Below are 57052 nucleotides of genomic sequence, written 5' to 3' on the forward strand. Positions count from 1 at the left end.
GAAGCCCTACCTGTCAGGGATCGTGTCCAGCGCCCGGCATCGGCTGAACACCAGCGTGCTGGAGGGCATGAACAATCGGATCAAGGTCATCAAGCGAATGGCTTATGGATACCGCGACACGGCGTATTTCTTCCTGAAGATCCGTGCCGCGTTTCCCGGCAAAGTGCGATGAACCAAAATTATTTGGGTAATCGGGAGATGACGCCTTCAACAGGAAGGAGGTGTCTTTCCAGCAATGCGGCTACTTCATCTGTATCGTGATTAGCGAGGGCGGCGATAATCTTTTGGTGCTGTTCGGTTACAACGCTTAGCCGGTCGGGACGTATCGACAGCGCTGTATAGGCAACGCGCATTTTCCTTTCTTGTATCGATTTATACACATCCGATATAACAGGATTACCGATGGCATCCACCATGGCGCCATGAAACCCACTATCGTTAATGATATGTTCGTAAAAATCGATATCGTGAGTGTCTACTATCATCGCTTCATGGTAGGTGTACATGGCGAGCGGAACATCGATCTTTTCCTTGCATATCCTCTTTGCGGCGTGAATCTCGATTAGACGCCGCGTTTCATAGATATCGATAATTTCTTGGCCGGTAATTTGACGTACGCGTGCGCCCTTGCGCGGTATCAAGTCGATAAAGCGTTCGGCCTCTAGGCGCGAGAATGCTTCACGCACGGGGGTTCTTGAGACACCTAACTCATCGGTGACTTCTTCTTCTTCTATGAACTCTCCACCTAATATATCGCTTTTAATAATCTTGTTGCGGATGTGGAAGTAAACCTTCTCTTTTATAGAGGGAGTGTTTTGTTTGGCTTTTTTTCTGTCCATTTAAAAAACCTGAAAGATAACGATTGAATGACATGGCGTGACTTTTTTCATTATAACAGAGTTTGATAACACCTTTTATGCTCGTTCCTTTCCAAAAAGGGGCAAGTTTTCAAATGACGAAAGGCAGCCATCGCAAAGCCCCGGCTTCTTTATCAAGAGTGCCGGGAGCTTTTCTGCTTCAGGAAGCGCCGGATAGACTGGGTAGAAGAGTGATGATTCCGGGGACAAGAATCAACAAGGCCACGACGACGAAGTCGGCGATGATGAAGGGAAAAACCCCTTTGAAAGCATCGCTGATGGGGATCTCCTTGACCGTGCCCGAGTAGACAAAGACATTCATCCCCACGGGCGGCGTGATGAGCGCCATTTCGGCAACTTTAACGATGATCACCCCCAGCCAGATACCGTCGAAACCATAGCTGGTCAGTATGGGGTGCAAAATGGGGCCTGCAATGAGAATCATCGAAATGCCATCCAAAAACATGCCCAAAGGCAGTAATAAAAGTAGGCAGATGATGAGCACTCCATAGGGTGGTAGGTCGGCGGATACCACCCAATTAACCAGTGAGGTGGATGCGCCGGACAGCGCAAGAAAGTAAGTAAATACGCCAGCACCGGTCAGTAGCAAAAACGTCATGGCCGTCAGGCCAATGGTCTCGCTCAATGGCTCTTTGATGGCGCTAAAGAGATTGGCGAATTTGACGCGAACGGCAAAGATAATCAGCGCCGCTAGGGCACCGAAAGACGCGGCCTCTGTCGAGGTGGCGATTCCTAAGTAAATTGTGCCGATCGAGACCATAAAGATGATGAATAGATACGCTCCACCCATGATATCGAGTGCCGATTTGGGGGTAGCCGCGCTGGCTTTCGTGGAGGGTGTGGTCGAGGCAGCGTGAGTATGATCCGCGCGGCGTTCAAAAAACAGTACCAGCACCACTATAGTCGATGCGTAAGCAGCAATAGTCAAAAGGCCTGGGCCAATACCGGCGAGAAGCAGCTGGCCGATGGACTCTTCGGTAATGATGCCGTACAGCACTAACACGATGGAGGGCGGAATCAGCACCCCCAGCGTGCCGCCTGCGCATACTACCCCGGCAGCCAAGCGGATATGATGCTTGGCTTGCGTAATTGCGTCGGTAGAGACCCGCGCCAAGGTGGCAACCGTCGCCACACTTGATCCCGTGACCGCAGCAAACAGGCCGGAGCCCGCCAGCGAGGAGAGGGCAGCTCCGCCGGGAAATTTGGCGAGTAGGCGCGAGGCGATGTCGAAGCCGGCTTGTGCCAATCCTGCGCGCACCGCTAAAACGCCCATCAAAATAAAAAGCGGAATGATGACCAAGGAGTAGTTGAACGAGGTGGTGTAGGGCGCGTTAGTGACGGCGGAAATGGCGGCATCCGTGGTTCTTAGCACCATGACACCAATAAGCCCTGATAGCATCAGCGACAAGCCGACATGAAAGCGTATCGCGAGCAGGCACAGAAACGTCACGAGTACAAGCACGAGCGCCATTATACTGTCTGGAGACATGTTCGTTATCCTGTAGAATCTATATTATAGTTTGCTCACCGGGAGTTATTTACGCAGAGCGTTTTACCCGTATGGTTAATCAGTGCGGTTGAACGAATGTTGATAAATGCTTGGCGCGTGTTTAAAAAGTTACGCCTTATTGTTCCCGCCGCTTATTTTTGAGTTCGCCAATGCTTGATAACAGGGCCACGACGAAGTAGAACGAAAAAGATCCAAATAACACTAGTTTGGCTGGCCACGTGGGTAGCCTTAAAATGCCGTTAGTCGTCTCTTGACGGTCAATCGAGGATAAAAAAACGTAAAAAAGCCCCCAGGCAACGATCGCGAAAAGGCCAAGCAGCAGCAGTATGCGAACCGCGCAGAGCACTTTTCTTGAGCCAAGAGGGAGCTTCTCTTCTATGAGGTTGACGGCCACGTGCCGACCATCGATTTCCGCAGAGGCCAAGCCTAAAAAGGCAATGGTGACCAGCAGTAGGGTCGAGATTTCCACGGTGCCTAGAATTGAAGCGCTCAGCACGTTTCGTGAGACCACATCGGCAACCGTCAGTAAAATCACACCAAGCAGGAGCAGACCGGCTGCCATACTCAGCAATGACGCTATTTTGCGAGTAACTTGGGAGGTTTTCATCTCGCTCTCTCCAGACAGCTTAACAGGGGATCCGCATATGAGGTCTCGCGCTCTTCCTCACTAATGATACGCCGATAGTCTTCGAGCACAGACCGGGCGTCGTAGCTTCTGCGCGCGTAACGTTCGATCCAGTTCGATGCGATGTCGACCTGCTCGCTCCAGCGCTCGATATCAGCACCCGCAAACTCAGAGAGTGCGGCGTTGGACGCTAAAAGGTCGTTGCACGCGACTTCACCGGCGGCATCCATCTCCTCAAGGCCGACATCGATACTCAGCGCGGACGCCTGTTCGATCGCTTCTTGATACTCCGGCGGCATCGACTCGAAGAGCTCAACGTTCATGATCACGATGGAACTTGCGAAAGTACCGATTCCAGGGTTGACCAAGTAGGGCGTCGCTTCTGACAGACTGAAGGCCGGCAGATTGGCTGCGGCAATCGCGGAGTACCCGTCAATGATGCCCCGTTCCATCGACTCGTAGATATCGTTGGCGGTCATGGCTACCGGGTTCACGTCAGCGGTTAACAGAACTTCCGACGTGAGGCCTCCCGACCTGATAGAGCGTCCGCGCAAGTCCGCCGGGCTATCGGCGGGCTCGTTTAGTCCGAGCACGACGGCGCCCAGCGGCAGGGGGAAAAGCAGCTTGGCCCCTTGGCGGTCAAAATCCTCTCTAAAGGTGGTGTTCTCGTTGTAAAGGCGCTCTATGGCCGTCATTTGCGCTTTGGGGTTCTGGGTTTCGAACGGCAACTCGGTGACGGTGTACATCGGCAGGTCCGAGGCAGCGTACATCGAACCTACTTGGGCTAGGTCGGTACGTCCGTCGAGAGTCGCTTGAAGTGCCGAATCAGCGCCAATGAGACTTTGGCTATAGTGAAATTCGACCTGTACCTTGCCATCTGTTAGGCGTTCTATCTCCTCGGCCCAGCGCTGCACGGTTTTCGACTGATCGGAATTGGCGCTGGAGTAAGTACTGTAATGAAGCACGTAGTCGGCACTTTTCTGAGTGCAGCCGGCGAGTGCGCCGGCCATCAAAACTGAGAGTGTGGTCAAAACCGCTTTTGTAGTTGTAATCTGAAAGGCCATGGGGTTACTCCATTGCCGAGACTTTGAAACGACGTAGTTCGAGGGCGGGGTTCATTGCTCTTACATTACTCAGCCGCTCGGCGGTTAGCTCGGCCACCCCGACGCCTTCCGCCTCACCTAGTGCACTCAACGCAATACCCATGGGATCGATAATGGCACTATGACCCGAGCCTGTCGGCGCGCACTGATCTGCCGCCAACACATAGATTGTGTTCTCGATAGCGCGTGCGCGAATGAGAGTGTTCCAGTGGTACTCCTTGAGCGGCCCGGGAATCCACTCCGCGGGTAGTGCCACCACGTTGGCTCCCTGGTCGATCAGTGACCGAGTGGTTTCCGGGAAGCGAAGGTCGTAGCAAGTGTGCATGCCCACGGTGTAGCCGTCTATTTCAAACAGTGAGCCATTATTGGGTGCTGCGGCGTTGACCCGGTCCGATTCACGATATCCAAAGGCATCGTAAAGGTGCACTTTGCGGTACACGGCTTGGATCTCCCCCTGATCCATGGCCACAAGAGTATTGTGAATACGCCCATTACCCGCCGTTTCGTTGATACCGGCCACCACCGCGATTCCTAGCTCTTGAGACAGTTTGATGAGCTGCGTGAGGCTCGGCCCGTCCAGCGACTCGGCGTTAGCGACGAAACGATCATCCATTTTGGGAACGGTGTAGATGGCGTATTCGGGCAGGATGGCAAGGCGAACGCGTTGGCTCGTCGCTTGGCGAAGTAGCTTCTCGATTGTCGCGAGGTTTTCGGCTTTGTCTTCGGTCGGTGCGTATTGAATGACGGCAGAAATCAGCGACATTAGCGGGTTTCCTCTTCCATCTTTTTAAAATCGGTCAGTGCTTGGCTAAAGCCATTCAACAGCGCACCATATTGCATGGTCAGCACGATGGTCGCGGCTTTTTCATCGATGGCTACTTGGCGCTCGGCTTCGCTCCAGGCCGGGAGTATCCAAGGCTTGTTGGCTTTGCAGGCGGCTCTCGCCAAATAGCGAATATCGTCCAGGTCGTCTTCGCTCACGCTATAGGCGCCGCGGCCACGGCGCATGCTCAGATCGGACGGGCCAATGAAAATACCGTCGACACATTCGAGGGCAAGGATCTCTTCAACGCTGTCGAAGGCGCTACCATCTTCGATCATGGGAAAGCACTGGTACTCGGTATCCTGAGTGGTGAGCCAGTTATCGGAAAAGCCGCGGTAGCTGGAGACTCGACCACCGGCAAAGCTTCTGTCCCCCAGCGGCGGGAACTTTGCGTAGCCACAGACCTGTTGAGCGTGCTCAGCGGACTCGATATGCGGGATGGCCACACCGTTGGCGCCGAAATCGAGTGCCTGTTGAATCGGCCCGCGCTCGGGGCCCAACACTTTGACAATCACGCGCATGCCGCGCGCGCGAATAGAGGGAATGAGCCAATCCATCGCCGCCAAATCGAACAAACCATGTTCGACGTCCAGCACGATAGTGTCGTACCCGGCCAGCTGGGCAATTTCTACCGCCGCCGTTGAAGGTTCTGTCAGCCAAATGCTTAGCTTCGGTTTGCTCATTTTTATCTCCAAAACTCTTCGTATTCTTCATGTATACACAGAGTATGTTTATATTAAGATCTATATGTCGTCAATACTTCGGTATTTTTTGTATGTAAATTTGTAATGGCAATTGTTAAAAAGTGCGTAATGAAAGCAGGTGTCCGGTTTCAATGAATCACTACAATCTCTTGGAACTCGCTAGGTCCAAAGCCAAACCAAAACAGGAAGGATCAGTGAATGTTTTTTTTCACCGCCCTAGCGACCCAGCCCTGTCAAACACCGGTCGAGGGCGCCCACCAGCCAGTCGATATCCGCTTCTTGGAAGGCAAGCGGGGGGCGCAGTTTGAGCACGTTGCCGTGGGGGCCGGCGACCGACGTGAGTACGCGCTCCTGGCGTAGCGCCTCGATCAGGTCCAGCGCCAGCGCCTTGTCCGGCGTCTTGTTCTGGCGCTCGCTGACCAGCTCGAAGCCGATGAAAAGCCCCGCACCACGCACGTCGCCTACGCACTCGTGGGTCTTCTGCAGCGCTCCCAGTTCGGCCAGCAGTTTGGCACCGACCTTCTGGCTATGTGCCTGCAATCTCTCCTCTTGAATGGTGCCTAGTACCGCCTGTGCGGCGGCCATGGCGACCGGGTTGCCGCCGAAAGTGTTGAAGTAGGGCACTTGGTCGCTGAAGGCCGCGAGTACCTCGTGTCTGGCCAAAAGACCCGAAACGGGGATGCCATTACCCATCGGCTTGCCGGTCGTCACGATGTCCGGCACCACACCGTGGCGCGCGAACCCCCAGAAGGCATCCCCGGTACGAGCAAAACCCGGCTGAACTTCATCGGCGATAAAGATACCGCCATTGGCGTGAACCACGTCGATAGCCTGTTTTAGCACGCCGGGGGGACCAGGCAGTACGCCGTCGGAGGAGAAGATCGAGTCGGCGAGAAACCCGGCGAACTTGATACCGTTGGCCGCCAAGTCGTCGATCTGACGCTGAATCTCGTTGGCGAACCAGGCGCCCAAGTCATTGGCAGTGACGCGGTAGCGATCCGGCGGCGACACCAGGCGAGTGGTGGGGGCCAGCGGCTGGCCGCTGCCCAGTGCCGGTGATGCACCGGAAGTAAGGTAGCTGGTGCCGTGATAGGCCTCCTGACTCACGATGATGCCGGTGCCGCCGCTATAGGCGTAGGCAACGCGCATGGCCAGGTCGTTGGCTTCCGAGCCCGTACACATGTACATGGCTCGGTCGATCTCGGGTGGCAGGGTGGCCAGCAGCTCGTCGGTATAGTCGAGAATGCGCTCGTGCAGGTAGCGGGTGTGGGTATTGAGCTTCTGCATCTGTTCGTGAACGGCGGCTATAACGGCAGGATGACAGTGGCCGATACTGGCAACGTTGTTGTATACGTCCAAGTACTGCTTTCCCTCGGCATCCCACAGATATTGCCCTTGGCCTTTCACCAGGTGCACCGGCTGGCGGTAGAACAGACGGTAGGACTCACCCAGTACGTCGCTGCGCCGCTGCGTCAGCCGGCGAATGTCGGCGGGTAGCGCCTCGGCATGCTCGGCGCGAAAGCTGTTGGTATCCATGATGGTCGAACGTACGGGCATAAACTCCTCCTGAGCGTGGGCGCCTTGCCGGCGTCTGAATCACTGCGCTTGATATTGCTGTCTCGATAATGCCACTGCCCGGCAGCGCAAACTTGACCTCAGCACCCATACGTTCGCGCGCTGCGGTCAACTTGACGTTGACGGCGGGGGCGCTGCGCGCTGAGGTCAACCTGGTGTGTCGCTAGGTCAAGCGCTAGCGGTTGGCACGCGCCATGCTAGCTCCATCCGGGGACAACACGAGGAGTGACTCATGAGCGCCGAGCAGTACGATACTTTGGACAATGCCGCCTTGACCCGTTTGGCTGAGCAAGCCATGACCCGCTACGAGCCGCATCTACAGGGCGAGGTCGCGCTTTTGTGCCGGTCGGAAAATGCCACCTTCGTCCTTACGGTGGAAGGTAGGCGCCACGCCCTGCGCCTGCATCGCGCCAACTATCATCAAAAAGCTGATATCGAAAGTGAGCTTGCCTGGCTAGATGCCCTGCGCGAGACCGGCATTCAGGTGCCCGAAGCCATTGCGGATGCAGGCGGCGAGCGCGTGCTCACCTTGGCTCTACCTGACGGCAGCGAGCGCCACGCGGTACTTTTTCACTGGATGGAGGGAGAGATGCCGACCACCGAGGTGGATCCGCGCTCGTTCCACCAGCTGGGGCGCATTACTGCCAAATTGCACGAGCACAGCCGAGGCTGGCCTCAACCCGAAGGGTTTCAGCGTATCGTTTGGAATCACGACACCATGGTGGGACCGGAGGGACACTGGGGCGACTGGCGCGACGCTCCAGGGCTTTCGCTCGATGATAAAAGCGTGGTTGAGAAGGCCTTGCGCTCTATCGACGAGGCAATGGCCGGGTTTGGCAAGGACGCCTCCCGCTACGGGCTGATCCACGCTGACTTGCGTCTGACCAATTTGTTGATGCACGAGGGCGAAACCCGGGTCATCGACTTCGATGACTGCGGCATGGGGTGGTACCTGCACGATTTGGCGGCAGCCATCAGTTTCGAGGAGCACCACCCCAACGCCGAGGTGTGGGTCGAGCAGTGGCTAAAAGGCTACGAAGAGGTGATTACCCTAAGCGAGGAGGAGCGGGCGATCATTCCCAGCATGCTAATCCAGCGCCGCATTCAAATGACCGCTTGGATGGCCTCTCACGCCGATACCGAGATGGCCAGGAGCTTGGGCTCCGAGTGGGTCGGTCACACCGTACGACTATGCAAGCGCTATCTGGAGGGCAAGCGGCTCCCGATTGGTGCGTGATGCACCGTATGTGTGCAATCGCGTTGGTGTGACGACTTATCAATGGGAGGCATGAACGGGATTCAAGGCGGTCACTTCGTCATGTCGGTTAGCGGGAAAAATGGCGCGAATATTGCTCGGTATTGCCGTTGGTTCGTTAACTTATGAGCAGAGGCCGCCATGATCACATCTTCGCTTCATCCGGCACTGACGGAGGCCGTTCCCGCCATGGCCACCGGCAATCGCGGCGTATTGTCGGCGGCGGCCTCGGGGCTTGGGGGGTTCATTACCCGCCATGGGGGGGATATTGACCATGTGTTCGGGGTCAGCGGCATCGATCCTGCGCTATTGACGAGCCCGACGCTGAGTCTGGGGCTTGCCAACTACTGCCAGGTCCTGGAAGAGGCCGCCAGTCACGCCCATTTTGATAACTTCGGCCTGCACTACGGCAAGCAATTCAAGCCCCAGGCGCTTGGGCTGATTGGCTATATTGGGCTGTGTTCGGCCACGCTGGAGCAGGCGCTTGCCAACGTTGTCGCGGCTTTTCCCTTTCATCAGCACGATACCCTGACCCGGTGGGTCGATACGGGGGAGTGCTGGCGCTTCTATTACCAGGTGCGCCACGGCGCCATTCTGTGTCGCCGGCAGGATGCCGAGCTGACGATAGGCATGATTCTCAATCTTGTCCGCCACGCACTGGGCCCGCACTGGGCGCCTCGCGAGGTCTACTTCGAACACCCCCGACCCGAGCAGTGGCACGAGCACTGCAAGATCTTCGACGCGCCGGTCTATTTCGAGCAGCCGGTCAATGCGCTGGTGATTCCCAAGCATGACGTACGCTGCGCGATGCCGGAAAGCGACCCCGTTCTCTTGATGGTGCTGCAGGACACTATTCGGCGGCTCAATAGCATGGCCCCGCATCAAGGCATTGTCGAGAAGACCCGCAGTCAGGTGCAGCTGATGCTGGCAGAAGGCGAACCGGCGCTCGAATGCGTGGCCGAGCGACTGGGAATGTCCGGCTGGTCACTACAGCGGCGCCTGCATGACGAAGCCATCAACTTCTCCAACGTGGTGGACGGCGTTCGCCGCGAGTTGGCAACGCACTATTTGCAACAAAAACATCTACCTGTTTCGGAAATGGCGCTGCTACTAGGGTATTCAGAAACCAGCGCATTTTCCCGTGCCTTCAAGCGTTGGTTTGGTACCAGTCCTCGCCAGTGGCGTAGGGAGGAGGGTGTTCGGACGCTTGTAAATTCATGAGTGATATTAAATGAAATTCTGGTGCTATATCATAGGGTAACGCTTGCCACACTCACCAGAGTCAAGAAGCCGTTCGCATCCACGAAGCCTCGATCGCTCGTCACAAGCCAAGTGTGTCCATCGATTTTTCTGAGCGCGGCGGCGGTGCGCGCGGGGTCCTCAAAATAGCCCTGCATTACCTGAGGGCCGCTGATGAGGATCGTGCCGGGTTCGCCGGTAGGCTGCTCTTCGAGCGTTTTGCCATCCACGATCTTGATGCTGGTGCCGGGCAGCGGCATGCCCACGCTTCCCACCTTCGCGCCGCGCTGAATTTGCAGGTAGTGGATATCCAGCGCATCGGGCAGGTTCACCGTGGCAACCGGCGCGGCTTCGGTGACGCCATAGCCTTCCAGAATCCGCTTGTAGAACTTGCCCTCGAAGCCTTCTCTGAGCGCCTCATCGACCGCCTCGCCGCCGGTCACCACCACGCGCAGGCTTTCGAGCATCAGCGGGTGCACCTTTTCGGTGTGCCAAAGCTCGCGCAAAAAGGGCGCATCGGTGCACAGCACCGTCGCCTGATGGCGGGCGAGGGTTCTGGCAACGCCGGCGGGGTCCTGAGCGTCCGGCGGGTACACCAGCACCAGCCCTTCGATCAGGGCCAATAGTGTGGCAGTCAGCCCGTAGGCCGCGTGCGGGGCGGGTGTGGCCAGCAGGGCGTCGCTGTGTTCGGTGTTGAGCGCATCCGAAAGCTGCTGGATATTGGCCATCAGGTTGCGGTGGCTGAGCTTCACGCCTCTGAGCGTCTCGATGCTTTCGCCGGTAAATACGATCGCCGCGGTGGCGTCGCTGCTTGATGACGTCACAAGCCAGGCACGCAGCAGCGCCGTGGGCAGCAGGTGAACGCCGAGCCGGGTCATGAAACGCTCGGCGCGCCCCGGCGCGAAATCTTCGAGATACACCACTCGAAGGCGCGAAAGCGGTGCGCTTACGGCCTGTTCGAGGCGCTCGAGATAGGCGCGCGAGGTCACCACCGTGGTGATACCCGCGCGCTCGATGACGGCCTCGAGCAGCGCCGGGTCGGCGGGCGAGAGCGCCACCGGCGTTTTACTGCCCATCAGCGCGGCCATGGTGGTCAGCGCGCCGTCGATGCTGCCCGGTAGCAGCAGCCCGAGCGGCGCCTGGCGCGAGAGCGGCGTAAGCCGCCTGGCGATCAGCGCGCTTTCGCAAAGCGCCTCGGCGGCGCTCAGGCCGCGGCGCGAGGCGTCGACCAGGGCCAGCTCGCGCGGGCGGCGTTTGACGCTCTTGATCCAGCCAACGCCCAAGGGCTCCAGTGTCTCCATGGAATGCTGCCAGGAGCGCGAGGCCTGCTCGAAAATGCGTCGCTTGAGCACGTCCGCCGGGGTGTCCTTTGAAAGCGGATCGCCAAAGGCCACCACCACCGAGCGGTGGAAGGGCGCGTTTCGCAGCGTCTTTAGCCGTTGTGAGGAGCGCGAGAACTGGCTGCCCCACAGCCCGCGCAGGTAGAACGGCACGATGACCACGTCCGGGTTCGCCTTTTCGCAGGCGCGCTGGTAGCCACGACGAAACTCGCCGAGCTGGCCGGTGCGGCTGATCGCACCTTCCGGGAACAGGCAGACCACCTCACCGGCGTTGAGCTGCCTGGCCACCGCCTCCAGCGCCTTTTCGGCGTTTTCACCGCGCTCGATGGGAATGCAGCCCAGCGCTTTGAGAAAACCGCGCAGGTACCAGCGCTCATACACGCTCTTGAGCATCACGAAGCGCACCGGGCGGGGAGAGGCGATCTGCACCATCGCCCAGTCGATCCAGCTGATGTGGTTGCCCAGCAGCAGCACGCCGCCTTGCGAGGGCAGGTTTTCCAGGCCGTGAACCGCCACACGGTAGTGGCGAGTGAGCAGAAAGCTCAGCACGAAGCGCACCAGGCTCTGGGGCAGCTTCACCACGGTGTAGGCGCCGCCCAGAAGAGCGACCGCGGCGATCAGTCCCAGAAGAAAGCGGCTGTCGAGCCCGCTCAGCGCCATGAGCGCGGTAACGATCAAAAAACCGAGCATGGTCAGGTGCTGAAAGGCGTTGCTCGCCGAGAGCGCGCTGCCGAGTTCACGCTCTTCGGCGTGAAACTGTATCAGCGCGTTGAGCGGTACGATGAAAAGCCCGCCCATAATGCCGAGAAAGACGAAGTTGAGCGCTTGAGTAAGCGGCGAGGAAAGAAAGGGCAGGGCCATAAGGCCCAGCGCGATGCCGAGTGCGCCGACCGGAATCAGGCCGGTTTCGATCCGGTTACGCGAGAAGTGGCCGGCGAGTATCGACCCAAGCGTAATACCCACACCGCTGGCGGCGAGAATCCCCTGCAGCACCAGCGTGCTCTCGATCCCCAGTGCGCCCTTGGCGTAGGCGGGAAACGCGGCCAGCAGCACCTGGCCCACCGACCAGAACGCCGCCAGCCCGATGATCGACAAACGCAGCACCGGCTGACGCGCCACCGCGCGAAGCCGCTGGCGGGCGGCCGCAGGGTGCAGGGCGGGTCCGGCGCGCCGGGGCTGTACCTCGAGGGGGCGATCCAGCGGCAGCCGATAAAGCAGTACCAGCTGAATCACGCTATTGACGATCAATACCGCACCCAGCGGCGCAGCGCTTGCCAGTATCGCGCCCCGCGCACCGGCGCCGGCGGGTACCAGTGCCTCGAAGGCGATGGTAAAAAGCGCCGTGGCGGCCAGAATCGCCGCCAGCGTCACCGCCTGAACCAGCCCGTTGGCCTCGGCCAGGCGCTGCTTGCCGAAAAGCGTCACGATCAGTGCGTACTTCGCCGGCGAGTAGAGCGCTGACTGAATCGACAGCACCAGCGTCAGGAGCAGCGCCAACCAGAAGAGCCCCGCCGCGTAGGCCGCCGTGATCGCCAGTGTTACGCCAAACGCCAGCCACGCCGCCCCGCGCAGCACCCGAACGCGGGGCAGGGCACTAACTATCCACCCCGCCGGCATGAACAGTACGATGAACGGCAGAAGAATCAGCGCATTGACCAGCGCGGTCAAGGCGATCTGCTCGGGCCCTTCGGCGCTTCTGAACAGCGTGTTTTGCAGCACGACCTTGTGGCCGATATCCACGAAGGCGTTGAGAAACAGCGCGATCAGGTAGGGCCGAGCGCCCTTGTGGTGCAAAAGCCTCAACATGGTGTCGTCGTTTCTCCGCGCTGGCAAATCGGTAAAGGGGATGGCTGGCGTTGGCAGTATATCGTCAACCCGCGCTCGCGCCAGGCGCTGCCTGATAAGTGTCTGCGCTCGACAATACGGCGTTAAAAATGGGCTTGCGCGCAAGGCCGATCAGAATGCTCATTTACTTAACGCAAACTCCGCTACTGCGCCAATTGTTGCCTTATTTTGGCTTCGCTCGTCGGCTTTTCAAACAGACCTTGGGGGGGCGGGCGAATCCACCTGAAGCTCGGCAACCTGGCGGGCGAGCCACTCGATGAAGCGTGCCACCGGCGCCGGCGTCTCGCCGCCGGGCGGCAGAATGAGCGCGTAGACGAGCCCGGAGCAGTACGCGTGGCGCTCGCCGAAGGGGCGCACCAGTACACCGCTTGCCAGTCGGTCGGCGATCAGCGGATAGCTTGCCAGTACTACGCCCTGGCCGGCGATCGCCTGATCCAGCGCCATGCTGTACAGCGAGTAGCGCCGCTGGCGTGGCAGGCGCTGCGACGCTCCGAGTGCCTGTTCGAACCAGTCCGCCCAATCCGGGACCCGGCTCGTCGTTTCCCAGTCCACCGCGAGTAGCGTCTGGGTCAGCAGATCCTCCGGCGACTCCAGGTGCTGGCGCTCGAGCAGCGCCGGCGCACAGACCGGAAAGAGCCGGTCCTCGAACAGCGCGTGACTTTCGACCCCGGGCCAGGGCGGCTGGCCGTAGCGCAGCGAGAGCCGGGCGCGGTTTGGCGGCCACATCGGTGGCGTCAGACGGGCGTCGGCGTCCAGCGAAATGTGGATCGAGCGCTCGCTGGCTTCGAACTGCGGCAGGCGCGGCAGCAGCCAGAGCTGTAAAAACGACGGCGGCGCACTGATCACCAGTTCGAAGTGATTGCTTTCGCGCCGGGTGATCTTCTCCACGCCCTGGACCATGCGCGAAAGCCCCGCCTGCACCTCGGTGGCCAGGAGCTTGCCTGCCTCGTTGACCACCACCCCGCGCGCGTGGCGCTCGAATAGCGGCGTGTTCAGCCGCGCCTCGAGCAGCTTGACCTGCCGGCTGACCGCCCCGGGGCTCACGCCCAGGGTCTGTGCGGCGCGCTTGAAGCTCTGCTGCTCGGCAGCTTCGGCGAAGGCGCGCAGCGCGTTGAGCGGTAGTCTCGACCTGTGCATGAATGAGTTTTCCTGAGTCTTCGGGTGACGACTAATCGTTTGTGGAAAAGCCCGCTGGTTGCTGCAATGGCGCCTTCATTGTAGAGGAGAAACGCCGTGAAACCGCAAGGCTCGTTAAACTCATCAGCTACTTACGCAGCTACCGTGGTCCAGGACCGCCGCCCGGTGAACGCAGGCGCGGCCTCGCTGATGGTGCTGTTTTGTTTGGCGCTAGGGTTACAGCAGGTCGCGATCAAGGGGGTGGCCGAGGAAATATCGCCCTTGTCCCAGATCGCCCTGCGCTCTGCGATCGCTGCCATGGTGGTGCTCGGGTTTGCCTACGCGAAAAGGCTGCGCGCCCGCGATGTTCGCGCTCACTGGCGCCCCGGCGTACTCGTTGGGCTGGGGTTTACCGGCGAGTTTCTGTTTCTCGCCTGGGGGCTTGAGTACACCCTGGCCTCGCACATGTCGGTGTTTCTTTACACGGCGCCGATCTTCGCCGCACTGGGGCTACACCACTTTGTACCCGACGAGCAGCTCGCCTGGCGTCAGTGGGGCGGCGTGGGGCTTGCCTTTGCCGGTATGGCGGTGGCCATGACGCCGGGGCCGGCGTCGGCATCAAAAGAGATTCTGCTGGGCGATGCGTTGGGGCTTCTGGCCGGGCTCTGCTGGGCCGCGACGACGCTGGTGATTCGCACAAGTTCACTCTCCCGTGCGCCCGCCGAGCTGACGCTGGGGTTTCAGTTGAGCGTTACCGCGCTCATACTGCTACCGGCGGCGCTGCTGACTGGGGAGCTTCTCGCCGCGCGCTTCACGCCGCTGACGCTAATGAGCCTCGGGTTTCAGGCGTTGATCATCTCGTTTGCCGCGCTGCTTTTGTGGTTTTCGCTGCTGCGCCGCTTTCGCGCCTCGCAGCTCGGGGTATTCTCGCTGCTGGCACCGCTTTTTGGCGTACTTTTTGGTACGCTACTGCTCGGCGAGCCGCTGGGCATCGCTTTCATGGTCGGCTGCGGGTTCATCCTGCTGGGACTCGTACTGGTCATGCGCTGAGCGTTCGATTTTTCATCCACTGAAGAGCTCTTGTGACGTTGACCCCATGACGGTGACTCCCTTTAACGCCCTGGCCTGCCCGCTGGACGGTCAGGTGCTGACCCTCGATGGCCGCGCGCTTCGCTGCCCGTCGGGGCACAATTTCGATATCGCCAAACAGGGCCACGTGAACCTTTTGCCGGTACAGCAAAAGCGCTCGGCGGACCCGGGCGACAGCAAGGCGATGGTGGCCGCGCGCCAGCGCTTCTTGAGCGCCGGCTACTACCAGCCGGTGGCCGACGCCGTCAGCGCCGCCACGCTGGAGGATGCGCCGGAAGGCGAGCCGCTTGCGTGCCTGGACGCTGGCTGTGGCGAAGGCTATTACCTTCGCCATTTGGCAGGAGCGTCCAACGCGCCACTTTCGCTGATGGGGCTGGATATCTCTAAGTGGGCGGTGCTCGCCGCGGCGCGCCAGAGCCGCCCGCCGTCGCCGCCGCTCGGCATTCGCTGGGCGGTCGGCAGTAACGCAAGTCTTCCGGTGCGAAGCGCCACGCTCGACCGGCTCTTGTGCATGTTCGGCTTTCCCGTGGTGAGCGAATTTCAGCGCGCGCTCAAGCCCGGCGGCGTCTGGCTGCAGGTGGAAGCGGGGCCAGAGCATCTGCGCGAGCTGCGCGACATCATCTACCCCCGGCTCAAGGCGCCGCGGGCCGAAGACGCCGATACACCCGCTGGATTCACCCTGGCAAGCACCCAGCGCGTGAATGATCGCGCCACGCTACGAAGCGCCGAGGAGATTTCCGATCTTCTAGCGATGACGCCGCATCTTTATCGTGCCACGGCCGAGGGGCGTGAGCGCGCGCTGGCGCTGACCTCCCTGAGCTTGAGTATCGACGTGGTGATCAAGCGGTGGGTCAAGGTGGGATAACAGTGGATAAATGGTAGTGCTTAAACGCAACAAGGCCCGCAGAAGCGGGCCTTGTGGTGCGGACTAAAAGCCCGCTCAAACAGTTAATCTAAAGATTAAGAAGTCTGCTTGATGTTGGACGCCTGAAGGCCTTTCTTGCCCTGAGTGACGTCGAACGATACGGTCGCGCCTTCCTGCAGGGTCTTGAAGCCGTCGGCTTGAATTTCGGAGAAGTGAGCAAAAAGGTCGTCGCCACCGTCAGAAGGAGCGATGAAGCCGAAACCTTTAGTGTCGTTGAACCACTTGACTGTGCCAGTTGCCATGTCTAAATCCTTTCGCGCAAAGTGCGCTGTTATAACGTTCCTGGTATGACCCAGATGAAGTAGCGGGTGAAACAAGGAATACAATATCAGGCTGCCGAAAAGATCGTACGCTACTGAAACCATGCTGCTTGCTAACCAACTGGCACCACAGTGTCACGATTGGGCCTGGGCGTCAAAGCCTTTTTGCAATTATTTTCTCCCGGCGCGTTGGGATGGCTCAAACGCGGCATGACTCGCCGGACGGTGCCGGCTCGCAGCGCATCGATACAAGCTGCAAAAGTGCCCCCAGCGCGGCTACCGCAGCGCCCGCCAGGGCAAGCGCGCCGATCGAGAGCGAGGCAGAAAGCCAGAGCCCGCCCGCCGCCGCGCCCAGGGCGCTTCCCAGATAGAGCGCCGACTCGTTGAGCGCCACTGCCAGCTGGGCGTCGCCGTGCGGCTTTCGCAGCGCCATCAAGCGATTATTTTGCGGTACCTGCAGCGCCCAGCCCGCCGCGCCCCAAAGCATGATCGGCGCCAGCGCAAGCCAGGGGTGAAGCGCGGCGGCCATGGGGAGTAAAAGCAGTGAGAGCGCGAGCAGCGCCATGATGATCAACGTGACGCCGGTATCACCAAAGCGGTCGACGAGCGGGCCGATCAGAAAGCTGCCGGCGATGCCGCCTGCGCCCCACACCCATAGATAGAGCGCGATGGACGAGACGCCGCCAAACGCTGGCACCGCCATGAACGGAGCAATGAAGGTGTACATGCCAAGACTCGCCACCGCCGCCAGCAGCGAAACGCCCAGAATCGACAGCGTCGCTGGGTGCTTGAGCAGCGAAAGCTTTCGCACAAGCGCCACCGGCGCCGGTGCGGGCAGCGCCGGAAGCCTCGCCGCGAGCCCCAGGCCGGCCACGGCGCCCAGCGCGGTAATCAGCCAGAGCGCCTGGGGCCAGCCGAAGCGCTCGGCCAGTATCAGCGCCAGCGGCACGCCGAGTACCGTACCGCTGGCCATACCGCCCATGAGGGTAGCGATCGCCTTGCCACGGCCAGCTTCACCTGCAAGCGCGGCGGCCGCGGCGATGCCCAGCGCCAGGTAGACGCCAGCGGCGGCGCCGGCCAGCGCGCGCCAGGCCAGCAGGAGCGGATAGCTTTCGGCCATGGCGCTCAAGGCGTTAGCCAGCGTGAAAAGCGCAAGCGCAGCGAGAAGGGCATCGCGTTGATGGCGCGCGGGCAGCAGCGCCACCACCAGGGGCGAACCCATCCCGTAAGCCAGGGTGAACGCGGTCACCAGCTGCGCGGCGGCGGCGTCGGAGATGGAAAAACTTAGCGTGATCAGCGGGATCAACCCCGCGGTAACGTACGAGGCCATGCCTAGCGCGAAGGCGCCCAGCGCAATCAGATGAATCGACATTCGGTGCGGCGTTGCCATTGTGCTCTCCAGCCGGTGTAAAAACGCCATTCTGGAGTGGCTTTAAAGGGGGTACAATTTAACCTCCTATACTATTACCCAAGGTAACCGCGTGACCTCGACGCCTTCGCTCCAACGCTGCCGCCCGGAACTCGGCGACTTTCTTACCGATCGCCGTCGACGCATCAAGCCCCAGGACGTGGGGCTGCCAAGCGGGACGCGGCGGCGAACGCCCGGTCTTCGCCGAGAGGAGGTGGCCGCGCTCGCCGGTGTGGGGCTGACCTGGTACACCTGGCTCGAGCAGGGGCGCGATATTCGCGCCTCGAGCGCCTTTCTCGACCGACTGGCCACCCTTTTCAAACTCGACGCCGTCGAGCGGCGCCATCTATTTCTACTGGCCCACCAGCGCCCGCCTTCCGAGCCCGCCAGGACCCGCTGCACGGTGCCCCCCATCCTGCGCACCCTGCTGGATGACTTGCCCCACCGGCCTGCCTACCTGCTCAATCTGCGCTGGGACGTGCTGGCCTGGAATGGCGCTGCCGATCGCCTGTTCGGGTTCTCGGAGAAACCGGCGCCCCAGCGTAATCTGCTCTGGCTGCTGTTTACCGATGAGGCGGTTCGGGGGCTGTTCGATCCCTGGGAGGATCAGGCGAAGCAGATACTGGGAAGTTTCAAGCGCGATGCCGCTGGCGCCTTCGATGACGGCCCGTTCCAGAGCCTGATCGCGCTAATGAAAGACGCCGCGCCGGACTTTGCCCGCTGGTGGCCAAGCCAGGAGATCGACGCTCCGTGTCTGGGCGTGCGCCATCTTTACTTGCCAGGCCTTGGTCGCATCGATCTTGACCACACCTCGCTGATCGCCGATGCCGACCGCCATCTACGGCTGGTGTACTACGCCCCGCGGGATGAGGCGTTCACGGCGTGGCTTCAAAACACGCCGGGCGCTTGAGTAGAGCGGCTGGCGCTGGAGGGGAGGGCGCGGTCGGCCATGACGTGAAGGTGGCCCAGGCTGCAGCGCTCGAGGCGGGTTTCGACGCCGTAGACGTCGGCCAGAAGCTGCGGGGTGAGCGCCTCTTCCGGGGCGCCTTCCGCCACCACTCGCCCCTCCTGCAAAACGACGAGCCGGTCGGCGTAGCGGGCCGCGAGGTTCAAGTCGTGGAGTACGACGACGCCCACCAGGCCATGTTCGCGCACCAGGGCGTGGACGCACTCCATGACCTGAAGCTGGTAGCGTAAATCCAGCGCGCTGGTCGGCTCGTCCAGCAGCAGCACGTCCGGGCGGCGGGCCACCAGCTGAGCCAGCGCCACCAGCTGGCGCTGACCGCCGGAGAGTCGGTCCATGCGCCGGTCGCTCAGGTGCTCGATTCCCACCCGCGCCAGTGCCTGGTAGCCTTCGAGCAGCGCTTGGCGCTGGGGCAGCGAGCGGCGCTGCCCGCCGCGCTGGGCGGCCACTACGCTTTCGAGCACGCCAAAGGCGATGGGCGGCGGCAGCTGCTGGGGAAGGTAGGTCACGCGCCGGGCGCGCTCGGCGTGGGTCAAGCGCCCCAGCGGCTGGCGGTCCAGCGTCACCTCGCCGCGCAGCGCCTCGAGCCCGGCGAGCCCGCGTAACAGCGTCGACTTGCCCGCGCCGTTGGGGCCTACGAGCGCGGTCAGGGTGCCGCGCTCGAGGGCCTCGAGCGTCACGTCCTGCACGATGGTCTGGGCACCGTAAGCGACCTGGATACCCTTTAGAGAGAGCGCGCTCATAGTGACCTCCCGCGCTTGAAGATCAGTGCAACGAAGACCGGCACGCCCACCAGGGCGGTGACGATCCCCACGGGAATGATCATGCCCGGCAGCAGCACTTTGCTGGCAATCGAGGAGAGCGACATGAGCAGGGCACCGACCAGGGCACTGGCGGGGAACAGAAAGCGCTGATCCTCGCCGATCAGCATTCTGGCGATGTGCGGGCCGACCAGGCCGACGAAGCCGATGGTGCCGACGAACGCCACGGCGGTGGCGGTCAACAGGCTGATGCGCAGCAGCGAAAAGAAGCGCAGCCGGCGCACGTCGACCCCGAAGCTGCGCGCCCGGTCCTCGCCCATGCGCAAAAGCGTCATCTGCGGCGCCGCCCAGAGCGAGAAGGGCAAAAGGACCAGAAGCGCCGCGGCCAGGAGCGTCAGCTTCTCCCAGTTGGCCCGTGCCACGCTGCCCAGCGACCAGAACACCAGCTGCTGCAGGGTATCTTCGGTCGCCATTAGCTGAAGCAGCGACACCACGGCATTGCAGCTGAACACCAGCGCGATGCCAAAGAGCACCAGGCTTTCGACCCCGGCGCCGCGCAGCCGTGACAGCAGCACCAGCAACAAAACCGACAGCCCCGCCGCGATGAAGGCCGCCAGCGTGACCTGGGCGTTGGGACCGAGACTGATACCGACCAGCGGAAACGCTATGGCAAGCGATGCGCCCAGCGCCGCCGAGGAGGAGACCCCCAGAGTGAAGGGGCTGGCGAGCGGGTTATCCAGGATGGTCTGCATTTCGGCGCCGGCCAAAGCGAGTGCCATGCCGACCAGCACCGCCATCAGCGAATAGGGCAGGCGCACGTTCCAGATGATCACTCGCTCGGTAGTGTCCAGCAGCGAAGGGTCGAGGATCCCGTGGACCAGCCGGGCCAGTGGCATACCCGAGGGGCCGCAGGAGAGATCGAACAGCACGCTTGCCACCAGCGCCAGGCCGAGCAGCACGATCAGCCACAGGCGCCTTGTCAGCTGGCCGCGGTAGTGCGCCGTCAGCTGGGTCAGGTCATCGTTTTCCGCCGAGTCGACGGCGCTGTTCACGACGTCAGCCGGGCCCCCAAGGGGGCCCGGCGGGTGGGACGCAGGCATCCGGTTTGAAGAAGTCGATATCATGATTCAGGCGTGTCGGTGGCCTGATCCAGCCAGTAAGTGCCCTGCAGGGGCAGGGTGAGAAAGTCGTTGAGCGCATCGCGGGTCGCGTCGACATCGAGCTCGCCAAAGCGCTCGGGATGAATCCATTTCGCCATCGCCTCGATGGCGAGGATGTTATAGGGCGAGTTGTAGAAGTCGTGCCACAGCGCATGGGCGTTGCCGTCACGCACGGCGCGCAGGTCATGAAACTCCGGCCGAGCGAGCACCTTCTCGAAGCTTTCCCGCGCCGTTGCCTGGCTGACGTCCGCCCCCAGCAGAAGACCCGGTGCCCGGTTACCGGTAGCGATGTAGACGTCCGGGTCCGCCTGAAGGACGTACTCGACGTTGACGTCACCAAGCGCCCCCGGGACCACGTCGGCGGCGATATTGTGCCCGCCGACCGCCTCGATGATATCGCCCATGCCGCTTTTTCCGGTGGTGTGGCCAGGTGCCTGCCAGACCAGCGGGAGAAGCTCCATGAACACGTCCGGACGCTCGTCGTCGGTGAGCTCGTCGACGTGGTCGCGGATGGCCGCCAGATGCTCATCGTAGAAGGCCAGGTAGTCGTTGGCTTCGTCGCGCTTGTCCAGAATCGCACCGAGTGCCGTCAGGCTGACGTGGGCGTTCTTGATCGGGTGGACGCGAAAATCGATGAACAGTACCGGAATACCCGCCGCCTCGAGCAGATCCGCGACCGGGCTGTGCTGGGTGGGGCCCTCACCGGCGATACTGAAAATGGCCAGATCCGGGTGCAGTGACAGGATCTGTTCGGCGCTGACGCTCTCCTCGGAGGCCTGGCCGATCAGCGGAATTTCGTTGATATCTGGAAAACGCTCACCGTAGACCGCAAAGGTGTGCGGGTCGAGCAGACGCAGGTCGTTTTGCCAGCCAACGACACGCTTGAAGGGGTCTTCCTTGTCGAGCAGGGCCAGCGCGTAGAAGAGCCGGCCTTCGCCGAGCACGATACGCTGGGGCGTCTCGGGAACATCGACCTGGCGACCCAGCACGTCGGTCACTTCCACGGCCAGCGCCTGGGTCGAGAGTAGCGCCAGACAGGCGGCCAGCGCCCGGGGTAAAAGACCGAAGCGCCGCCTGGAAGTGGTATGATCGCCCGCCGAGAAAAGACCCATAGGATAGCCTCTTGCGTTAAATTACAATGACTCGCATTTGCATTGCTACTTTAACGTGTTCGATGATCCCCAGAGTCCGCGCTATGCATTGCCATGTTTCACATCCCGCTCTCACAACATTGCATTACAATTTCGCATCGGCGTGGCGGTGCGCTTGGGCTATACCGCTCGCCGCCGAACGGGGGCATTCATGAGGTCTGATCATATTCTCGTCGTCGACGACGACCCGGACATTCGCCAGCTGCTGGCCACCTACCTGAAGAAGAACGGCTACCAGGTGACGCTGGCCGAGGATGGCCAGACCATGCACCGGCTGCTGGCCCACCAGGCGATCGATTTGGTGGTGCTGGATCTGATGCTGCCCGGCGAGGATGGCCTGACGCTGTGCCGGGAGCTTCGCACCCGCACGGCGCTGCCGGTCATCATGCTGACGGCGCGCGGCGGTCTGGTCGACCGCATCGTCGGCCTCGAAATGGGCGCCGACGACTACCTGGCCAAGCCCTTCGACCCGCGCGAGCTGCTCGCCCGGATTCGCGTCGTGCTCAAGCGCACGCGTAGTTTTCCGCCCCAGAGCGCCCCGGATGACGCAACGCGGCTGGGTTTTGCCGGCTGGGAGCTCGACGTGGGCGCGGGCCTTCTGCGCTCGCCAAAGGGCGTCACCATCGCCCTGGCGGGCTCCGATGCCCGGCTGTTGCAGCTTCTCTTGAACCACCCGAATCAGGCGCTGGGGCGCGATTTTCTGCTCCAGCAGGTGTTTCAGAAAGAGCGCATGCCGTTTGATCGCGCCATCGATGTTTGCATAAGCCGCCTGCGACAGCACCTGGGCGACCCGCCGCGCTCGCCGCGCTTCATCCAGACGGTGCGCAACCAGGGTTACCGGCTGACCGTGGACGCGGTGGAACGGCGGTGATGCGCGGCTGGCCGCGTACCCTGTTCGCCCGCCTGGTGCTGATTCTGGTCGGCGGCATGCTGGGCGCACAGGTGCTGACCGGCAGCGTCTGGTACGAGGTGCGCCACACCGAAGCGATGGAGATTCCGCTGCGCCTGGCCGCGGCCAGGCTTGCCGACGTGCAGCGCGAGGCGCGCCGGGAGCCGGCCGCTCTCGACGCGCTAGTAAAGGCCCTCGACCGCCCCGGTTTTCGGCTGACCCCGAGCGACGCCGCGCCGCCAACCAGCGACGCGTTCGCCCCTGCCGCCAAGCTGCTCAAGCGCGCCTTCGTGGAGGCCGGCGGGGCACCGGCGGATATCGCCCTGGTGGAGGCCAGACTTCTGCGCGAAGAGGGCGACCCGGCGGGCTGGATGGCGCTTTTTACCAACCAGCCGACCCGAGCGCGCCTGCGCCTGACGCTTCAGGTGCTGCCCGGACAGTGGCTCGAGGTGACGATGATCGAGGCCCAGGGCTGGACCAGCCGTTCGCCCTTCGACGACGCCTGGAGCGTGCTGCTGCGCCTTTACCTGCTGCGCATTCTGGTCGTCGCCCTGGTGGCGCTGGTCGCCGTACGCTTGGCCATCGGCCCGCTCAAGAAGCTCGCCCGGGCGGCCCAGGGGCTGGGCCAGGACATTCGCCGCCCGCCGCTGCCTATCGAAGGGCCGCTTGAGGTCCGCCAGGCCGCCGAGGCGTTCAACGCCATGCAGCGCCGGCTGATCGATCATCTCGCCGAGCGCACCCGCTTTCTGGCCGCGGTTTCCCACGATCTTCGCTCGCCGATCACTCGCCTGCGCTTGCGCACGGAGCTCTTGAAGGATGCCGAGCTCAAGGCGCGCCTGCGCCAGGACCTCGACGACATGGAAGCGCTCGTCGCCGCGACCCTCGAGTTTCTGCGCGAAGGCGAGCGGGTGGAGGCCTTCGAGCGGGTCGACGTGCTGTCGATTCTCCAGGGTATCCAGGCGGATGCCGAAGAGCAGGGCGAGCGGGTTCGCCTGCAGGGTACGCCGCCAAGGCCGCTTTTCGGGCATCCGCAGAGCCTTCAGCGGGCGCTGCGCAACCTGGTGGAGAACGCCTTGCGCTACGGTGCAAGCGAATCGGGGGTCGAGGTGGTGATCGAAGCGAGCCAGGCCACACTCTGCCTGCGCGTGCTGGATCGCGGGCCTGGCATCGCCGAGGAGGAACTTACCCGGGTCACGGAGCCCTTTTATCGGCGTGAGGCATCGCGTAACCGCGATACTGGCGGCTACGGGCTGGGCCTGAGCATCGTCCAGGCCGTGGCCGAGGCGCACCGCGGCCGGCTGGTTCTGCAAAACCGCGAGGGCGGCGGGCTCGAGGCGCGCCTGGAGCTCGACTACCGCGAACACGCGTAATCATCTTCGCTGGAAACGGCGCTTTTCGTTATGCTCTCTTCTTTACGGGTCGCACAGGCGCAAGGGCCCTTGCGCGACCAGGGGTTTCACGACGAAGGATGGGTGACATGACGGCACTGGTGAAGGGGTATCTGCACACCTCGTTGATACTGCGTATCAGCATCGCACTGATGCTGGGGGTCGTGGTCGGGCTCCTTGGTGGCGACACGCTGGTGGGGTGGATTGCGCCGCTTGGGGATCTGCTGCTGCGGCTTCTGACCTTTCTGATCGTACCGATCGTGCTGTTCACGCTGATGGTCGGCGTCAACCAGACCGAGGCGGGCAGTACCGGACGCGTGGGCGCCAAGGTACTGCTCTATTATTTGGCTTCCTCGGCCTTCGCGATCATCGTCGGGCTTGCCGTGGCGTCGCTCTTCAACCCCGGGCGCAACACCTCGCCCGAGGCGGACATGAGCTTTTCGGTGCCGGACAATCCCGGCGTGGTCGAGGCGCTTTTGAACATCGTGCCGGATAACCTGTTCGGGGCGTTCGTCGAGCTCAACATGCTGGGGATCATCTTCACCGCGCTGGTGTTTGGCATCGCGCTGTTGAAGATGCGCCAGAGCGATCACCAGCGGGCGATGGGCGAGCGACTTTACGAGGTGCTCGAGGCACTCAACGCGGTCACGCTCAAAGTCATGGCCGGGGTACTGCACGTCGTCCCCATCGGTGTGTTCGCGATCGTGGCGGGCACCGTGAACCGTCAGGGCTTCGATACGCTGTTGGCGCTGGGCGACATGGTGCTGGTGCTCTATATCGCGCTCGGTGTGCAGCTGATTCTTTACTGCGTGGCGCTGCGGTTTTTCGGCGTGCGCCTTCGCACCTTCTTTCGCGAGGCGCGCACGCCGATGGCCACCGCCTTCGCCACCCAGAGTAGCTCCGGTACGCTGCCGCTGACGGTAAACGCGGCCCACCGGCTGGGCATTGCGAAAGGGATCTACGGCTTCAGCCTGCCACTGGGGGCGACCATGAACATGGACGGCGCCGCCATTCGCATCGCGATCTCGGCGGTGTTCGCCGCCAACGTGATCGGCGCGCCGCTCGATTTTGCCAGCATGGTGCAGATCGTGCTGATCGGCACGCTGGTATCCATCGGCACCGCCGGGGTGCCCGGCGCGGGCATCATCATGATCTCGACGGTGTTCACCCAGGTGGGCCTGCCGATCGAAGTGGTGGGGCTTTTGACCGCGATCGATGCGCTGGTGGGCATGGGTGCGACCGCGCTCAACGTCACCGGCGATTTGACCGGGACCGCTTTGATCGCACGAAGCGAAGGCGAAACGCTGGAAGCCCCGGATGACGAACAGACGGCGTCGCCGGAACGGGCATGATGCGCGCATGAAAAAACCGGGGCGCCTTTGCGCCCCGGTTTCTTGTCTGTCGTGCGTCAGTGTTTGAGAATCACGTAGAACGCGTGAATGATACCGGGAATGAAGCCGAACAGCGTTAGCAGGATGTTGAGCCAGAAGTGGCCCTTGAGGCCGACTTCGAGAAAAACGCCCAGCGGGGGCAGCAGGATTGCGAAGATCATCTTGATCGGGTCGGTGGCGGTCAATGCCATATTAAGCCTCCATTGCTTACGAATGCTTGCTACGAAATAACACCGGTCATCTGGATTTTTCAAGTGTAGTCACCCGCTCGAGGCTACGCTAATTCCTTGTCGCACTTTTGGCCGATAGGATCGTTTTGATCCAAAGCATCGTTCGATAGGGCATTAAGGGGCTACCCTTGAGTCTGGGTTTTGGCCTTTCACTTTTCATCTTTCACTCTTCGCTTCTCAAGCCAACTAGACGAGACACCATGAACAAGCTGCTGCCCCCCTCACTGCTGCTCTGCGCGGCCGCGACTGCTCCGGCGCTTGCGCAGACGCCGGCCGGCGCGCCTACGACCACGCTTGCCCCGCTCGAGGTCAGCGCGCCACGCCTTTCACGCGAGCTTTATGCCACGCCCGCGGCGGTGTCGACGCTCGATGAAACGGCGATCCAGCAAGGCCAGCAGCGCGTGCGCCTGGACGAATCGCTCGTTCGCGTGCCCGGGGTATTCGTGCAAAACCGCGATAATTTCGCCCAGGGCCAGCGGATCGCCATTCGCGGCTTCGGCGCGCGGGCGCCGTTTGGCGTGCGCGGGATCACCGTGCGCGTCGACGGCATTCCCTACACGCTGCCCGACGGCCAGGCGGCGCTCGACGCCATCGATCTCGACAGCGCCGAGCGTATCGAGGTAATTCGCGGGCCGTCCTCGGTGCTCTACGGCAACGCCGCCGGCGGGGTGATCGACATCACCACCGCCGACGGACGCAGTGATCCGGGCTCGAGTGTGCGCGTCGAGGCGGGCAGCGACGGCTATCAAAAGCTCTCGCTGCAAAACGGCGGCCAGAACGGCGATTGGTCGCACCACGTGAGCCTTTCGGGCTTGAACGTGGACGGCTACCGCGACCAGAGCTCCACCGAAAAGTACCTGCTCAACGCGAAGCTGCGTCGTGAGCTTGGAAGCGAGCGGGCGCTGACGGCGATCGTCAATCTGCTCGAGAACCCGCGTTCGGAAGACCCGGGAGCACTCAATGCCCGTGAGGTGGCGCGGGCGCGCGATTTGGCCGCGCCCAATGCCGCGGCGCTGGACGCCCACCAGAACGTCGACCAGCAGCTTCTGGGGCTGCAGTACGAGGATTTGAGCGCTGGCCCGGGCGAGCTCTACGTGAAGGGGTTCTACGCCCGGCGCGATTTCGAGCAGCAGCTGCCCTACGTCGGCGACAGCCGGCTGGGGTACGATCGTGACTACCTGGGCGGCAGCGCCGAGTATCACCACGACCTCACGCTTGGCGCGCTGCCGCTGGATTACGTCGTCGGGGTCGATGTTGCGCGCCAAAAGGACGACCGCTTTCGCAACGACGTCAGCGCGGTAGGGGCGGTGGGTGAGCAGGTGGCGCGTGAAAAGCAGACCGCCACCGCCACCGGCGTGTTCGCCCAGGGTGATTTGGGCCTGACCGAAGCGCTCACGCTGTCGCTCGGCGCGCGCTTCGATCGCGTCGAGCTCGAGATCGATGACCGCTACTTCGATGACGGCGATCAAAGCGGCAAGCAAACCTTCAACGAGTGGAGCGGCTCGGCGGGGCTGAGCTACCGCTACCGCCCGCAGCACCAGGTCTATCTCAATACCGGCACAGCCTTCGAGACGCCGACCTTTGCCGAGTTCGCCAACCCCGCCGGCGGCGGCTTCAATCCAAGCGTGGAGCCGCAGAAGTCCTGGAATCGCGAAGTGGGCCTTCGCGGCTACGTGGCGCCGCTCGCGCTCGACTACGACCTGGCGCTCTTCTCGGTGCGCGTGCGCGACGAGCTGGTGCCCTTCGATGAAGGCGGGCGTACGTTCTACCAGAACGCCGCCAACACTGATCGCGACGGCATGGAGCTTGCACTCGGCTGGCAGTTTCTCGACCAGTGGCGGCTCGACAGCGCCCTGACCCTGGCTCGCTACACCTTCGATGAGTTCGCCACGCCCTCCGCGAACTTCGACGGCAACCGCATTCCGGGGCTGCCGGAGCAGACCTGGATCAGCCAGCTCACCTGGGAGGGCGTCGACGAGCGCTTCGCCACGCTCGAGACCGAGTACATCGGCGATCTGCTGGCGGACAACGCGGGGGAGGTCGAGGCGGACAGCTACTGGCTGGTCAACCTGCGCGTCGGCGACGGCTGGCAGCTCGACGAGCGCTCAAGGCTTAACGCCTACGTGGGACTACGTAACGTCTTCGACCGCGAGCACTTCTCCAACGTGCGCCTGAATGGCACCTTCGGGCGCTACTATGAGCCGGCACCGGGGCGCAGCGTCTACGGCGGGGTGGAGCTTACTTTCTAAGCAGGCACCGGACTTCAAACCAGCGACGGGCAGCTCTTTGAAGCTGCCCGTCGCTGGTCGCTGTACGAGTGGTCGTTTAGACGAATACCCGAAGGATCAGTCGTTCAGCTTGACCAGCATCTTGCCGGTGTTACCGCCTTCGAACAGCGCCAGAAACGCGTCCGGCGTGCGCTCGAGGCCCTCTTCGACGGTTTCCTGATAGTCGAACGTGCCCTTGGCCACCTGCGGGGCCACGTCGTTGAGAAAGTAGCCGTAGTTCGACCAGTGGTCGGCGACGATGAAGCCCTGCATTCTGGCCCGGCGCGCGACGATCTGGAACAGGTTGCCCGGTCCTACGCCCTCCTGACGCTCGTTATAGCTGGTGATCATGCCGCACACCGCGATCCGCGCGCCCTCGTTCAAATGATCCAGCGCGGCCTCGAGACAGGTGCCGCCGACGTTCTCGAAATAGACGTCGATCCCTTCGGGGCTTGCAAGCGCAATGGCGTCGCCAAGTTCCTTGGCGGTGCGCTCCTTGTAGGTGACCGGCTCCACGCCGATGGATTCGAGCCAGGCGAGCTTGTGCGCGGAGCCTGCGATGCCGACCACGTGGCACCCTTTGGCCTTGGCCAGTTGAACCACGAGCGAGCCGACCGCACCGCTGGCCGCACTCACCAGCACGTTGTCGCCGGCGCGGCACTCGGCGATCTGGTTGAGGCCGGTCCAGGCGGTCATGCCCGGCATGCCCAGCACGCCCAGGTAGGCCTGCTCGGGTACGTCGTGGTCGGGCAGTTTGAAAACGCTTTCACCTGAAACCTGAGCCACGTCGCGCCAGCCGCCCATGTGGCTGACCCGGTCGCCTACCTTCAGTTTTTCATCGTTGGACTCGATCACTTCCCCAATCGCGCCGCCGTCCATCGGCTGGCCGAGCTCGAAGGGTGGCACGTAGGTGCGCACGCCGCTCATGCGGCCACGCATATAGGGGTCAACGGAGAGCCAGCGGTTTTTGATCCGCACCTCGCCGTGGGCCAGGTCGGGAAGTTCCTGGCTTTCGAGTTTGAAAATCTCGCGGCTGGGTACGCCTTCGGGGTAGTCGGTGAGGGTGAAATAACGTGACTGCATCAAGACCTCCTGCGTCGATGAATCCTTTCACGCCGCCGTGGCGGTCGCGTCATGATGAACGTGTCCGTTTAGAGACTATAAGCGACTCAACGAGTTCGCCAGCCCGCGTAATAAATAAAAAAGCGGCCCCGGGTGAGGGCCGCTTTGGGTGTGTGGCGATAGCGTTGGCAAGCGCTGCAGGCTCAAGGGGTATCGCACGAAGGGGTGCGTTAGCCGTTGAGTCGGGGTCTTGAAGGTCAGTTGATCAGCGTCAGCATGACCGGAGCAGTACCGCGGCGAACGATGCCGAGCTGGCGCGCTGCGCGCTTGGAAAGATCGATGATACGGCCCTTGACGAAGGGGCCACGGTCGTTGATCAGCACTTCGACTTCCTGGCCGGTGTCCGGTCTTGTGACCAGCACCTTACTACCAAAGGGGAGACTTGGATGGGCGGCGGTTAGCGCCTGCTGGTCGAAGGCTTCACCGCTGGCGGTGGTCGCACCCTGGAAACGGTCGCTGTAAAACGAGGCCACACCTTCTTGGGTATCGACATCCTGAGCCAGCGCCATGCTCGAAACAATACTTAATAAAACCGCGAAAACGCTTTTTCTGATTAGTCCTTGATGAACTCCCATTGGAGTACCTCAGCAATTGATCTCGATCGGGCATTCATTAAATAGAGGAGCCTGATAGGCCGGGCGATGGTAACGCTCCGGTTTGGATTGAGCAAGCTTTGCGATATTCGGCGAAGATGTACCCCAAGTTTGGAATTTAGTTCGCGACAGGAGTGTGAAGTTTTGACAAGGTCGGTAACTCCTTTATTAATAAAGAAGATAAAAGCCTTGCGCGCCGCTATGGCAAGCTCGAGAATTTGTATAAGAAACACATGATGTAAGCGTCGCCGTGCGACCGTGTATCGCACTCAAAGCGACTTGGACGCATTTCAACACGAGTTCAAAAGGAGCTCTCGATGGCTAAGCGTATATCTTATGTGTGGGTGCTGGGCGCAGTACTCGGCGTGGCCGGAGCCGTGCCAGGGGGTGTCATTGAGGCGCGAGCGCAGCAAAACGCGCCGAATACGCCGTCCCAGGCACTGGAGGTGCGCGAGACGCTGACGCTGGACGAGCGCTTGCGCGACGAGCTGACTTCGGCCGGTACCTTCAATGGCAAGGACGGCAGTCGTTCCTATGTCTATGCGCTCGCGCTCGATGAAAACACTCTGGTCGAGCTTGGCGTGAGCGGCCCGCTTCAGGGCGTGGTATCGCTTTACAACGATCAGCTCGAGTTTTTGAAAAGCGGCGAGTCGCTGCGCTATCACGCGGCTGAAGCGGGCGACTACTTCGTGGTGGTGAGCGGACGTGACGCCAGCAGCTATGGCCCGTTCACGCTCACGCCGCGGCGCATGGAGCTGGGCGACGCCGATGCGCTGACCTTGGAAGAGCCGGCAGATTTTTGGCTCGCCGGGGATGAAGATACGGTGGCGCTGACCATCGAGCAGGCCGGCATCTACCAGCTTGACATGCGCTCCGACGAATTCGACGCCTACCTGGTTCTCGAGGGTCCGAACGGCTATCAACGCGAAGACGACGATAGCGGTGGCGATCTGAATGCACGGATTACCGATTTTCTCGAGCCCGGCGATTACACGCTGCGCCCGCGTACCTACGGTGGCGGCGAGGGGCTTTATACGCTGAACGCTCGGATCAGTGAGCAGGCGGATGAATTTCGCAACGACGGGCCGCTCAATTTGAGTGAAAGGCTGGAAGGCTGGTACCAGGGGACACCGCTCACCTACACGCTCGAGATCGATGAGGCGGGAATTTACGAGATCAACATGGTCTCGAGCGATATCGACGCATTTCTGGAGCTTCACGACGATAGCGGCTACTACCGGGAAAACGACGACGGCGGCGACGGGCTCGACGCTCGGCTGGTCGATTTTCTCGCACCGGGTAGCTATCAGGTAATCGCTCGCTCGGCTTACGAGTCGGGCAGCAGCGGGCCGTTCAGCCTGAGCGTTGAAGAGAGTAGCGACCTGGCTGACGGTATCGAGCTGCAAAACGATGGGGCACTGACGGTGGGGGAGCCCATTCACGGCTGGTACAGCGGTGAAGAAGTCGTCTACACCCTCGAACTCGAGGAAAGCTCGGCGGTCACGATTGCCATGGACTCCGATCACTTCGACGCCTACCTCGAACTCGATGGTAACGGCGTCCAGCATGCCGATGATGACGGCGGCGGCGGCACCAATGCGCGGCTCGAGGCATCGCTTCTGCCGGGGCGCTACACCGTTCATGCCCGCGGCTACAGCGCCAGCGAAAGCGGCCTGTTCGAGTTGACCGTGGAGAGCGAACCGACCGAGATCGAGCCGGATCTTTAAGTCTTGCCGCAGCGCTGGCTCGCGTTGTCGCGCGCCAGCGATTACATTGAAGAATGGTTTTCAGGGAAAGCAAACGCAAAAAGGGAACATCATGCAACCTATCGCAGGGAGTGCACTGGCCGTGTCGGCCTTGTTGCTCGCCGGCTGTCAGAGCATCCAGAGCTCGCCCGTCGAGCCCTACTCACTGGCCACGCTCGCCGAGGAAAAGCTGTTCGTCGATCCGGATTGCACCGGCGAGCAGTGCGCCGAGGTGCGCGTTTCGGCACTCGAATTCCCCCGGCGCGAGGCGCTCACCAAGGAGCTCAGAGCGCGCTTGATGGCGCTGGCGCCGCTCGAAGGCCAAACGACACCGGCGGGCGCAACACCAGGCTTTGCGGGCTACGCCGATGCGTTTTTCGACCAGGCGCGCCGACAGGGCGGGCCTCTGGCCGGGGGCGGGGCGAGCGAAGCGCTACTGGAAGCCGATATCTACGCCCGGCACAACGACCTTCTGGTCATCGAGCTCAACGGTTACACCTACCTGGACGGCCAGGCCCACGGCCTGCCTTCTACCGAGTTCATGGTGATCGACGAGCGCCAGGCGCGCACGGTGGGCCTCGACGACATGCTGATCGAGGGTCGCGAAGCGGCGTTTGAGGCGCTGGTTAGAGACGCCCACCAGCGCTGGCTGAGCGAGCTGGACGAAGGGCCTGACATGGCCGAGAACTGGCCGCTGACGCAGAGCCGCAACGTCGCCCCGCTTGGCAACCGTTTCGTGGTGAAGTATGACGTCTACGAGATCGCCCCTTATGCCCTGGGGCAGCCGGAGCTGGACATTCCGCTCGAGGCGCTTCGTGGCGTCGCTAAACCGCGCTATCTGGAAGGTTCGGCCGACTCTGAGTAGTGTGCCAGCGGGCTTGGGAGCAAGATGCTATAAAGGCGGCGCCGTTTCAGGCGCCGCCTTTATTTGCGTGAAGTGATTATTTGCGTGAAGTGATTATTTGCTTGAAGTGATGAAACGTTCGTCGGATTTAGCGGCCCGCCTTCAGGCAGCCCACGACCACCAGAAGACCCGCGGTGGGCAGGCGCCAGTCGAGCACGCTCATGCCTGCCAGCACTAAAAGCGCCGCGGCCAGGATCGGCACGCCGTAGGCCAGACTACCGACCAGGTTGGAGTGACCCAGCCGCAGCGCCTTGTCCCAGGCGACCATGGCGATGCCGTAGGGGCCAAGGCCCAAGGCAATGCCGGCCAGCAGCGCCTCGCCATCCGGCAGGGTGAGGTTGTTTTCGAGCACTACGCTTGCGCCGGTGGCAATCGCGCAGGCGATCAGCAAAAGGCGCGGCAAAAGCGGCGTCAGCGCGACCGGCGCGCTCTGGCCAAACCAGGAGTAGAGCGCCCAGCAGCAGGCCGATAACAGCGCGATCGCGTAGCCGGTCATCTCGCCGCCGAACCCACCGGACAGCGCCTGAGGCAAGAGCAGCAGGGAGGCACCGCTGAAGGCGATCAGCGCGCCAACCAGCCCCTGAAAGCGCAGTTTACCGAAGCGGCTGTATTGGCTCAGCAGCACGAACAGCACCGGCCAGGTGTAGGTGATCAGCGCCGCCTCCGCCGCCGGGGCCAGGCGCATGCCGATGAAGTAGCTGCTGACCGCGCCCAGAATGAGAAGCGGCACCCCCACCCAGATACTCACCGCCCAGCCCGGGCTCATCGTCGTCACACGCGTCTTTCGGCTCAGCGGAAGCGTCGCCAGCGCCCCCGCCAGAAGCGTCAGCGCCGTTAGCTGCAGCGGCGTGGACGCGCTCGCCATACGCGCCAACAGCGGCGCAATACTCCAGAGCGCTACCGCGATCATGGCGATCGCAATGCTGTAACTACGTGAGGCGAGAGCGGGTGTGTGAACGGGATGCATCGGGCAACTCCTTCTATAAAGACAAACCTTGCTTTGTGAGAGTGGCGCCAAGCATACTCGCGAAATAAATATCACAATATCGATCTTTAATGATGAAAAGCATCAAGGATGTTGATATATGCGCGCGCCCATTTTCGATCTGACGCTTTTGCGCACGCTGGTTGCGATCGCCGATACCGGCAGCGTCACCGCCGCCGCTACACGGCTCTCCTACACGCAGTCGACGGTGAGCATGCAGCTCCAGCGCCTCGAAGCGCAACTCGATCTCACGCTTCACGAACGCGAAGGGCGCAAGCTGCGCTTCACCCGCGAAGGCGAGCGGCTACTGGCTCACGCAAGGCGGCTTCTGGCGCTCAACGATGAAGCCTTCAGCGACATGCAGGCGCGCCAGGTCACCGGGGATCTGACGCTTGGGATCCCTGAGGATTACGCCTCGCTTTTGCCGTCGGTGTTCGCCTACTTCCACCAGCTCTACCCGGCGGTGGGGCTGACCGTGATCTGCGGCACCAGCGCGCACCTGGTCGAGCGGGTCAAGAAGGCGGACATCGATCTGGCGCTGGTGACGCGCCAGCGCAACTCGCCCGGCGGCGAAGTGATTCGGCGCGAACCGCTTCTATGGGCGGTGGGGATCAATCAACAGCCGCTCTTGAGCGACCCGATCCCGCTGGCGCTTTACTCACCCGGCGCCGATGTCTTTCGCGAAGTGGCGGAGCAGGCGCTGCAGGCGGCGGGACGGGATTGGCGCGTGGCCTACACCAGCCAGTCGATGGCGGGGCTTGCGCCGATCGTCACCGCCGGGCTTGCGGTGGTGGTGGTCACGCGCAGCATGTTGACGCCTTCGCTTCGCCCGCTCGACGATACGAGCGGGCTGCCGGCGCTGCCGATGATCGAGCTCGCCCTGCACCGCGCGCCGCACCGGCCGACCGAGCCCGCACGGCGCCTCGGCGAGCTGATTCGCGAACAGCTAGCGGCGATCGGTGAAGCGTTATAAGGTGGATACGAGACGGTAATCGAAACGAACCCGGCGTCAGGAGGACGCGATGCACGAGCTTGACCATTACATTTACCCGCACCGAGTGCTGCACTGGCTGGTGGCCGCCGCCGTGCTGGTGTCGTTGGCCACCGGGTTGACGCTGGGCACCCTGGGCTTCGAGCGCACGGCGAATGCGTTCGGCACGGCGTTCACCAACGTGATGTATACCGGCCACAAGACCCTGGGGGTGACGATACTTTTGCTGATGACGCTTCGAATCATCACTCGCGTGGCCTTCGTGGTGCCGGATCATGACCCGCCCCTGCACCCATTCCAGCGTGTGGTGAGCAAAAGCGTGCACCATTTGCTTTACATCGCGCTGGTGCTGATGCCGCTGATCGGCTGGGCGGCCACCGCCACCGGCGGTTATCCGGTCGAGTTCTTCAGCTGGCACCTGCCCGGGCTTTTGAGCGAAAACCCCGAGCTTTCGCGTACTCTGTTTGGCTGGCACGCCTGGCTTGGCTGGGCGATCCTGGTGCTGGTGACGCTGCACGTGCTTGGCGCACTGTTTCACTGGCGCATAAAGCGCGACAGCGTGATCAAGCGCATGAGCCTGTTCGACTGACCCGCGTCCGTCGTGTTAATGACAATCACTCTTCTTTGTTGACTTGCGCCCGCAGTCCGTCACAATTTCCCGCCTGGTCAATCGGGAGGTGAGAATGGAGTTACTGCGGGTGGTCTTCACGCACTACCGCTGGTCGTTTCTGGGCGCTATTGCATTGAGTCTTTTGAGTGCCGGGCTGGGGGTGGGCGTGATCGCGTTCATCAACCGTCATTTGATCGTAGCCGAAAGCGCGATGTCCGTGCTGCTACCGTTTCTCGGGCTCCTGTTTCTCCTGCTGGCGGTGACGCTGGCCACTCAGCTGGCGCTCACGCTTTTGGGCCACTACTTCGTTTTCGATCTGCGCGGGCGGTTACTCAAGCGCATGCTGGATACCGACATCGAGCGCCTCGAGCGAGTGGGTAGCGCCACGCTGTTAGCGAGTTTGTCGAGCGACGTGCGTAACATCACCATCGGTTTCGTGCGCCTGCCGGAGCTCGTTCAGGGTGTGGTGATGACGGTGGCGTGCGTGGCGTACCTGGCGTGGCTCTCGCCGGAGATGGTCGTGGTGACCGTGCTCTGGATGGCGGCGACCATGGCGGTCGGCTGGTGGCTGGTGTCGAAGGTGTACCGTCACTTTCACCAGGTGCGCGAAAGCGAAGATTTTCTCTACCGGGATTATCAGACCGCCATCGAAGGGCGCAAGGAGCTTTCGCTCAACCGTGACCGCGCGCGGCGTTTTTTCGATGACACCTACACCGCGAACGCCGAAACCTACCGCCACCACATCATTCGCGCGGATACCTATCACCTGAGCGCGGGCAACTGGTCGAACATCATGATGCTCGGCGCCATCGGCGTGGTGTTCTTCATGGCCAACGTATTGGGCTGGGCGAGCCCGGCGGCGGCGGCGACCTTTGCGCTGACACTGCTGTTTCTGCGTACTCCGCTCATCCAGGCGATCGGCGCCTGGCCGACGCTGATCAGCGCCCAGGTCGCCTTCGATAAGCTCAAGAGCCTGGAACTCGCCGAATACCGCACGCATTTCGAGGTCGAGGATACGCTGAAAGACTGGCAGCGCATCGACCTGGTCGACGTTGGCTACCGCTATGAAAGCCAAAGCGGGGAGGGGCATGCGTTCGAGGTGGGGCCTTTGAACCTCACTCTTCACCGGGGCGAGCAGGTCTTTCTGATCGGTGGTAACGGCAGCGGCAAGTCCACTCTGGCCAGGCTCCTGTCGGGGCTCTATCGCCCTCAAAGCGGCTCGATTCTGATCGACGGTCGGCGCATCGAGATGGACGAGTGGGACGCCTTTCGCGCCCGCTTTGCCAGTGTGTTCACCGACTTCCACGCCTTCGATCGGCTGTTGGGGCAGGGGGGCGAGCCCTCGAACGCGGCGCTGGTCAAGGAGTGGCTCACGCGGCTGCAGATGGACCAGAAGCTCGAGTGGCAGGGCGAGCGGGTAACGAACACGAAGCTTTCACAAGGTCAGAAAAAACGCCTGGCGCTGCTGCTCGCGATTGCCGAGGAGCGCGATATCCTGCTGCTCGACGAATGGGCGGCGGATCAAGATCCGCAGTTTCGGCGGCTTTTCTACCGCGAGCTTCTTCCGCGACTCAAGGCGATGGGCAAGACCGTCTTCGCCATCAGCCACGACGACAGCTACTTCGTTCACGCCGACCGGCTGCTGGAAATGTCCCGGGGCAAACTCATTGAACTCGAAGGCGAGCAGCGCGCCCGTGCAAGCCAGGACGCAGTGGCACAGATTACCCCCGACTAACGCGGCGTCAGCGCCGGGTTTGGCGGTCGCACCCCTCGAGCGGGCAGTTGCTGCACAGCGCGAACTCGTCGAGCAGATAGCGCAAACAGCAGAGCTTGCGCACGCGCTTGACCTCATCCGAGCCCTGGGGCTGGTAATCGCGTACCGGCTGATAGAGCGGGTTACGCTGACCGCCCAGCGTGCGCGCCTCCAGTAGCGCGCGGCCAGCGAGCAGGGCGTTCGGGCGAACGAAAGGGTGCTCGGCCAGCAGGTTGACGTAGTAGTCGACGTAACCGCCGGCGTTGCTCCAGAAAACCCGCGGCGCGAGACCGGCAAGCGTCGAGAGTCGCTCGATCAGCGGCGTCCAGTGCCCGTCGAGCAGCGCGCTAAAGCGCTCGGCGGGATCGGCAGTGGTGACGGGCTCGCCATCGTGGGCAAGCCACAGGCTTTGTACGCACCCCTGTTCGTCCGGCAGCACGTACACGTCGTCGAGTGCGACCGGCAGCGCCTTGTCGAGCAGCAAGTGCGACATCAGCGTGGGCACGGTGAGCGCATGGAAGAGCCACTTCGACCATAGCGAGACGATCGCACGGCGATCGCCGCCCGGGTAGCGGGCGGCGTACAAGGCGATACTCTGTTCAAGCTGCGCCGGGTTACGCCAGCGCGAGGCCTTGAACGCGGTCGCGGGCGGCGCACCGCCGATGCGCGGCGGCGACAGATGCGCCAGCCGCTCGGTATAGCACTCGGCAAGCCGGGTGGGGCGGCGGTTGTCGGGTTCGCTGAGCGCCAGGGCCATTGTCGTACTCCACGGATATCGACTCGTCAAAGCCGTCGGGTTGATGTCTGGTCTTACTCGGCGATGGCGATACGAGAGCGGCCGCCAGGGCGGTCGATCACCTGCATCGGCAGCCCGTAAATCGCCTTCAGGGTGGCGGCGTGCATCATCTTTTCGGGCGTACCGTGGGCGAGCAGCCGGCCACTATGCAGGGCCAACAGTTCGTCGCAGTAGCGCGCGGCCATGTTGATATCGTGCAGCACGATGATCACGCCAAGACCCAGCTCGTCGCAGAGCGTGCGGGTCAGTTCGAGCACTTCGATTTGGTGGGCGATATCCAGCGCGGCCAGCGGCTCGTCGAGCAGCAGAAAGCGGCTGCCCTGGGCGAGGAGCATGGCGAGCCAGACGCGCTGGCGCTCACCGCCGGAGAGCGTGTCCACCAGCCGGTCGGCGAAGGCCTCGGTGTGGGTCAGCGCGATGGCGCGCTCGATGGCCGCTTTATCCTTGTGCGTGTGGCGGCCCAGAAGCCCGTGCCAAGGGTAGCGGCCAAAGCCGACCAGCTCGCGGCCGGTGAGGTTTTCGGCGCTGGGCAGATGCTGCGGCAGGTAAGCGACCTGGCGGGCGAATTCACGGTGGCCCCAGTCGTCCAGCGGGCGTTGGTCGAAATGAATCGCGCCAGCGCTGATCGGCTGCTGCTGGGCGAGCAGTTTGATCAGCGTCGATTTGCCCGAGCCGTTATGGCCAAGCAAGCCGAATATCTTGCCCTGCTCGAAGGTGTGTTCGATGGGCTGCAAAAGGGGCTTTCCGCCGATTTCGAAGGTAGCGCCTTTGACCTCGAACATGAAAGCTCCTTGGCTGGGTCAACTCTGGAATAAGGCGTCGTGCTGCCGAGCAGCGGGGTGTTCGACGCGATTGTATCGCTAATGGTTCTCATTTTACAGCGGCGGTTCGGCCGTCGCTCTGTTTACCTCACGACGGAAATGGGTTTAAATTGATATGTTATTACATAATTTAAAGCCGAGAGGTTCTCATGAAAAAAGGTATTCACCCCAACTACGATTACGTGGTGTTCCGGGACACCAGCTGCGGCGATACCTTTCGTATCCGCTCCACCTGCACGTCCAATCAAACGATCGAGTGGGAAGATGGCAAGACCTACCCGTTGATCGACCTGGATACCTCGAGCGCCTCGCATCCGTTCTATACCGGTGAGCAGCGCCGCGTCTCTGCCGAGGGCCGGGTGGCGCGCTTCCAGCAGCGCTTCGGCTCGCTGAGAAGCAAAAAAACCTAACGAACGCCAGGGCCTTGCGCGCCGCGAAGGCCTTGCGCTCGCAGAACCCGTTACCACACCGTGGCGGCAGGCGTTTCGTATCGGCGGTTTCGGTGCGGCGCTAGCCGCCCGCTTGGCCCTGCCGCCAGTAGCCCATGCTGGCCACGCAGCGTTTGGGCACGCCGCACTCATTGACCAGATAGCGCCGCAGCTTTCGGGCAACGCGGGTTTCCGCCGCGATCCAGGCGTAAAACGGCTCGCCGTCATCGGCGCAGGCCGGTTCCCAGAACGGTGCATCGCTCTCTTCCGCTTCGCTTATCCCCGACTCGTTTTCAAGCGCCCGGCCGGGCTTACCGCCCAGTATCTCGATCTCCCGGGCGAGATCGATACCGCGCACCGCCTCGAGCAGTCGCTCGCCGTGCTCACGGGCCGGGAGGGTGCTTCTCGCCAGCCACGCCGTATCGGCAAGGGGCTGGGCGTCGTCTTCGCAAGGAACTTCGAAAAACGCCTCAATACGCGGTGGTGCCGTATGGCCGCGCAGCTCCTCGAGGATGCCCACGGCGGCGGGAACCGCGGTTTCATCGGCCATGAGAAGAATGCGCCGAACGCCCTTCGGCGGCTTCCATTCGAACCCGAGATGAGGGCCCGGGGCGCCAGCGCGTGGGGCCACCATGGCCAGCGTGTCGCCGGGGCGTGCGTTCATCGCCCAGCGCGAGGCCGGGCCGGTATCGCCGTGAAGCACGAACTCGATGTCGACTTCGCCAAGCGCCGGGCGCAGGGCACGAATGGTGTAGGTTCGCATGAACGGGCGGATCGCGTCGGGCAGGGCCTGGTAGGCACTGTACCAGTCCTGGGAGGGCGGATATTCGAACAGCGGCGTAAGGTCAGCGCCTGGCTGGGCGAAGAAGAGTTTGATGCGCTGATCCGGCGCGTAGCTGGCCATTTGCCTGACATCGGGGCCGGTAAACGTGAATCGAACCAGTGAGGGGCTGACCTGAGTGCGTCGTGCCAGGGTGATATCGAAAAGTTGATAGGCCTGCTTGCCTGCCATGGGCTCTTTGCTCGCCGTTCAGAGGGTTTGTGGTGCTAATGGTTATCATTTAAAGTGTGCCGCCGCAATACCCGCTTTCTCGTCGTCTTGAATCGTTTGCCCGGCTGCCGGGCATGGATTCGCTCGTTTGGAGCGAGTCGTTATCAAAAGGTATTCACCATGTCCGGCAGTACGCCGTTGAGTCGAAAAATCGGCGGCATGCCCCCCGCCTGGGTATGTTGTTTTCTGGCCCTGACCCTGATGGGGCTACTGGTGCTGGCGCTGTACGAGCGGGGTGGGGTGGTCGAGGGCGTGAGCGTCTTGTGGTCGCCCGCGCTAAACGATGTCGATGAGCTGTTGCTCTATTTCACCTGGTGGCCACGGGTGGCGGTGTCGCTGCTGGCGGGGGGCGCGCTGGCGCTGGCCGGCGTTTTGATGCAGCAGGTACTGCGCAATCCGCTGGCCTCGCCCACCACCCTGGGCGTGGCCAGCGGAGCGAATCTGGCGTTGATGATGGCGACGTTGCTGGCCCCCGGCCTGTTGGCTTTCGGGCGAGAGTGGGTGGCGCTTGGTGGCGGTGCGGCGGCCATGGTGCTGGTATTCGCTCTGGCCTGGCGGCGCCGGCTGGCGCCGGTGGTCGTGGTGCTGGCGGGGCTGGTGGTCAATCTCTATCTGGGGGCGCTGGCGACCGCGGTGCTGCTGTTCAACCACGAAACGCTGGCGGGGCTTTTGATCTGGGGGGCAGGGTCGCTGGCGCAAGGTGGGTGGGACGGTGTGTCGGCGCTCTGCCTGCGGTTTGCGCTCAGCGCGGTGGTCGCGGCGCTGCTGATTCGCCCGCTGGCGGTGCTGGAACTCGACGACGCCAGCGCCAAAAGTCTCGGGATTTCGCTCAAGTATCTGCGTTTGGCGGGCCTCGGGCTTGCGGTATTCATGACCGCAAGCGTCGTCAGCGTGGTGGGCCTGGTCGGTTTCATCGGTCTGGCGGCGCCGAACATCGTACGTATGGCTGGCGTCCGGCGTCTTGGCCCGCGCATGCTCTACTCGGCGCTGCTGGGCGCGGTACTGCTGGCGAGCACTGATTTACTGCTGCAGCGTTTTTCCGGCCAGCTCACGACGCTGTTGCCGACCGGTGCGGTGACCGGCGCGCTGGGGGCGCCGCTTTTGCTTTGGCTGATTCCGCGCTTGAAGCTTCAAGGCGACCGGGCGCCCGCGGCTGCTCCGGTGGCCATGCATCGCCATCCGATGCCGGGGCGGCGGGCGATGGCGCTACTGGTGGCGCTGGTCGTGGCCATCCTGGTGGGGCTCGTGGTCGGTCAGACCGGCCAGGGGCTGAGTTTGGTATCGCCGTTCGACGCGGCGGTCATGGAGTGGCGCGCCCCGCGGGTGATCGCCGCGGCGGCCAGCGGGCTGATGCTGGCCGTGGCGGGCACGCTTTTGCAAAGGCTTTCGGGCAACCCGATGGCGAGCCCCGAGGTGCTGGGCATCAGCGGTGGCTGCGCGATCGCGCTGATTCTCGGCATCTACTGGCTGCCCGCGACGCAGAGCGGGCTGCTGGTCGGGGTGGGCACGCTAGGAGCGCTGGTCACGCTCGCGCTTCTGGTCTTGCTCAATCAAAAGAGCGGCTTCGTGCCCGAGCGACTCCTGCTCAGCGGCGTGGCGTTCGGTGCGCTGTTCGATGCGGTGCGCGGGGTGATTCTCGCCGGCGGCGACCCGCGCGGCCAGCAGGTAATCGCCTGGCTTGCCGGCTCCACCTATCACGTGGATGTGACAAGCGCGCTGCTCGTTGGCACTGCTGCGATCGCTTTTTTGCTGATGACGCTGCCGTTCACCCGCTGGCTGGACATTCTACCGCTGGGAGCGGCCACCTCGCGGGGGCTGGGGATCGCTCTTGGCCGCGCCCGGCTGGGCATTTTGCTGCTGGTCGCCGTGCTCACCGCGTGTGCCACGCTGGTGGTCGGCCCGCTTTCGTTCATCGGGCTTTTGGCACCGCACATGGCGCGACTGGTCGGCTTTTCCCGCGCCCGGTGGCATCTATTGGGCGCTGGGCTGATCGGGATGCTGTTGATGGTGCTGGCGGATTTCATCGGCCGCCAGATCATGTTTCCCTACGATATCCCGGCGGGGCTGGTGGCCTCTCTTATCGGCGGCGCCTACTTCATGTGGGGGCTGCGCCGCCTTTGAGCCTGCTGCACTCAGCGGTGGAAAAACGCCTGCATGACGTCGATCACGCGCTCGATGTCGGCGTCATCGATATCGCGATGCACCACGAAGCGGGTGGCGTAAACCAAATCGAGCAGGATGTCGTGCTCCTTGAGCCAGGCGGCAAGCGGTGCGATGTGGGCCTTGTCCACCTGGGCGAACACCATGTTGGTGGCCTGGGAGGTCACCGTGATGCCGGGCAGCGCGTCGAGCGCCTCGCCCAGGCGCGCCGCGCGGCGGTGATCCTCTTTCAAATCCTCCACGTGGTGATCCAGCGCGTACTGGCAGGCCGCGGCGATCAGCCCGGATTGGCGCATGCCGCCGCCGACCACCTTGCGCCAGCGGCGCGCCTTCTGGATGAAGTCGTGGGAGCCGACCAGCGCCGAGCCCATCGGCGTACCCAGCCCCTTGGAGAAGCAGAGCGAGACGCTATCGAACGGCGCGCAGAGTGTGTCGAGCGGCGTATCGGTGGCGACCGCGGCGTTGAACAGTCGGGCGCCGTCCAGGTGGGTCGCCAAACCGTGCTGGCGGGCGAGCGCCACGGCGCGCTCGACGTAATCGGCGGGCAGCACCTTGCCGGCGATGGTGTTTTCGAGCGCCAGCAGACGCGTGCGGGCGAAGTGGGGGTCGTCGGCCTTGATCGAGGCCTCGATCTTCTCCAGCGGTAGCGTACCGTCTGCGGCGTTCTCGATCGGCTGGGGCTGGATACTGCCCAGCACCGCGGCGCCGCCGCCTTCGTAGCGGTAAGTGTGGGCATTCTGGCCGACGATGTACTCGTCGCCGCGCTCGCAGTGCGCCATCAAGGCCACCAGGTTGCTCTGGGTGCCGCTGGGGAAGAGCAGGGCGGCCTGCTTGCCGGTGCGCTGGGCGAGGGCTTCCTGAAAGGCGTTGACGCTCGGGTCGTCGCCCCAGACGTCATCGCCGAGCGGTGCGGCCATCATCGCCTCCAGCATGGCCTGGCTTGGGCGGGTCACGGTATCGCTGCGTAGATCGATCAAGACGTTGGCTCCTGTGAATGCGGGGGACTACGGACAATTCGAAGCCCAGACGCTATGGTTAACAGGACCACAACGTGAAGGCAATGACATGGATCTCAAAAGCGGTTACCCGTTCTGGGCCGTTAAAAATGGACTCTTTCTCACTTTTCCCCGATTGGAGCACGATCATCGTTGCGATGTCGCCGTCATTGGCGGCGGGATTACCGGCGCGCTGATCGCCGATGAGCTTGCTGGCCACGGCCACCACGTGGTGGTGCTCGAGCGTCGCGATATCGGCTGGGGCAGCTCGGCGGCGAGCACGGCGCTTTTGCAGTACGAAATCGACACCCACATGGTCGAGCTCGCCAAACGATTTGACGAGCGGCGCGCGGTCATGGCCTACCAGGGCTGCGCCGATGCGATCATCGAACTCGAGCGCTTGGCCGGCGAGCTCGGCGAGGTCTCCTTCGAGCGCCACGAAAGCCTTTACTACGCCAGCAGCGAAGAGGATGTGGCCCCTCTCGAGGCGGAGTTTGCGCTGCGTGAAAAGCACGGCTTCGACATGGAGTGGCTCGATCGCGACGCGCTCAAGAAGGCGTTCGGGGTCGACGCGCCGTGCGCAATTCTGTCGCGGCTGGCGGCGAGCCTCGACCCCTATCTGATGGCCTACCGACTCTTCGAGCGCGTGCAGGCGCGCGGTGGCGAGGTGTTCGATCGTACCGAGGTGGCGACGATCGAGCCCGGTGAGTCGGGCGTGGTACTCGAGCTTTCGAACGGCTCGACGCTGACCGCGGGCAAGGTGGTGATCGCCGCCGGCTACGAGTCGCAGCGCTGGCTACCAACACCGGTGGCGAAAAATCGCAGCAGCTACGCCTTCGTGACCGACCCGATCGCGACCGAAGGGCTTGGCAAGCTTCGTCACACGCTGGTGTGGGAATCCGCCAGGCCTTATCTTTACATGCGCGCCACCGACCAGGGGCGGCTACTGGTCGGCGGCGACGACGATGAGGTCGACGAGCCGGCGCGCCGCGACGCGCGGGTAATGGAGAAGGCACATGGCCTTGCCCGCAAGGTCGAAGCGCTTTGGCCGCACCTGACCATCAACCCGACCTTCAGTTGGGCCGGTACCTTCGCCGAAACCGATGACGGCCTGCCTTTTTTTGGCCCGCACCCGGCGTGGGGGCCGCACGTACACTTCGCGCTGGCCTACGGCGGCAACGGCATTACCTACTCGATGATGGGGGCGCCGCTGCTGCGCGCCCTGATCGAGGAGCGCCCACACCCGCTGGCCGATTTTCTCTCCTTCACGCGACTCCAGAGTGAGCCTACCGATGAGCCCGGTTCTGTATCTTCGCGCGCTTGAACGAAGCGATCTGCGTTTCGTTCACGAGCTCAACAACAATCAAAGCGTCATGTCCTACTGGTTCGAAGAGCCTTACGAATCCTTCGACGAACTCGAGGAGCTCTACAACAAGCACATTCACGACAACGCCGAGCGGCGCTTCGTCGCTCAGACCGCCGACGCGCTCGCCATCGGCCTGGTCGAGCTGATCGAGATCGATTACATCCACCGAAGCGCCGAGTTCCAGATCATCATCGCCCCGGAGCATCAGGGCCGCGGCTTCGCCAGGCCTTTGATTCATCAGGCGCTCAACTACTCCTTCACCATCCTGAACCTGCACAAGGTGTACCTGATCGTGGCGGTCGAAAACGAGCGTGCGGTGCATCTCTACCGGGAGTGCGGCTTCATCGAAGAGGGGCATCTGGTGCAGGAGTTCTTCATCAACGGGCGCTATCGCGATGTCAAGCGCATGTACGTACTACAGCAGGCGTACTTGAAGGCGCGCCTCGAGAACGAAGTGCCCTAGCGCCCTTGCTAGTACATAAAAAAGCCAGCGCATAAAAAAAGCCAGCGCTAAGGCTGGCTTTGCATTCGGGGTGCGTATGGTCAAGGCATTCATCCGCCGACGTGGGTGGCGAACCCTTCCGCCGCGAGGCGCTGCCACTGGGCCTGCTGCTCCCAGAAGTGCCAGACTTCGTCGCTTTGATGACGATTGATCGCGTTACTCATGATCGCGTGCTCCTTGTGTGCGAACCACTCCATTATAGCCGCATTTTTGCTGCAATGCAGCATGAGGGTTTTCGTTCGACCGCCGAATCGGGGCGGCAAAAGCGCGCATCCGCGGCTAGGCTTGGGGGTGCCTAATTAATTTTTGCGAAAGGAGTCGCTAATGAGCGCCAATGTAGCCGAGATACTGGTCAACACGCTGCAAAACGCCGGGGCAAAGCGCTGCTACGGCGTGGTCGGGGATTCGCTGAACCACTTCACTGACGCGCTCAGGCACAGCGATGTCGAGTGGGTTGGCGTGCGCCACGAGGAGGTGGGCGGCTTCGCTGCCGGCGGCGAGGCGTACATGACCGGGGAGCTTACGCTGTGTGCCGGCTCCTGCGGGCCGGGCAGCCTGCACTTCGTCAACGGCCTGTTCGATGCCCACCGCAACAACGCCCCGGTGGTGCTGATCGCAAGTCACATTGCGCTCGGCGAAGTCGGTAGCCAGTTCCCTCAGGAAGTGGATCAGACCGATATTTATAAGCAGTGCAGCGTGTTCTGCGAAACCATCGCTTCTCCGGAGCAGGCGCCACGCATGGCGGCAATGGCCGCCCAGGCCGCGCTCGCCAAGCGCGGGGTAGCGGTGCTGGTGGTGCCCGGCGACGTCATGACGCAAACGCCGCAGAGCAAGCTCGACTTCCAGGCCCACACCTTCGACTACTCGATTCGCCCCAGCGCCGAAGCGCTGGTGCCGGCGGTGCAAGCGCTCAACAAGGGCGGCAAGATCACGATCTTCGCCGGCGCCGGCTGCGAAAACGCCCGCGAGCAGGTGATCGCGCTTGCCGAAAAGCTCAACGCTCCCATCGCCTGGACCTCGCGGGCGAAGAACTACATCGAGTACGACAACCCTTATCAGGTCGGTATGACCGGGGTTTACGGGCTCGAAGGCGGCTACCACGCGGTGGCTGAGTGCGACACGCTTCTGCTGCTGGGCTGCAGCTTTGCCTTTGCCCAGTTCTACCCGGACGGCGCGAAGATCATCCAGGTCGATCATGAGCCCAACCAGATCGGCAAGCGCTACCCGGTGGACGTGGGCATCGTCGGCAGCGTCGCCGATACCTGCGAGGCGCTCAACCAGGCCGTCAAGCCCAACGAGCACACCGGTTGGCTCGAGAAGTGCCAGAAGCGCTACAGGAAGTCGCTGGAAAAGTCTGCCCACGACACCAGAAGCAACACCACGATTCACCCTCAGGAGCTGACGCTCGCCATCGACCGGCTGAGCGATGAGAACGCGCTGTTCACCGCCGATACCGGCAGCGTCAACGTCTGGATGCTGCGCCATATTCATTCAGGCCCCGAGCGCAAGACGCTTTCGAGCCTGCAGCACGGCACCATGGCCAACGCCTACCCGCAGGCGCTGGGTATTCAGCTTGCGTATCCAGAGCGCCAGGTGATCGCGCTGTGCGGCGACGGCGGGCTTTCGATGCTGATGGGCGATCTTTTGACCCTGGTGCAGCGCAAGATCCCGCTCAAGATTGCGGTGTACAACAACCAATCGCTGAGTTTCGTCGAGCTTGAGCAGAAGGTGGAGGGCATGATCGACGCCTACACCGAGCTCGAGAACCCCGACTTCGGCGGCGTGGCCCGCGCCATCGGGCTCTGGGGCAAGCGCGTCGAGCGCGAGGATGAGCTCGACGACGCCGTGACCGAGTGGCTCGCCCAGCCGGGCCCGGCGCTTCTGGAGGTGATGACCAACCCGATGGAGCTGGTCATGCCACCGAAGGTGGAAGCCGGCCAGGTCGGCGCCACCGCGCTCTACTCTGCCAAGGCGGTGCTGAGCGGGCGGATGGACGAGGTCGTCCATCTGGTGAAAAGCAACTTCCTGAAGCGTTAGACGATGCGGCTACGCGTTCTCTCCGACCTGCACCTCGAGCACTTTCCCAATGGGCGGGTGCTCGATGAGGTACCCGCGGACGTCGTGATTCTGGCCGGCGACATTCACCAGAAGCTCGAGGGGTTTGCCTGGGCGAGAGCGCGTTTTCCCGGCATGCCGATTCTTTACGTGCCGGGCAATCACGAGTTCTACGGCACCTGCCTACCCAACCACCGCGAAGCGATGGCGCGCGAGGCCGAGCGCCTTGGTATCGAGCTTCTGGATAATCGCGCCGTGACCCTTGGCGGGGTGCGCTTTTACGGCACGACGCTGTGGACCGACTTCGCGCTCTACGCGGATGATCCGACCCACGACCCGCGGGTCACGCGCCATAAAGCCGTGACCATGATGCCGGATTTTCAGATCGTGACCGACGAGTACTTCAACGTATTCACCCCCGAGGCGAGCCAAGCGCTTCATCGCGAAGCGGTGAAGTGGTTGACCCGGGCGCTCGACGAGCCCTTCGACGGGCCGCGCGTGGTCATCAGCCACCACGCGCCGCTCGATGAGTGCATCCCGCCGCGCTACGCAGGCGATGCGCTCTCACCCGCCTTTGCCTCCCACCTGACGGCGCTGATGGGCCAGATGGATCTATGGATTCACGGCCACGTGCATGAGGCGGTGGATAGTGTGCACGACGGGACGCGCGTGGTGGCCAACCCCGGCGGCTACCCCGACGAGCCCGTCGCCGAGCGCTTTCGTCAGGATTTGATCGTGACGGTTTGATCCGCTCAAAGCCCTCCAGCACAGCGCACGAGCGCTTTTAATGCCCCTGTTGAGCAATGTTAAGTTTGGCTTTATGGGCAAAAACAGCGTTTTCCCTATTTTGGCCTGGATCGAGCATTGAACTTTGGTCGCGTTTTGACCGTTTCCTGTTGCTCGCCTCGGTGCTTCTTCTTACTCTTCGTTTGTATGATGTATTACCAATATGCAAACGAGGTAATACACACCACGCCAGCAATCGGTCGCTTTGCGAGTCTCGGGCCGAAGAGTCGTTCTCAAAGGCTATAACTCACAATGAACGCAAAAGGTAAGCTTATGCTGCTATCCAGAAAAACGCTGATGAGTGTTAGTGTCGCCGGTGTCATGATGGGAGCCGCCCTGGGCTCCGGTGTTGCCATGGCCCAGGATGCCCAGCTTCGCGGCAACGTCCGTGTAGTCATTGGTTCGACCTCTACCGGTGGCGACACCTACCAGAACGCCAGCATCGTGGTCGACCGTTTGGCCGAGCACCTGGGTGTCAACATGAAGGTCGACGCCGTGGGCGCAAGCTCCGCGTTTCGCACTCTGGACCGGGACTCCCGGGGCAACACCCTGATGATCTTCCACGATCAGTCTTACCTTGGCCATCTGTACGGCGTTCAGGGCTACGACGATATCTTCGAGAAGTACACCATCGGGCCGACTATCGCCATCAACCCGGGCAACGCCTATCTCGTGCCCATGGACTCCCCCTATCAGAGTCTGGACGACATCATCGAAGCGGTCGGCAGCGGTGAAACCGTGCGCGTCGCGATCCAGCCAGGTGGGGTATCGGAAATCGGCTTCAGCGCGCTCAAGAACGCGATCGCCATCGAGCATCCGGGGCAGGAAGATAACCTGGTCGCGGTCAACACCGGCTCCCAGTCCGACAAGAATCAGCAGCTCTTCGACGGTCAGGCCGACGTCATCAACGGCAGTGTGCAGGCCAACGAACAGTATACCCGCCTGCCCGAAAGCGATCAGAAGGCGATGCGCTTCGTCTGGCTGACCGCGCGTCAGGAAACCATCGAGCAGGCGCCGGAAGAGGGGCTTGGACAGACCACTCGCGATCAGCTTCTGGAGTACGTCGAGCCCAACGTCACCGTCACCATGGGCGATGACGAGAACTTCACCTTCGATAAGGAGTTCTTCTTCCTTTATAACAAGGAGATGGATCAGGGCATCATCGATCAGATCGACGAAGCGCTGACCGAGATCTTCGACGAAGGCGACGTGCAAGAGGCGCAGCTGAACGCCTTCTTTATCCCGGACTTCAAGCCCTCCGCCGAAGCCTCCGAGTACCTGCAGGATAAGATGTCGCGCTATCAGGACATCATCAGCAACATCAACTAAGCACACCGCGGCCGGCCGCTCGAGCGCCGGCCGCGCCTTCCTCTGGTAGGCACACGGCGCTAAGGCGCCGGTTACGTGCCGAATCTACGTTCGTGGAGCCGCCATGGCCTCAGATCTTTTGAGCGTGTCGATCGACTTCGAGACGTCACACCTGTTTTTTCCCCACATCGTGCACTGGGTGCTGGCCGGGCTTTTTTTGCTGATTCTGGTAACGAAAGTGGCCCCCTTCATGGCTGCGGTCAAACGCGGTGAGCGCACCCTGCCGATCATCGGCGAGGCGCGGGACTCGAAACGCTTTTTCGGTACCCTGGCGCTGATCAGCGCGTATTTCTATCTGATGGCGGTGGTCGGTGATCTGTTTCCCTACACCGGTTACGGCTTTCTGTTCGTCTCGATGGTCTTCGTGCTGCTCATGTCGTTGATGTATCTCCACGACTGGACGAAGAAAAAATTGATCATCGTGGTGATCAACGCCATCGCCGCACCGACCATCGCCTGGTTCGTGCTCGCCAAGCTGTTCACCATCACTCTGCCGTGACCCAAGCGGGTAAATTGCCATGGATTTTCTAGCTTTTATCGATTTCACCTTTTTACTGCTCGTCGGCTTTGGCACCCTCGTGGGGATCATCTTCGGCGCGATTCCTGGCATGACGGCGACCATGGCGGTGGCCGTGTGTCTGCCACTGACTTATGCACTCGGCCTCAATCACGGGCTTGCACTGCTGCTCGGGCTATACGTGGGCGGCATTTCCGGCGGGATGGTGCCGGCGGTGCTGTTGAACATTCCCGGCACGCCTTCCTCGATCACTACCACCTTCGACGGCTACCCGATGGCCCAGAAGGGCGAGGGCGAGAAGGCGCTACGCGTGTGCGTCATCGCATCGCTCGTGGGCGGGCTGGTCAGCGCGCTGGTGCTGTTTCTGTTCGCGCCGCTGCTGGCGGACTTTTCGATCAAGTTCTCCTACGTGGAGAAGTTTCTGATCATCCTGCTGGCGCTTTCGGTGATCGCCTCGCTTTCCACCAGCATGTTGATCGGTATCTTCAGCGGCGTGATCGGCATCTGGCTCAGCCTGATCGGCGACTACAGTATCTCCGACGGCGGCAACGGCCATACCCGGCTGATGTTCGATTTCATGGAGCCGTACCTGTTCGAAGGCTTTTCACTGTTGCCGGTGCTGATCGGCATTTTCGGTATCTCGACGATTTTGCTGGAGGCGGAGAAGGGCGTGAAGCGCGACACCGCCGGCGAGCGCATCAAGATCGGCAAGGAGGGCGGTTTCTCGTTTTCGATCTTCAAAGGCAGTTTCACCAACCTGACCCGCTCGTCGTTCATTGGCACTTTCGTCGGCATGCTGCCAGGCGTGGGTGGCAGCGCGGCCTCGGTGCTCGCCTATACCCAGGAGAAGAACCTGGCGAAGGACTCCTCGCAGATGGGCAAGGGCGCCCCCCAGGGACTGATCGCCTCGGAGTCGGCCAACAACGCCCTGACCGGTGGCGCGCTGATTCCGCTGTTGTCGCTGGGTATTCCGGGGGACTCCACCACCGCCGTGTTGATCGGTGCCTTCACGCTGCAGGGCATCCAGGTGGGGCCGCTGTTCATTCCGGAAAACCACGATACCTGGTATGTAATGATGACGGCGCTGGTGCTGGCGAACTTCGTCATGTTCGCGCTGATGTTCTTCGCCATCAAGCATATCGCCAAGGTGGTCATGGTACCCAAGCACATCCTCTACCCGCTCATCGTCATGATGTGCGTGGTGGGTGCCTACGCGATCAACTACGGCATCATGTTCGATGTCTGGACGCTTCTGATCTTCGGGGTGCTGGGCTATCTGATTCAGAAGATCGGGCTCGAGGTCGCGCCGCTGATCATTGGTTTCATTCTGGGAAGCCAGGCGGAGGTCTATTTCGTCAAGAGCCTCGAGTCCTTCGGCACCTACACCATCTTCTTCACCAAGAGCCCGATCGCCATGGTGCTCTGGGCGTTGATCGCCGCGTCGGTACTGTTTGCGATCGTGATGGGGTTCAAGTCGCGCGCTCGCCAGAAAATGGAGCTGAGCCAGATGCACACCCCTTCGAACACCACTGCAGGAAAGTCTCATGACTCAACTAACGACTAATTCTCGCGTCATTCAGGTTCATCCGAGCGACAACGTCGCCATCGTGATCGAGCACGGCGGACTGGCCGAAGGGGTGAAGATCAACGAGTCATGCACGACGTTGATGCCGATCCCCCAGGGGCACAAGGTGGCGCTTGCGCCGATCAAGGAAAACGACGACATCGTGCGCTACGGCGAAGTGATCGGCACTGCGGTCACTGCCATCGAGCGCGGCGCGCACGTCAACGAGCACAACGTGCGCCTGCCGACGGCTCCGGCGCTTTCCGAGCTTCCGCTGGCGACCCGTACGCCGCCGGCCCAGGAGCCGCTTGAAGGCTACACTTTTGATGGCTTTCGTAACCCGGACGGCAGCGTCGGCACCAAGAACGTGCTGGGGATCACCACCAGCGTTCAGTGCGTGGCCGGCACCGTGGAGTACGTGGTCGCGCGGATCAAGCGCGAGCTTCTGCCGCGTTTTCCCAACGTTGACGACGTGGTCGGGCTCAATCACAGCTACGGCTGCGGCGTGGCGATCAACGCGCCGGCGGCGATCGTACCCATTCGCACGCTCAAGAACATCGCGCTGAACCCGAACTTCGGCAACGAGATCATGGTGATCGGCCTTGGCTGTGAAAAGCTCCAGCCGTCGACGCTGCTCGAAGACCGCCCGGTGAAGATCTATGAGAACAGCGAGGCCGCCGACCCGGACGCCAACGTGCTGAGCCTTCAGGACGAGAGCTTCGAAGGTTTCGGCGAGATGGTCGAGGGCATTCTCGCCATGGCCGAGCGCCACCTGGAGCGCTTGAACAAGCGACGCCGCGAAACCTGCCCGGCCTCGGAGCTTGCCGTGGGTATGCAGTGCGGCGGCAGCGACGCGTTTTCCGGCGTGACCGCCAACCCGGCGGTGGGCTTTGCCACGGATTTGATCGTGCGCGCCGGCGGCAGCGTCATGTTCTCGGAAGTCACTGAGGTGCGCGACGCCATTCACCTGCTCACGCCGCGCGCCGTCGACCGCGAGGTCGGTCAGGCGCTGATCGACCAGATGGCCTGGTACGACGACTACCTGCTTCAGGGCCAAGCCGACCGTAGCGCCAACCCGTCACCGGGCAACAAGAAGGGCGGCTTGAGCAACGTGGTCGAGAAGGCGCTGGGCTCGGTGATCAAGTCCGGTAACTCGCCGATCGTCGACGTCATCGGCCCGGGCGAGCGGCTGCGCCGCAAGGGGCTGACCTTCGCCGCCACGCCGGCGAGCGACTTCATCTGCGGCACGCTGCAGCTGGCCGCGGGCATGAACCTGCAGGTCTTCACCACCGGACGGGGCACGCCTTACGGGCTCGCCATGGTGCCGGTACTCAAGGTCGCGACCAACTCGCACCTGGCCAGGCGCTGGCACGACATCATCGATCTTGACGCCGGACGCATCGCCACCGGCGAGGCCACCATCGAGGATCTGGGCTGGGAGCTTTTCCACCTGATCCTCGATGTCGCCAGCGGCCGCAAGCAGGCCTCGGCGGACCGTCTCGGCATCCACAACGATTTGGTGCTGTTCAATCCCGCGCCGGTGACCTGAGCTGCCGCCTTTAAAACGCATCAATAACGCAAAAGCGCTAAACGACAAGAGAGCTATCGCCATGTTTCCCAAGATCACGTCGATGAAAGTGGTGCCGGTTGCCGGCTACGATGGGTTCCTGCTCAACCTGAGCGGCGGTCACGCGCCCTGGTTCATTCGCTGTGTCGTGGTTCTGGAAGATAGCGCCGGCAATCAGGGCGTCGGTGAAATCCCCTCGAGCGAAGGGATTCTCAAGGGGCTGGAGCAGTGTCGCGCTATCGTGGAAGGCACCACCGTCAATGCCTTCAAGCAGACCTTGAACAGCGCGCGCCAGGCCCTTGCTAAAAACGGCCGCGAAGAGCGCGGCCGCCAGACCTTCGATCTACGCGTGGCGGTTCACGTCATCACCGGGCTCGAGTCGGCGCTTCTGGATCTTTACGGCCAGGCGGTCGGCCTTCCTGTGGCGGATCTTCTCGGCCAGTACGGCCGCCAGCGAAATGAGGTCGAAGCACTCGGCTATCTGTTTCTGCTCGGCGACCCGGACAAGACGGATTTGCCCTACCCGAAGGCGAACGACGCGGTCGATGCCTGGGACGAGGTGCGCTACCAGAAGGCGCTGACGCCGGAGGCGGTGGCCAATCTCGCCAAGGCCGCGTTCGATCGCTACGGCTTCAAGGACTTCAAGCTCAAGGGCGGGGTGCTCAGAGGCGAGGAGGAGGCCGACTGCATCCGTGCGTTGCACGACGCCTTCCCCGAAGCGCGCCTGACGCTCGACCCCAACGGCGCCTGGAAACTCGACGAAGCGGTGCGCGTGCTCGAGCCGATCAAGCACCTTCTCAGCTACGCCGAGGACCCCTGCGGCCAGGAGGAGAGCTACTCCGGGCGCGAAACCATGGCCGAGTTCAAGAAGCGCACGGGCCTGCCCACCGCGACCAACATGATCGCCACCGACTTCAAGCAGCTGCAGTTCGCCACCCAACTCAACGCGGTCGATATTCCGCTGGCGGACTGCCACTTCTGGACCATGCAGGGCGCGGTCATGGTCGGGGAGCTGTGTAACGAGTGGGGCATGACCTGGGGCTCGCACAGCAACAACCACTTCGATATATCGCTGGCCATGATGACCCACGTGGCCGCCGCCTGCCCGGGCGAGATCACCGCGATCGACACTCACTGGATCTGGCAGGACGGCCAACGCATCACCAAGGAGCCGTTCCTGATTCGTGACGGCAAGCTCAAGGTACCGTCCACCCCGGGACTGGGCGTCGAGCTCGATGAAGAGCAACTGATGGCCGCGCACCGGCTGTATAAATCGCTGGACGTGACCCAGCGCAACGACGCCATGGCGATGCAGTACCTGATTCCCGGCTGGAGCTTCGATCCCAAGCGGCCGGCGCTGGTGCGCTGAGCGGCTGATTATTCGTCATGAACGAAAATCTGTGAGTTTAATGTTTGTCTCTTATTTTCCTGACGATGGAACCCTTCACAGACTTCTCATTAAGTATGAGGGGCTGTGATTACACCTTTCTTTAGGCTAAAGTCTACAAGAATATTTGTATGATGTATGACAATATAAGGTATACTCTAATTTTTTGAATCCCTGTGCCGCCGTCAGTCATGGTAGCCCGAAAACCGAACAAGAGGAGTCCCGCATGAATTTTTCTAAACAAGAACTCAAAGCGTCTATTACCGACGGGCTTTTGTCGTTCCCCGTGACCGACTTCGACGAAAGCGGCAAGTTCGACGCTGAAAGCTATCGCAAGCGCCTGCTGTGGTTGAAAGAGTATGAAGTTTCCGCGCTGTTCGTGGCGGGCGGTACGGGTGAGTTTTTCAACCTGACCCTCGATGAGTTCCGCGAAATCGTCAAGGTCGCGGTCGACACCATCGGTGGACACGTGCCGATCATCGCCAGCGCCGGCCAAAGCGCGGGGCTTGCCAGCGAGCACGCCCGCATCGCCCAGGAAGAGGGCGCCGACGGTATCCTCCTGATGCCTCCTTACCTGACCGAGTGCTCGCAAGGTGGCATCGTCGAGTACGCGGCGAGCGTTTGTCAGTCCACCGACCTGGGCGTTATTTACTACAACCGCGCCAACGGTTATCTCAACGTCGATGCGGTCAAATCGCTTGCCGATCGCTGCGATAATCTGATCGGTTTGAAGGATGGCAAGGGCGACATGCAGGCGCTCAACATCACCATCAAGACTCTGGGCGATCGCCTTGGCTACGTTGGTGGCGTGCCGACCGCCGAAATCATCGCCGAAGCTTACCTCGCGATCGGTGTGAGCACCTACTCCTCTGCAGTGTTCAACTTCGTGCCCGAAATGGCGGTGAAGTTCTACAAGGCGCTGCGTCAGGGTGACAGCGACTTCGTTACCAAGGCGACGCGGGAATTCTTCATTCCTTTCGTCACCCTGCGTGACACCACTCCCGGCTACGCAGTCAGCCTGGTCAAGGCGGGTGCGGGCATCGTGGGCTATCCCGGTGGCAACGTGCGCGCCCCGCTGACCATGCCCAACGACGAGCAAATGAGCCAGCTGAAAAAACTGGTCGAAAACGCCAAGTCGCTATAGAAGTTATCAACATACATCGATGTTGGTCGCGTGGTGAACTACTATGGGGCTGATCGCCCAAGCTGGCCGCGTTGACCAGTGAATACGCCAGACAAATTCAATCCCTGATTTATCTCCGGTATCGTTTATTTAGAAAGCGCCAATAAAGCGATGCCGGACGTAATGCTTTGTTACGTTGGTGTTATGTGTTTTGGGGTATGAGCAAAGGGGTACCTGGTACGGTGTCAAACCGGCCAGGCAATCATTCTCATCGCAGGAGGCAAGATGAATCTAACAGGTGAAATGCTGATCGGACAGAAAGCCGTCAAGGGCTCTCGTGATCCCATTCAGGCCATCAACCCGGCGACCAACGAGCGGTTGGAGCCAGGCTACGCTGGCGGCACTCAAGCTGAGGTAGATCAGGCGTGCCAGCTTGCGTGGGATGCCTTCGATAGCTACCGCGAAACCTCACTCGAAGACCGCGCCAAATTCCTTGAAACCATCGCCGATGAAATCGAAGCGCTGGGTGATGCGCTTATCGAGCGCGCCGTAGCGGAGTCCGGGCTGCCCCAGGCACGTATCCAGGGCGAGCGCGGCCGTACCTGCGGCCAGCTGCGTATGTTCGCCAAGACCGTGCGCGCCGGCGAATGGCTCGATGTTCGCATCGACCCCGCCATGCCCGATCGTCAGCCGATGCCGCGCGCCGATCTGCGCCAGCGTCATATCGCGCTGGGTCCGGTCGTGGTCTTCGGTGCCAGCAACTTCCCGCTGGCGTTTTCGGTTGCCGGTGGCGACACCGCCTCGGCACTTGCCGCGGGTTGCCCGGTCATCGTCAAGGCGCACGCCGCACACCCGGGCACCGGTGAGCTGGTCGGCCGCGCGATCCAGGCGGCGGTCAAGAAGTGTGGCCTGCCGGAAGGCGTGTTCTCGCTGATGTTCGGCTCCGGCCGTGAAGTGGGTACGGCGCTGGTCAGCGACGAGCGTATCAAGGCCGCCGGCTTCACCGGTTCGCGCAGCGGCGGTATCGCGCTGTGGAAAGCGGCCCAGTCACGCCCCGAGCCGATTCCGTTCTACGCCGAAATGAGTTCCATCAACCCGGTCTTCCCGCTGCCGGCAGCGCTGAAGGCACGCGGCGAGGAGATGGGCAAGGCATTCGTGGGCTCGCTCAACATGGGCGCCGGCCAGTTCTGCACCAATCCGGGCCTGGTGATCGCCATCAAGGGTCCGGAGCTTGATGCCTTCGTCAAGGCAGCGGGTGAAGCCGTCAAGGAAAGCGGCGCGCAAACCATGCTGACGCCGGGCATCTTTGAAGCCTACGAAAACGGCGTTCAGAGCCTCAAGGAGAGCGGCAAGGCTCAGGAAGTAGCGCGCGGTCAGAAGGGCGAAAGCCCCAATCAGTGTCAGGCTGGCCTGTTCAAGACCGGCGCCCAGGATTTCCTCGCAAGCGAAGCGCTGCAGGGCGAAGTCTTCGGCTCGACATCGCTGGTGGTCGAGTGTGCCGATGAAGCCGAGCTCAAGAAGGTCGCCGAGCATCTCGAAGGCCAGCTGACCGCAACGCTTCAGATGGACGATGCGGATCTGGATGCGGCGCGCAATCTTCTGCCCACGCTCGAGCGCAAGGCAGGCCGTATTCTGGTCAACGGCTGGCCGACCGGCGTCGAAGTGTGCGACGCCATGGTGCACGGTGGCCCGTTCCCGGCGACCTCTGACTCGCGCACCACGTCAGTAGGTACCGCCGCGATCTACCGCTTCCTGCGCCCGGTCTGCTACCAGGACCTGCCGGAAGGCCTGCTGCCGGAAGCGATCAAGAACGACAACCCGCTCAAGCTGCGGCGTCTGGTGGACGGTAAGCGCGAGCAGTAATCGATGCGCTAGACCCTCGGGGTCACCATGCTTTCAAGGCCGCCTTTGGGCGGCCTTGTTGGTTGTAGGGGGTAAGAGCAGGGTGAAATGCCTTGAAGCATCGA

49 protein-coding genes and 1 pseudogene (1 of these 50 only partly in view) are annotated in these 57052 nt (G+C 62.1%); 28 read left to right on the forward strand and 22 right to left on the reverse strand.

What is annotated here, in order from left to right:
• A pseudogene (locus ACGK9R_RS03210) lies at positions 1 to 172 on the forward strand (ISL3 family transposase) (it extends 1021 nt beyond the left edge of the window).
• Between the two features lie 7 nt (positions 173 to 179).
• On the opposite strand, the gene ACGK9R_RS03215 reads toward ACGK9R_RS03210, so the two are convergent.
• The 7 genes from ACGK9R_RS03215 to ACGK9R_RS03245 form a co-directional block, all read right to left on the reverse strand.
• On the reverse strand, positions 180 to 839 hold the full coding sequence (locus tag ACGK9R_RS03215) for a GntR family transcriptional regulator (protein WP_394578118.1): 660 nt from the start codon (positions 837 to 839) through the stop codon (positions 180 to 182).
• Positions 840 to 1017: 178 nt separating this feature from the next.
• Positions 1018 to 2367 (reverse strand): TRAP transporter large permease, encoded by a 1350-nt coding sequence (locus ACGK9R_RS03220; RefSeq protein ID WP_394578119.1) that lies wholly within the window; start codon positions 2365 to 2367, stop codon positions 1018 to 1020.
• 136 nt (positions 2368 to 2503) lie between these two features.
• Positions 2504 to 2995, reverse strand: coding sequence for a TRAP transporter small permease (locus tag ACGK9R_RS03225; protein WP_394578120.1), 492 nt, complete (start codon positions 2993 to 2995; stop codon positions 2504 to 2506).
• Complete coding sequence (locus ACGK9R_RS03230) at positions 2992 to 4077, reverse strand: C4-dicarboxylate TRAP transporter substrate-binding protein (protein ID WP_394578121.1); 1086 nt, start codon at positions 4075 to 4077, stop codon at positions 2992 to 2994. Before ACGK9R_RS03230 ends, ACGK9R_RS03225 begins: the two co-directional genes overlap by 4 nt.
• Positions 4078 to 4081: 4 nt before the next feature.
• Entirely contained in the window at positions 4082 to 4879 is a 798-nt protein-coding gene (locus ACGK9R_RS03235; RefSeq protein ID WP_394578122.1) for a carbon-nitrogen hydrolase family protein, read from the reverse strand.
• Positions 4879 to 5622 (reverse strand): HpcH/HpaI aldolase/citrate lyase family protein, encoded by a 744-nt coding sequence (locus ACGK9R_RS03240; protein ID WP_394578123.1) that lies wholly within the window; start codon positions 5620 to 5622, stop codon positions 4879 to 4881. Before ACGK9R_RS03240 ends, ACGK9R_RS03235 begins: the two co-directional genes overlap by 1 nt.
• A 237-nt stretch (positions 5623 to 5859) precedes the next feature.
• A complete protein-coding gene (locus tag ACGK9R_RS03245; RefSeq protein ID WP_394578124.1) occupies positions 5860 to 7200 on the reverse strand; it encodes an aspartate aminotransferase family protein in 1341 nt (446 codons plus the stop codon).
• A gap of 250 nt (positions 7201 to 7450) precedes the next feature.
• Between ACGK9R_RS03245 and ACGK9R_RS03250 the strand changes: the two genes are divergently transcribed.
• Together ACGK9R_RS03250 and ACGK9R_RS03255 are read left to right on the forward strand one after the other, a co-directional pair.
• Entirely contained in the window at positions 7451 to 8455 is a 1005-nt protein-coding gene (locus ACGK9R_RS03250; protein WP_394578125.1) for a phosphotransferase enzyme family protein, read from the forward strand.
• A 159-nt stretch (positions 8456 to 8614) separates the two neighbouring features.
• Positions 8615 to 9694: an AraC family transcriptional regulator gene (locus ACGK9R_RS03255; protein ID WP_394578126.1), complete on the forward strand. Its 1080-nt coding sequence runs from the start codon at positions 8615 to 8617 to the stop codon at positions 9692 to 9694.
• A gap of 29 nt (positions 9695 to 9723) precedes the next feature.
• Here ACGK9R_RS03255 and ACGK9R_RS03260 read toward each other — a convergent pair whose 3' ends face one another.
• Together ACGK9R_RS03260 and ACGK9R_RS03265 are read right to left on the reverse strand one after the other, a co-directional pair.
• On the reverse strand, positions 9724 to 12858 hold the full coding sequence (locus tag ACGK9R_RS03260) for an MFS transporter (RefSeq protein ID WP_394578127.1): 3135 nt from the start codon (positions 12856 to 12858) through the stop codon (positions 9724 to 9726).
• A gap of 228 nt (positions 12859 to 13086) precedes the next feature.
• Positions 13087 to 14034 (reverse strand): LysR substrate-binding domain-containing protein, encoded by a 948-nt coding sequence (locus ACGK9R_RS03265; RefSeq protein WP_394578128.1) that lies wholly within the window; start codon positions 14032 to 14034, stop codon positions 13087 to 13089.
• 96 nt (positions 14035 to 14130) lie between these two features.
• On the opposite strand from ACGK9R_RS03265, the gene ACGK9R_RS03270 reads away from it, so the two are divergent.
• Both ACGK9R_RS03270 and ACGK9R_RS03275 read left to right on the forward strand, forming a co-directional pair.
• On the forward strand, positions 14131 to 15063 hold the full coding sequence (locus tag ACGK9R_RS03270; protein ID WP_394578129.1) for a DMT family transporter: 933 nt from the start codon (positions 14131 to 14133) through the stop codon (positions 15061 to 15063).
• 46 nt (positions 15064 to 15109) lie between these two features.
• A complete protein-coding gene (locus tag ACGK9R_RS03275; protein ID WP_394578130.1) occupies positions 15110 to 15967 on the forward strand; it encodes a putative RNA methyltransferase in 858 nt (285 codons plus the stop codon).
• 95 nt (positions 15968 to 16062) lie between these two features.
• Here the strand turns inward: ACGK9R_RS03275 and ACGK9R_RS03280 are convergent, their stop codons facing one another.
• Together ACGK9R_RS03280 and ACGK9R_RS03285 are read right to left on the reverse strand one after the other, a co-directional pair.
• On the reverse strand, positions 16063 to 16269 hold the full coding sequence (locus tag ACGK9R_RS03280) for a cold-shock protein (RefSeq protein ID WP_252106441.1): 207 nt from the start codon (positions 16267 to 16269) through the stop codon (positions 16063 to 16065).
• 217 nt (positions 16270 to 16486) lie between these two features.
• Positions 16487 to 17677 carry an MFS transporter gene (locus ACGK9R_RS03285; protein ID WP_394578131.1) on the reverse strand — a complete coding sequence of 397 codons (1191 nt, stop codon included), beginning with the start codon at positions 17675 to 17677 and terminating at the stop codon, positions 16487 to 16489.
• 91 nt (positions 17678 to 17768) lie between these two features.
• Here ACGK9R_RS03285 and ACGK9R_RS03290 point away from each other — a divergent pair, with 91 nt between their 5' ends.
• Positions 17769 to 18605: a helix-turn-helix transcriptional regulator gene (locus ACGK9R_RS03290; protein WP_394578132.1), complete on the forward strand. Its 837-nt coding sequence runs from the start codon at positions 17769 to 17771 to the stop codon at positions 18603 to 18605.
• On the opposite strand, the gene ACGK9R_RS03295 is transcribed toward ACGK9R_RS03290, so the two are convergent.
• The 3 genes from ACGK9R_RS03295 to ACGK9R_RS03305 all read right to left on the reverse strand — a co-directional run bounded on the left by ACGK9R_RS03295 (position 18584) and on the right by ACGK9R_RS03305 (position 21692).
• Positions 18584 to 19402, reverse strand: coding sequence for an ABC transporter ATP-binding protein (locus tag ACGK9R_RS03295; protein WP_394578133.1), 819 nt, complete (start codon positions 19400 to 19402; stop codon positions 18584 to 18586). The genes ACGK9R_RS03290 and ACGK9R_RS03295 overlap by 22 nt on opposite strands.
• Positions 19399 to 20472 (reverse strand): FecCD family ABC transporter permease, encoded by a 1074-nt coding sequence (locus ACGK9R_RS03300; RefSeq protein WP_394578134.1) that lies wholly within the window; start codon positions 20470 to 20472, stop codon positions 19399 to 19401. Before ACGK9R_RS03300 ends, ACGK9R_RS03295 begins: the two co-directional genes overlap by 4 nt.
• A 68-nt stretch (positions 20473 to 20540) precedes the next feature.
• Positions 20541 to 21692, reverse strand: a complete 1152-nt coding sequence (locus ACGK9R_RS03305) for an ABC transporter substrate-binding protein (RefSeq protein ID WP_394578135.1) — start codon at positions 21690 to 21692, stop codon at positions 20541 to 20543.
• A gap of 190 nt (positions 21693 to 21882) precedes the next feature.
• Between ACGK9R_RS03305 and ACGK9R_RS03310 the strand changes: the two genes are divergently transcribed.
• The 3 genes from ACGK9R_RS03310 to ACGK9R_RS03320 all read left to right on the forward strand — a co-directional run bounded on the left by ACGK9R_RS03310 (position 21883) and on the right by ACGK9R_RS03320 (position 25360).
• Positions 21883 to 22602 carry a response regulator gene (locus ACGK9R_RS03310; RefSeq protein ID WP_394578136.1) on the forward strand — a complete coding sequence of 240 codons (720 nt, stop codon included), beginning with the start codon at positions 21883 to 21885 and terminating at the stop codon, positions 22600 to 22602.
• Positions 22602 to 23990: an ATP-binding protein gene (locus ACGK9R_RS03315; RefSeq protein ID WP_394578137.1), complete on the forward strand. Its 1389-nt coding sequence runs from the start codon at positions 22602 to 22604 to the stop codon at positions 23988 to 23990. The genes ACGK9R_RS03310 and ACGK9R_RS03315 overlap by 1 nt, the downstream gene beginning before the upstream one ends.
• Before the next feature lie 107 nt (positions 23991 to 24097).
• Positions 24098 to 25360, forward strand: coding sequence for a dicarboxylate/amino acid:cation symporter (locus tag ACGK9R_RS03320; protein ID WP_394578138.1), 1263 nt, complete (start codon positions 24098 to 24100; stop codon positions 25358 to 25360).
• A 56-nt stretch (positions 25361 to 25416) separates the two neighbouring features.
• On the opposite strand, the gene ACGK9R_RS03325 is transcribed toward ACGK9R_RS03320, so the two are convergent.
• Positions 25417 to 25590 (reverse strand): YqaE/Pmp3 family membrane protein, encoded by a 174-nt coding sequence (locus ACGK9R_RS03325; RefSeq protein ID WP_394578139.1) that lies wholly within the window; start codon positions 25588 to 25590, stop codon positions 25417 to 25419.
• Positions 25591 to 25829: 239 nt separating this feature from the next.
• Here ACGK9R_RS03325 and ACGK9R_RS03330 point away from each other — a divergent pair, with 239 nt between their 5' ends.
• Positions 25830 to 27878, forward strand: a complete 2049-nt coding sequence (locus ACGK9R_RS03330) for a TonB-dependent receptor family protein (protein WP_394578140.1) — start codon at positions 25830 to 25832, stop codon at positions 27876 to 27878.
• 96 nt (positions 27879 to 27974) lie between these two features.
• On the opposite strand, the gene ACGK9R_RS03335 is transcribed toward ACGK9R_RS03330, so the two are convergent.
• Positions 27975 to 28979, reverse strand: coding sequence for an NADP-dependent oxidoreductase (locus tag ACGK9R_RS03335; RefSeq protein WP_394578141.1), 1005 nt, complete (start codon positions 28977 to 28979; stop codon positions 27975 to 27977).
• A gap of 236 nt (positions 28980 to 29215) precedes the next feature.
• A complete protein-coding gene (locus tag ACGK9R_RS03340) occupies positions 29216 to 29527 on the reverse strand; it encodes a septal ring lytic transglycosylase RlpA family protein (protein WP_394578142.1) in 312 nt (103 codons plus the stop codon).
• Positions 29528 to 29928: 401 nt separating this feature from the next.
• On the opposite strand from ACGK9R_RS03340, the gene ACGK9R_RS03345 reads away from it, so the two are divergent.
• Positions 29929 to 31338: a hypothetical protein gene (locus ACGK9R_RS03345; RefSeq protein WP_394578143.1), complete on the forward strand. Its 1410-nt coding sequence runs from the start codon at positions 29929 to 29931 to the stop codon at positions 31336 to 31338.
• 121 nt (positions 31339 to 31459) lie between these two features.
• Positions 31460 to 32221 (forward strand): RsiV family protein, encoded by a 762-nt coding sequence (locus ACGK9R_RS03350; protein ID WP_394578144.1) that lies wholly within the window; start codon positions 31460 to 31462, stop codon positions 32219 to 32221.
• A 127-nt stretch (positions 32222 to 32348) separates the two neighbouring features.
• Here the strand turns inward: ACGK9R_RS03350 and ACGK9R_RS03355 are convergent, their stop codons facing one another.
• Entirely contained in the window at positions 32349 to 33227 is an 879-nt protein-coding gene (locus ACGK9R_RS03355; RefSeq protein WP_394578145.1) for a DMT family transporter, read from the reverse strand.
• Between the two features lie 118 nt (positions 33228 to 33345).
• Here ACGK9R_RS03355 and ACGK9R_RS03360 point away from each other — a divergent pair, with 118 nt between their 5' ends.
• The 3 genes from ACGK9R_RS03360 to ACGK9R_RS03370 all read left to right on the forward strand — a co-directional run bounded on the left by ACGK9R_RS03360 (position 33346) and on the right by ACGK9R_RS03370 (position 36581).
• Positions 33346 to 34218 carry a LysR substrate-binding domain-containing protein gene (locus ACGK9R_RS03360; RefSeq protein ID WP_394578146.1) on the forward strand — a complete coding sequence of 291 codons (873 nt, stop codon included), beginning with the start codon at positions 33346 to 33348 and terminating at the stop codon, positions 34216 to 34218.
• Between the two features lie 49 nt (positions 34219 to 34267).
• Entirely contained in the window at positions 34268 to 34825 is a 558-nt protein-coding gene (locus ACGK9R_RS03365; RefSeq protein ID WP_394578147.1) for a cytochrome b, read from the forward strand.
• 94 nt (positions 34826 to 34919) lie between these two features.
• Positions 34920 to 36581: a multidrug ABC transporter permease/ATP-binding protein gene (locus ACGK9R_RS03370; protein WP_394578148.1), complete on the forward strand. Its 1662-nt coding sequence runs from the start codon at positions 34920 to 34922 to the stop codon at positions 36579 to 36581.
• Between the two features lie 7 nt (positions 36582 to 36588).
• Here the strand turns inward: ACGK9R_RS03370 and fhuF are convergent, their stop codons facing one another.
• Both fhuF and ACGK9R_RS03380 read right to left on the reverse strand, forming a co-directional pair.
• Positions 36589 to 37356 carry a siderophore-iron reductase FhuF gene (gene fhuF / locus ACGK9R_RS03375; protein ID WP_394578149.1) on the reverse strand — a complete coding sequence of 256 codons (768 nt, stop codon included), beginning with the start codon at positions 37354 to 37356 and terminating at the stop codon, positions 36589 to 36591.
• 53 nt (positions 37357 to 37409) lie between these two features.
• Positions 37410 to 38177 (reverse strand): ABC transporter ATP-binding protein, encoded by a 768-nt coding sequence (locus tag ACGK9R_RS03380; protein ID WP_394578150.1) that lies wholly within the window; start codon positions 38175 to 38177, stop codon positions 37410 to 37412.
• Positions 38178 to 38365: 188 nt separating this feature from the next.
• Here ACGK9R_RS03380 and ACGK9R_RS03385 point away from each other — a divergent pair, with 188 nt between their 5' ends.
• Positions 38366 to 38626: a type B 50S ribosomal protein L31 gene (locus ACGK9R_RS03385; protein ID WP_394578151.1), complete on the forward strand. Its 261-nt coding sequence runs from the start codon at positions 38366 to 38368 to the stop codon at positions 38624 to 38626.
• A 100-nt stretch (positions 38627 to 38726) separates the two neighbouring features.
• Here the strand turns inward: ACGK9R_RS03385 and ACGK9R_RS03390 are convergent, their stop codons facing one another.
• Positions 38727 to 39656 carry a siderophore-interacting protein gene (locus tag ACGK9R_RS03390; RefSeq protein WP_394578152.1) on the reverse strand — a complete coding sequence of 310 codons (930 nt, stop codon included), beginning with the start codon at positions 39654 to 39656 and terminating at the stop codon, positions 38727 to 38729.
• A 159-nt stretch (positions 39657 to 39815) separates the two neighbouring features.
• On the opposite strand from ACGK9R_RS03390, the gene fhuB reads away from it, so the two are divergent.
• Positions 39816 to 41816, forward strand: a complete 2001-nt coding sequence (gene fhuB, locus ACGK9R_RS03395; protein WP_394578153.1) for a Fe(3+)-hydroxamate ABC transporter permease FhuB — start codon at positions 39816 to 39818, stop codon at positions 41814 to 41816.
• 11 nt (positions 41817 to 41827) lie between these two features.
• Here the strand turns inward: fhuB and ltaE are convergent, their stop codons facing one another.
• Positions 41828 to 42832, reverse strand: a complete 1005-nt coding sequence (ltaE, locus tag ACGK9R_RS03400; protein WP_394578154.1) for a low-specificity L-threonine aldolase — start codon at positions 42830 to 42832, stop codon at positions 41828 to 41830.
• 88 nt (positions 42833 to 42920) lie between these two features.
• Between ltaE and ACGK9R_RS03405 the strand changes: the two genes are divergently transcribed.
• From ACGK9R_RS03405 to ACGK9R_RS03455, 11 genes are all read left to right on the forward strand, one after another.
• Positions 42921 to 44174: an NAD(P)/FAD-dependent oxidoreductase gene (locus ACGK9R_RS03405; RefSeq protein WP_394578155.1), complete on the forward strand. Its 1254-nt coding sequence runs from the start codon at positions 42921 to 42923 to the stop codon at positions 44172 to 44174.
• Entirely contained in the window at positions 44143 to 44679 is a 537-nt protein-coding gene (gene speG, locus ACGK9R_RS03410) for a spermidine N1-acetyltransferase (protein WP_394578156.1), read from the forward strand. Before ACGK9R_RS03405 ends, speG begins: the two co-directional genes overlap by 32 nt.
• Before the next feature lie 363 nt (positions 44680 to 45042).
• Entirely contained in the window at positions 45043 to 46755 is a 1713-nt protein-coding gene (locus ACGK9R_RS03415) for a thiamine pyrophosphate-dependent enzyme (protein WP_394578157.1), read from the forward strand.
• A gap of 3 nt (positions 46756 to 46758) precedes the next feature.
• Positions 46759 to 47520 carry a metallophosphoesterase gene (locus tag ACGK9R_RS03420; RefSeq protein ID WP_394578158.1) on the forward strand — a complete coding sequence of 254 codons (762 nt, stop codon included), beginning with the start codon at positions 46759 to 46761 and terminating at the stop codon, positions 47518 to 47520.
• Positions 47521 to 47832: 312 nt separating this feature from the next.
• A complete protein-coding gene (locus ACGK9R_RS03425; protein ID WP_394578159.1) occupies positions 47833 to 48888 on the forward strand; it encodes an ABC transporter substrate-binding protein in 1056 nt (351 codons plus the stop codon).
• A 103-nt stretch (positions 48889 to 48991) separates the two neighbouring features.
• On the forward strand, positions 48992 to 49426 hold the full coding sequence (locus ACGK9R_RS03430) for a tripartite tricarboxylate transporter TctB family protein (RefSeq protein ID WP_394578160.1): 435 nt from the start codon (positions 48992 to 48994) through the stop codon (positions 49424 to 49426).
• A 19-nt stretch (positions 49427 to 49445) separates the two neighbouring features.
• Complete coding sequence (locus tag ACGK9R_RS03435) at positions 49446 to 51008, forward strand: tripartite tricarboxylate transporter permease (RefSeq protein WP_394578161.1); 1563 nt, start codon at positions 49446 to 49448, stop codon at positions 51006 to 51008.
• A complete protein-coding gene (gene garD / locus ACGK9R_RS03440) occupies positions 50989 to 52557 on the forward strand; it encodes a galactarate dehydratase (RefSeq protein ID WP_394578162.1) in 1569 nt (522 codons plus the stop codon). The genes ACGK9R_RS03435 and garD overlap by 20 nt, the downstream gene beginning before the upstream one ends.
• A 61-nt stretch (positions 52558 to 52618) precedes the next feature.
• Positions 52619 to 53944 (forward strand): enolase C-terminal domain-like protein, encoded by a 1326-nt coding sequence (locus ACGK9R_RS03445; RefSeq protein ID WP_394578163.1) that lies wholly within the window; start codon positions 52619 to 52621, stop codon positions 53942 to 53944.
• A 244-nt stretch (positions 53945 to 54188) separates the two neighbouring features.
• Positions 54189 to 55106, forward strand: coding sequence for a 5-dehydro-4-deoxyglucarate dehydratase (gene kdgD / locus ACGK9R_RS03450; protein ID WP_394578164.1), 918 nt, complete (start codon positions 54189 to 54191; stop codon positions 55104 to 55106).
• A 264-nt stretch (positions 55107 to 55370) separates the two neighbouring features.
• Complete coding sequence (locus ACGK9R_RS03455; RefSeq protein ID WP_394578165.1) at positions 55371 to 56948, forward strand: aldehyde dehydrogenase (NADP(+)); 1578 nt, start codon at positions 55371 to 55373, stop codon at positions 56946 to 56948.
• Positions 56949 to 57052 lie beyond the last annotated feature (104 nt).

Origin of the sequence: Halomonas sp. HNIBRBA4712, from assembly GCF_043558675.1 — a bacterium.
Taxonomy (GTDB): Bacteria; Pseudomonadota; Gammaproteobacteria; order Pseudomonadales; family Halomonadaceae; genus Vreelandella.

Coding starts and splice junctions, on each gene's coding strand:
- ACGK9R_RS03260 (WP_394578127.1), bottom strand. CDS start 12,858: ATGTTGAGGCTTTTGCACCACAAGGGCGCTCGGCCCTACCTGATCGCG.
- ACGK9R_RS03430 (WP_394578160.1), top strand. CDS start 48,992: ATGGCCTCAGATCTTTTGAGCGTGTCGATCGACTTCGAGACGTCACAC.
- ACGK9R_RS03320 (WP_394578138.1), top strand. CDS start 24,098: ATGACGGCACTGGTGAAGGGGTATCTGCACACCTCGTTGATACTGCGT.
- ACGK9R_RS03445 (WP_394578163.1), top strand. CDS start 52,619: ATGTTTCCCAAGATCACGTCGATGAAAGTGGTGCCGGTTGCCGGCTAC.
- ACGK9R_RS03215 (WP_394578118.1), bottom strand. CDS start 839: ATGGACAGAAAAAAAGCCAAACAAAACACTCCCTCTATAAAAGAGAAG.
- ACGK9R_RS03275 (WP_394578130.1), top strand. CDS start 15,110: ATGACGGTGACTCCCTTTAACGCCCTGGCCTGCCCGCTGGACGGTCAG.
- ACGK9R_RS03420 (WP_394578158.1), top strand. CDS start 46,759: ATGCGGCTACGCGTTCTCTCCGACCTGCACCTCGAGCACTTTCCCAAT.
- ACGK9R_RS03425 (WP_394578159.1), top strand. CDS start 47,833: ATGCTGCTATCCAGAAAAACGCTGATGAGTGTTAGTGTCGCCGGTGTC.
- ACGK9R_RS03325 (WP_394578139.1), bottom strand. CDS start 25,590: ATGGCATTGACCGCCACCGACCCGATCAAGATGATCTTCGCAATCCTG.
- ACGK9R_RS03335 (WP_394578141.1), bottom strand. CDS start 28,979: ATGCAGTCACGTTATTTCACCCTCACCGACTACCCCGAAGGCGTACCC.
- ACGK9R_RS03390 (WP_394578152.1), bottom strand. CDS start 39,656: ATGGCAGGCAAGCAGGCCTATCAACTTTTCGATATCACCCTGGCACGA.
- ACGK9R_RS03340 (WP_394578142.1), bottom strand. CDS start 29,527: ATGGCGCTGGCTCAGGATGTCGATACCCAAGAAGGTGTGGCCTCGTTT.
- ACGK9R_RS03455 (WP_394578165.1), top strand. CDS start 55,371: ATGAATCTAACAGGTGAAATGCTGATCGGACAGAAAGCCGTCAAGGGC.
- ACGK9R_RS03415 (WP_394578157.1), top strand. CDS start 45,043: ATGAGCGCCAATGTAGCCGAGATACTGGTCAACACGCTGCAAAACGCC.
- ACGK9R_RS03435 (WP_394578161.1), top strand. CDS start 49,446: ATGGATTTTCTAGCTTTTATCGATTTCACCTTTTTACTGCTCGTCGGC.
- ACGK9R_RS03310 (WP_394578136.1), top strand. CDS start 21,883: ATGAGGTCTGATCATATTCTCGTCGTCGACGACGACCCGGACATTCGC.
- ACGK9R_RS03280 (WP_252106441.1), bottom strand. CDS start 16,269: ATGGCAACTGGCACAGTCAAGTGGTTCAACGACACTAAAGGTTTCGGC.
- ACGK9R_RS03330 (WP_394578140.1), top strand. CDS start 25,830: ATGAACAAGCTGCTGCCCCCCTCACTGCTGCTCTGCGCGGCCGCGACT.
- ACGK9R_RS03295 (WP_394578133.1), bottom strand. CDS start 19,402: ATGAGCGCGCTCTCTCTAAAGGGTATCCAGGTCGCTTACGGTGCCCAG.
- ACGK9R_RS03345 (WP_394578143.1), top strand. CDS start 29,929: ATGGCTAAGCGTATATCTTATGTGTGGGTGCTGGGCGCAGTACTCGGC.
- garD (WP_394578162.1), top strand. CDS start 50,989: ATGACTCAACTAACGACTAATTCTCGCGTCATTCAGGTTCATCCGAGC.
- ACGK9R_RS03225 (WP_394578120.1), bottom strand. CDS start 2,995: ATGAAAACCTCCCAAGTTACTCGCAAAATAGCGTCATTGCTGAGTATG.
- ACGK9R_RS03360 (WP_394578146.1), top strand. CDS start 33,346: ATGCGCGCGCCCATTTTCGATCTGACGCTTTTGCGCACGCTGGTTGCG.
- fhuF (WP_394578149.1), bottom strand. CDS start 37,356: ATGGCCCTGGCGCTCAGCGAACCCGACAACCGCCGCCCCACCCGGCTT.
- ACGK9R_RS03220 (WP_394578119.1), bottom strand. CDS start 2,367: ATGTCTCCAGACAGTATAATGGCGCTCGTGCTTGTACTCGTGACGTTT.
- kdgD (WP_394578164.1), top strand. CDS start 54,189: ATGAATTTTTCTAAACAAGAACTCAAAGCGTCTATTACCGACGGGCTT.
- speG (WP_394578156.1), top strand. CDS start 44,143: ATGAGCCCGGTTCTGTATCTTCGCGCGCTTGAACGAAGCGATCTGCGT.
- ACGK9R_RS03405 (WP_394578155.1), top strand. CDS start 42,921: ATGGATCTCAAAAGCGGTTACCCGTTCTGGGCCGTTAAAAATGGACTC.
- ACGK9R_RS03315 (WP_394578137.1), top strand. CDS start 22,602: ATGCGCGGCTGGCCGCGTACCCTGTTCGCCCGCCTGGTGCTGATTCTG.
- ACGK9R_RS03235 (WP_394578122.1), bottom strand. CDS start 4,879: ATGTCGCTGATTTCTGCCGTCATTCAATACGCACCGACCGAAGACAAA.
- ACGK9R_RS03370 (WP_394578148.1), top strand. CDS start 34,920: ATGGAGTTACTGCGGGTGGTCTTCACGCACTACCGCTGGTCGTTTCTG.
- fhuB (WP_394578153.1), top strand. CDS start 39,816: ATGTCCGGCAGTACGCCGTTGAGTCGAAAAATCGGCGGCATGCCCCCC.
- ACGK9R_RS03240 (WP_394578123.1), bottom strand. CDS start 5,622: ATGAGCAAACCGAAGCTAAGCATTTGGCTGACAGAACCTTCAACGGCG.
- ACGK9R_RS03385 (WP_394578151.1), top strand. CDS start 38,366: ATGAAAAAAGGTATTCACCCCAACTACGATTACGTGGTGTTCCGGGAC.
- ACGK9R_RS03285 (WP_394578131.1), bottom strand. CDS start 17,677: ATGGCAACGCCGCACCGAATGTCGATTCATCTGATTGCGCTGGGCGCC.
- ACGK9R_RS03245 (WP_394578124.1), bottom strand. CDS start 7,200: ATGCCCGTACGTTCGACCATCATGGATACCAACAGCTTTCGCGCCGAG.
- ACGK9R_RS03380 (WP_394578150.1), bottom strand. CDS start 38,177: ATGTTCGAGGTCAAAGGCGCTACCTTCGAAATCGGCGGAAAGCCCCTT.
- ACGK9R_RS03230 (WP_394578121.1), bottom strand. CDS start 4,077: ATGGCCTTTCAGATTACAACTACAAAAGCGGTTTTGACCACACTCTCA.
- ACGK9R_RS03265 (WP_394578128.1), bottom strand. CDS start 14,034: ATGCACAGGTCGAGACTACCGCTCAACGCGCTGCGCGCCTTCGCCGAA.
- ACGK9R_RS03255 (WP_394578126.1), top strand. CDS start 8,615: ATGATCACATCTTCGCTTCATCCGGCACTGACGGAGGCCGTTCCCGCC.
- ACGK9R_RS03250 (WP_394578125.1), top strand. CDS start 7,451: ATGAGCGCCGAGCAGTACGATACTTTGGACAATGCCGCCTTGACCCGT.
- ACGK9R_RS03355 (WP_394578145.1), bottom strand. CDS start 33,227: ATGCATCCCGTTCACACACCCGCTCTCGCCTCACGTAGTTACAGCATT.
- ACGK9R_RS03365 (WP_394578147.1), top strand. CDS start 34,268: ATGCACGAGCTTGACCATTACATTTACCCGCACCGAGTGCTGCACTGG.
- ACGK9R_RS03305 (WP_394578135.1), bottom strand. CDS start 21,692: ATGGGTCTTTTCTCGGCGGGCGATCATACCACTTCCAGGCGGCGCTTC.